59 protein-coding genes and 3 tRNA genes (2 of these 62 cut by a window edge) are annotated in these 54782 nt (G+C 57.2%); 28 read left to right on the top strand and 34 right to left on the bottom strand.

What is annotated here, in order from left to right; genetic code table 11:
• Positions 1–383: the 3' end of a pyruvate carboxylase gene (locus AC2FFH_RS01110; RefSeq protein WP_496767945.1), read on the top strand. 3055 nt of this gene lie to the left of the window's left edge; only the last 383 of its 3438 coding nucleotides appear in the window; the start codon falls outside the window, past its left edge; the stop codon is at positions 381–383.
• Positions 384–459: 76 nt separating this feature from the next.
• Positions 460–843, top strand: a complete 384-nt coding sequence (locus AC2FFH_RS01115) for an MAPEG family protein (RefSeq protein ID WP_496724367.1) — start codon at positions 460–462, stop codon at positions 841–843.
• Positions 844–858: 15 nt separating this feature from the next.
• Here the strand turns inward: AC2FFH_RS01115 and AC2FFH_RS01120 are convergent, their stop codons facing one another.
• Entirely contained in the window at positions 859–1011 is a 153-nt protein-coding gene (locus AC2FFH_RS01120) for a hypothetical protein (RefSeq protein WP_496767942.1), read from the bottom strand.
• Positions 1012–1160: 149 nt separating this feature from the next.
• Here AC2FFH_RS01120 and AC2FFH_RS01125 point away from each other — a divergent pair.
• The 4 genes from AC2FFH_RS01125 (at position 1161) to AC2FFH_RS01140 (ending at position 2955) form a co-directional block, all read left to right on the top strand.
• A tRNA-Gly gene (locus AC2FFH_RS01125) sits at positions 1161–1235 on the top strand.
• A gap of 35 nt (positions 1236–1270) precedes the next feature.
• Positions 1271–1345, top strand: a tRNA-Gly gene (locus tag AC2FFH_RS01130).
• A gap of 85 nt (positions 1346–1430) precedes the next feature.
• Entirely contained in the window at positions 1431–2297 is an 867-nt protein-coding gene (locus tag AC2FFH_RS01135) for a GNAT family N-acetyltransferase (protein WP_496738051.1), read from the top strand.
• A gap of 55 nt (positions 2298–2352) precedes the next feature.
• The gene (locus AC2FFH_RS01140) at positions 2353–2955 is read left to right on the top strand and encodes a hypothetical protein (protein WP_496767941.1); all 603 of its coding nucleotides are present in this window, start codon (positions 2353–2355) and stop codon (positions 2953–2955) included.
• A gap of 1 nt (position 2956) precedes the next feature.
• On the opposite strand, the gene AC2FFH_RS01145 is transcribed toward AC2FFH_RS01140, so the two are convergent.
• Positions 2957–3196 carry an Lrp/AsnC family transcriptional regulator gene (locus tag AC2FFH_RS01145; protein WP_496767940.1) on the bottom strand — a complete coding sequence of 80 codons (240 nt, stop codon included), beginning with the start codon at positions 3194–3196 and terminating at the stop codon, positions 2957–2959.
• A 153-nt stretch (positions 3197–3349) separates the two neighbouring features.
• Here AC2FFH_RS01145 and hisB point away from each other — a divergent pair, with 153 nt between their 5' ends.
• Both hisB and hisH read left to right on the top strand, forming a co-directional pair.
• On the top strand, positions 3350–3937 hold the full coding sequence (gene hisB, locus AC2FFH_RS01150) for an imidazoleglycerol-phosphate dehydratase HisB (RefSeq protein ID WP_496738054.1): 588 nt from the start codon (positions 3350–3352) through the stop codon (positions 3935–3937).
• Positions 3938–4576 (top strand): imidazole glycerol phosphate synthase subunit HisH, encoded by a 639-nt coding sequence (gene hisH / locus AC2FFH_RS01155; protein ID WP_496843548.1) that lies wholly within the window; start codon positions 3938–3940, stop codon positions 4574–4576.
• 4 nt (positions 4577–4580) lie between these two features.
• Here the strand turns inward: hisH and AC2FFH_RS01160 are convergent, their stop codons facing one another.
• On the bottom strand, positions 4581–4982 hold the full coding sequence (locus AC2FFH_RS01160) for a DUF2147 domain-containing protein (RefSeq protein WP_058274317.1): 402 nt from the start codon (positions 4980–4982) through the stop codon (positions 4581–4583).
• 134 nt (positions 4983–5116) lie between these two features.
• Between AC2FFH_RS01160 and hisA the strand changes: the two genes are divergently transcribed.
• Positions 5117–5836, top strand: coding sequence for a 1-(5-phosphoribosyl)-5-[(5-phosphoribosylamino)methylideneamino]imidazole-4-carboxamide isomerase (gene hisA / locus AC2FFH_RS01165; protein ID WP_282151630.1), 720 nt, complete (start codon positions 5117–5119; stop codon positions 5834–5836).
• On the opposite strand, the gene AC2FFH_RS01170 is transcribed toward hisA, so the two are convergent.
• Entirely contained in the window at positions 5837–6229 is a 393-nt protein-coding gene (locus AC2FFH_RS01170; protein ID WP_496843550.1) for a DUF302 domain-containing protein, read from the bottom strand.
• Positions 6230–6701: 472 nt separating this feature from the next.
• Between AC2FFH_RS01170 and AC2FFH_RS01175 the strand changes: the two genes are divergently transcribed.
• From AC2FFH_RS01175 to AC2FFH_RS01190, 4 genes are all read left to right on the top strand, one after another.
• Positions 6702–8741, top strand: a complete 2040-nt coding sequence (locus tag AC2FFH_RS01175; protein WP_496843551.1) for a spermidine synthase — start codon at positions 6702–6704, stop codon at positions 8739–8741.
• Positions 8742–8897: 156 nt separating this feature from the next.
• Entirely contained in the window at positions 8898–9659 is a 762-nt protein-coding gene (gene hisF, locus AC2FFH_RS01180; protein ID WP_170383233.1) for an imidazole glycerol phosphate synthase subunit HisF, read from the top strand.
• Complete coding sequence (locus AC2FFH_RS01185) at positions 9656–9973, top strand: phosphoribosyl-ATP diphosphatase (RefSeq protein WP_496724348.1); 318 nt, start codon at positions 9656–9658, stop codon at positions 9971–9973. Before hisF ends, AC2FFH_RS01185 begins: the two co-directional genes overlap by 4 nt.
• A gap of 72 nt (positions 9974–10045) precedes the next feature.
• Complete coding sequence (locus tag AC2FFH_RS01190; protein ID WP_496843552.1) at positions 10046–10621, top strand: hypothetical protein; 576 nt, start codon at positions 10046–10048, stop codon at positions 10619–10621.
• Between the two features lie 3 nt (positions 10622–10624).
• Here the strand turns inward: AC2FFH_RS01190 and AC2FFH_RS01195 are convergent, their stop codons facing one another.
• From AC2FFH_RS01195 to rlmB, 4 genes are all read right to left on the bottom strand, one after another.
• Positions 10625–11095, bottom strand: coding sequence for a CoA-binding protein (locus AC2FFH_RS01195; RefSeq protein ID WP_496843553.1), 471 nt, complete (start codon positions 11093–11095; stop codon positions 10625–10627).
• A gap of 198 nt (positions 11096–11293) precedes the next feature.
• Positions 11294–11746 (bottom strand): YHS domain-containing (seleno)protein, encoded by a 453-nt coding sequence (locus tag AC2FFH_RS01200; protein ID WP_496843554.1) that lies wholly within the window; start codon positions 11744–11746, stop codon positions 11294–11296.
• Between the two features lie 104 nt (positions 11747–11850).
• On the bottom strand, positions 11851–12165 hold the full coding sequence (locus AC2FFH_RS01205; RefSeq protein ID WP_496843777.1) for a hypothetical protein: 315 nt from the start codon (positions 12163–12165) through the stop codon (positions 11851–11853).
• Positions 12146–12919 (bottom strand): 23S rRNA (guanosine(2251)-2'-O)-methyltransferase RlmB, encoded by a 774-nt coding sequence (gene rlmB, locus AC2FFH_RS01210; RefSeq protein ID WP_496767927.1) that lies wholly within the window; start codon positions 12917–12919, stop codon positions 12146–12148. The genes AC2FFH_RS01205 and rlmB overlap by 20 nt, the downstream gene beginning before the upstream one ends.
• Positions 12920–13035: 116 nt before the next feature.
• Here rlmB and AC2FFH_RS01215 point away from each other — a divergent pair.
• A tRNA-Tyr gene (locus AC2FFH_RS01215) sits at positions 13036–13119 on the top strand.
• Positions 13120–13346: 227 nt separating this feature from the next.
• Positions 13347–14828 carry a hypothetical protein gene (locus AC2FFH_RS01220; protein WP_496843555.1) on the top strand — a complete coding sequence of 494 codons (1482 nt, stop codon included), beginning with the start codon at positions 13347–13349 and terminating at the stop codon, positions 14826–14828.
• A gap of 7 nt (positions 14829–14835) precedes the next feature.
• Here AC2FFH_RS01220 and AC2FFH_RS01225 read toward each other — a convergent pair whose 3' ends face one another.
• The 7 genes from AC2FFH_RS01225 to AC2FFH_RS01255 form a co-directional block, all read right to left on the bottom strand.
• Positions 14836–15957: an alanine racemase gene (locus AC2FFH_RS01225; RefSeq protein WP_496695947.1), complete on the bottom strand. Its 1122-nt coding sequence runs from the start codon at positions 15955–15957 to the stop codon at positions 14836–14838.
• Positions 15954–17201: a D-arabinono-1,4-lactone oxidase gene (locus tag AC2FFH_RS01230; protein WP_496843556.1), complete on the bottom strand. Its 1248-nt coding sequence runs from the start codon at positions 17199–17201 to the stop codon at positions 15954–15956. The genes AC2FFH_RS01225 and AC2FFH_RS01230 overlap by 4 nt, the downstream gene beginning before the upstream one ends.
• Before the next feature lie 86 nt (positions 17202–17287).
• Positions 17288–17809, bottom strand: coding sequence for a DUF2478 domain-containing protein (locus AC2FFH_RS01235; RefSeq protein ID WP_496767920.1), 522 nt, complete (start codon positions 17807–17809; stop codon positions 17288–17290).
• A 72-nt stretch (positions 17810–17881) separates the two neighbouring features.
• The gene (locus tag AC2FFH_RS01240; protein WP_496724334.1) at positions 17882–18547 is read right to left on the bottom strand and encodes an NnrU family protein; all 666 of its coding nucleotides are present in this window, start codon (positions 18545–18547) and stop codon (positions 17882–17884) included.
• A gap of 108 nt (positions 18548–18655) precedes the next feature.
• Entirely contained in the window at positions 18656–20722 is a 2067-nt protein-coding gene (locus tag AC2FFH_RS01245; RefSeq protein ID WP_496843557.1) for an ABC transporter permease, read from the bottom strand.
• Positions 20719–21768, bottom strand: coding sequence for a quaternary amine ABC transporter ATP-binding protein (locus AC2FFH_RS01250; RefSeq protein ID WP_496724332.1), 1050 nt, complete (start codon positions 21766–21768; stop codon positions 20719–20721). Before AC2FFH_RS01250 ends, AC2FFH_RS01245 begins: the two co-directional genes overlap by 4 nt.
• Before the next feature lie 10 nt (positions 21769–21778).
• Positions 21779–22729 carry an ABC transporter substrate-binding protein gene (locus AC2FFH_RS01255; RefSeq protein WP_058275748.1) on the bottom strand — a complete coding sequence of 317 codons (951 nt, stop codon included), beginning with the start codon at positions 22727–22729 and terminating at the stop codon, positions 21779–21781.
• Positions 22730–23144: 415 nt separating this feature from the next.
• Between AC2FFH_RS01255 and AC2FFH_RS01260 the strand changes: the two genes are divergently transcribed.
• Positions 23145–23807: a DNA-3-methyladenine glycosylase I gene (locus tag AC2FFH_RS01260; protein WP_496843558.1), complete on the top strand. Its 663-nt coding sequence runs from the start codon at positions 23145–23147 to the stop codon at positions 23805–23807.
• Positions 23808–23866: 59 nt separating this feature from the next.
• Positions 23867–24541: a hypothetical protein gene (locus AC2FFH_RS01265; RefSeq protein WP_496843559.1), complete on the top strand. Its 675-nt coding sequence runs from the start codon at positions 23867–23869 to the stop codon at positions 24539–24541.
• Between the two features lie 3 nt (positions 24542–24544).
• Here the strand turns inward: AC2FFH_RS01265 and AC2FFH_RS01270 are convergent, their stop codons facing one another.
• Entirely contained in the window at positions 24545–24943 is a 399-nt protein-coding gene (locus tag AC2FFH_RS01270; RefSeq protein WP_496843560.1) for a c-type cytochrome, read from the bottom strand.
• A gap of 92 nt (positions 24944–25035) precedes the next feature.
• Here AC2FFH_RS01270 and AC2FFH_RS01275 point away from each other — a divergent pair, with 92 nt between their 5' ends.
• Positions 25036–25473 carry a DMT family transporter gene (locus AC2FFH_RS01275; protein WP_496843561.1) on the top strand — a complete coding sequence of 146 codons (438 nt, stop codon included), beginning with the start codon at positions 25036–25038 and terminating at the stop codon, positions 25471–25473.
• Here the strand turns inward: AC2FFH_RS01275 and AC2FFH_RS01280 are convergent.
• The 3 genes from AC2FFH_RS01280 to AC2FFH_RS01290 form a co-directional block, all read right to left on the bottom strand.
• Entirely contained in the window at positions 25457–26143 is a 687-nt protein-coding gene (locus tag AC2FFH_RS01280) for an ABC transporter ATP-binding protein (protein WP_496835910.1), read from the bottom strand. The two genes, AC2FFH_RS01275 and AC2FFH_RS01280, sit on opposite strands and share 17 nt — an antisense overlap.
• Complete coding sequence (locus tag AC2FFH_RS01285; RefSeq protein ID WP_496767902.1) at positions 26136–27431, bottom strand: lipoprotein-releasing ABC transporter permease subunit; 1296 nt, start codon at positions 27429–27431, stop codon at positions 26136–26138. The genes AC2FFH_RS01280 and AC2FFH_RS01285 overlap by 8 nt, the downstream gene beginning before the upstream one ends.
• 64 nt (positions 27432–27495) lie before the next feature.
• Positions 27496–28482, bottom strand: coding sequence for a DUF6492 family protein (locus AC2FFH_RS01290; protein ID WP_496843562.1), 987 nt, complete (start codon positions 28480–28482; stop codon positions 27496–27498).
• A 337-nt stretch (positions 28483–28819) separates the two neighbouring features.
• On the opposite strand from AC2FFH_RS01290, the gene AC2FFH_RS01295 reads away from it, so the two are divergent.
• Complete coding sequence (locus AC2FFH_RS01295; RefSeq protein WP_496767896.1) at positions 28820–29170, top strand: hypothetical protein; 351 nt, start codon at positions 28820–28822, stop codon at positions 29168–29170.
• A 5-nt stretch (positions 29171–29175) separates the two neighbouring features.
• On the opposite strand, the gene AC2FFH_RS01300 is transcribed toward AC2FFH_RS01295, so the two are convergent.
• Both AC2FFH_RS01300 and proS read right to left on the bottom strand, forming a co-directional pair.
• A complete protein-coding gene (locus AC2FFH_RS01300) occupies positions 29176–30069 on the bottom strand; it encodes a glycosyltransferase family 2 protein (RefSeq protein ID WP_496767894.1) in 894 nt (297 codons plus the stop codon).
• Positions 30053–31393 carry a proline--tRNA ligase gene (gene proS, locus AC2FFH_RS01305; RefSeq protein WP_496767892.1) on the bottom strand — a complete coding sequence of 447 codons (1341 nt, stop codon included), beginning with the start codon at positions 31391–31393 and terminating at the stop codon, positions 30053–30055. The genes AC2FFH_RS01300 and proS overlap by 17 nt, the downstream gene beginning before the upstream one ends.
• Before the next feature lie 167 nt (positions 31394–31560).
• Here proS and AC2FFH_RS01310 point away from each other — a divergent pair, with 167 nt between their 5' ends.
• From AC2FFH_RS01310 to AC2FFH_RS01330, 5 genes are all read left to right on the top strand, one after another.
• Positions 31561–32925 carry an FAD-dependent oxidoreductase gene (locus AC2FFH_RS01310; protein ID WP_496767889.1) on the top strand — a complete coding sequence of 455 codons (1365 nt, stop codon included), beginning with the start codon at positions 31561–31563 and terminating at the stop codon, positions 32923–32925.
• A complete protein-coding gene (locus tag AC2FFH_RS01315; RefSeq protein WP_496767887.1) occupies positions 32925–33899 on the top strand; it encodes an isopenicillin N synthase family dioxygenase in 975 nt (324 codons plus the stop codon). The genes AC2FFH_RS01310 and AC2FFH_RS01315 overlap by 1 nt, the downstream gene beginning before the upstream one ends.
• Before the next feature lie 90 nt (positions 33900–33989).
• Positions 33990–35063 (top strand): AI-2E family transporter, encoded by a 1074-nt coding sequence (locus AC2FFH_RS01320; protein ID WP_496767885.1) that lies wholly within the window; start codon positions 33990–33992, stop codon positions 35061–35063.
• 1 nt (position 35064) lies between these two features.
• Positions 35065–35754 (top strand): HdaA/DnaA family protein, encoded by a 690-nt coding sequence (locus tag AC2FFH_RS01325; RefSeq protein WP_496767883.1) that lies wholly within the window; start codon positions 35065–35067, stop codon positions 35752–35754.
• Positions 35755–35803: 49 nt separating this feature from the next.
• A complete protein-coding gene (locus tag AC2FFH_RS01330) occupies positions 35804–37348 on the top strand; it encodes a Ppx/GppA family phosphatase (protein ID WP_058276844.1) in 1545 nt (514 codons plus the stop codon).
• A gap of 3 nt (positions 37349–37351) precedes the next feature.
• Here the strand turns inward: AC2FFH_RS01330 and AC2FFH_RS01335 are convergent, their stop codons facing one another.
• From AC2FFH_RS01335 to scpA, 6 genes are all read right to left on the bottom strand, one after another.
• Complete coding sequence (locus AC2FFH_RS01335; protein ID WP_496724303.1) at positions 37352–37726, bottom strand: hypothetical protein; 375 nt, start codon at positions 37724–37726, stop codon at positions 37352–37354.
• A 37-nt stretch (positions 37727–37763) separates the two neighbouring features.
• Positions 37764–38759 carry an endonuclease/exonuclease/phosphatase family protein gene (locus AC2FFH_RS01340; protein ID WP_496724301.1) on the bottom strand — a complete coding sequence of 332 codons (996 nt, stop codon included), beginning with the start codon at positions 38757–38759 and terminating at the stop codon, positions 37764–37766.
• Between the two features lie 3 nt (positions 38760–38762).
• The gene (locus AC2FFH_RS01345) at positions 38763–39443 is read right to left on the bottom strand and encodes a TerB family tellurite resistance protein (protein ID WP_496724299.1); all 681 of its coding nucleotides are present in this window, start codon (positions 39441–39443) and stop codon (positions 38763–38765) included.
• Between the two features lie 9 nt (positions 39444–39452).
• Positions 39453–39977: a GNAT family N-acetyltransferase gene (locus tag AC2FFH_RS01350; RefSeq protein ID WP_496767870.1), complete on the bottom strand. Its 525-nt coding sequence runs from the start codon at positions 39975–39977 to the stop codon at positions 39453–39455.
• A complete protein-coding gene (locus AC2FFH_RS01355) occupies positions 39974–40576 on the bottom strand; it encodes a VOC family protein (RefSeq protein ID WP_496767868.1) in 603 nt (200 codons plus the stop codon). Before AC2FFH_RS01355 ends, AC2FFH_RS01350 begins: the two co-directional genes overlap by 4 nt.
• A 104-nt stretch (positions 40577–40680) precedes the next feature.
• Positions 40681–42807: a methylmalonyl-CoA mutase gene (scpA, locus tag AC2FFH_RS01360; protein WP_496843564.1), complete on the bottom strand. Its 2127-nt coding sequence runs from the start codon at positions 42805–42807 to the stop codon at positions 40681–40683.
• Between the two features lie 168 nt (positions 42808–42975).
• Between scpA and AC2FFH_RS01365 the strand changes: the two genes are divergently transcribed.
• Positions 42976–43422: a DUF4174 domain-containing protein gene (locus tag AC2FFH_RS01365; RefSeq protein ID WP_496767865.1), complete on the top strand. Its 447-nt coding sequence runs from the start codon at positions 42976–42978 to the stop codon at positions 43420–43422.
• Positions 43423–43498: 76 nt separating this feature from the next.
• On the opposite strand, the gene AC2FFH_RS01370 is transcribed toward AC2FFH_RS01365, so the two are convergent.
• A complete protein-coding gene (locus tag AC2FFH_RS01370; RefSeq protein ID WP_496843565.1) occupies positions 43499–45544 on the bottom strand; it encodes an ATP-binding protein in 2046 nt (681 codons plus the stop codon).
• A gap of 117 nt (positions 45545–45661) precedes the next feature.
• Positions 45662–45865, bottom strand: coding sequence for a hypothetical protein (locus tag AC2FFH_RS01375; protein ID WP_058275656.1), 204 nt, complete (start codon positions 45863–45865; stop codon positions 45662–45664).
• A gap of 650 nt (positions 45866–46515) precedes the next feature.
• Between AC2FFH_RS01375 and AC2FFH_RS01380 the strand changes: the two genes are divergently transcribed.
• Complete coding sequence (locus AC2FFH_RS01380; protein WP_496767860.1) at positions 46516–47673, top strand: DcaP family trimeric outer membrane transporter; 1158 nt, start codon at positions 46516–46518, stop codon at positions 47671–47673.
• 86 nt (positions 47674–47759) lie between these two features.
• Here the strand turns inward: AC2FFH_RS01380 and AC2FFH_RS01385 are convergent, their stop codons facing one another.
• The 3 genes from AC2FFH_RS01385 to AC2FFH_RS01395 all read right to left on the bottom strand — a co-directional run bounded on the left by AC2FFH_RS01385 (position 47760) and on the right by AC2FFH_RS01395 (position 50378).
• The gene (locus AC2FFH_RS01385) at positions 47760–48113 is read right to left on the bottom strand and encodes a hypothetical protein (protein ID WP_058276835.1); all 354 of its coding nucleotides are present in this window, start codon (positions 48111–48113) and stop codon (positions 47760–47762) included.
• Positions 48114–48249: 136 nt separating this feature from the next.
• The gene (locus AC2FFH_RS01390; protein WP_496843566.1) at positions 48250–48735 is read right to left on the bottom strand and encodes a DUF6497 family protein; all 486 of its coding nucleotides are present in this window, start codon (positions 48733–48735) and stop codon (positions 48250–48252) included.
• 110 nt (positions 48736–48845) lie between these two features.
• Positions 48846–50378, bottom strand: coding sequence for an acyl-CoA carboxylase subunit beta (locus AC2FFH_RS01395; RefSeq protein WP_109313344.1), 1533 nt, complete (start codon positions 50376–50378; stop codon positions 48846–48848).
• A 183-nt stretch (positions 50379–50561) separates the two neighbouring features.
• Between AC2FFH_RS01395 and AC2FFH_RS01400 the strand changes: the two genes are divergently transcribed.
• Both AC2FFH_RS01400 and AC2FFH_RS01405 read left to right on the top strand, forming a co-directional pair.
• On the top strand, positions 50562–51767 hold the full coding sequence (locus AC2FFH_RS01400; protein WP_496843567.1) for a multidrug effflux MFS transporter: 1206 nt from the start codon (positions 50562–50564) through the stop codon (positions 51765–51767).
• 65 nt (positions 51768–51832) lie between these two features.
• Positions 51833–53233, top strand: coding sequence for a helix-turn-helix domain-containing protein (locus AC2FFH_RS01405; protein WP_496843568.1), 1401 nt, complete (start codon positions 51833–51835; stop codon positions 53231–53233).
• A gap of 66 nt (positions 53234–53299) precedes the next feature.
• Here the strand turns inward: AC2FFH_RS01405 and AC2FFH_RS01410 are convergent, their stop codons facing one another.
• A complete protein-coding gene (locus tag AC2FFH_RS01410) occupies positions 53300–53539 on the bottom strand; it encodes an HP1242/YdcH family protein (protein ID WP_496724279.1) in 240 nt (79 codons plus the stop codon).
• Positions 53540–53630: 91 nt separating this feature from the next.
• Positions 53631–54782, bottom strand: the 3' portion of a protein-coding gene (gene betA / locus AC2FFH_RS01415) for a choline dehydrogenase (RefSeq protein ID WP_496777953.1). It continues 507 nt past the right edge of the window; only the last 1152 of its 1659 coding nucleotides appear in the window; its start codon lies off the right edge, out of view; the stop codon is at positions 53631–53633.

Consider the following 54782-nt stretch of genomic DNA (forward strand, 5'->3'; position numbering starts at 1 on the left):
TAGACCCCGGAAAAACGCTGGAAATCCGCTGTCAGGCCATCGGTGAGACCGATGAAAAGGGCGAGGTCAAAGTGTTCTTTGAGCTCAACGGCCAACCGCGCGTGATCCGGGTTCCAAACCGTCTGGTGACCTCAACCACGCAGTCCCGTCCCAAAGCCGAGGCGGGCAACCCCAACCACATCGGCGCGCCGATGCCCGGCGTGGTGGCCACCGTTGCCGTGACCGCGGGCCAGGAGGTCAAGGAAGGCGACATGCTGCTGACCATCGAAGCGATGAAGATGGAAACCGGCATCCACGCCGAGCGCGATGCGACGGTCAAGGCCGTGCACGTTCAGCCGGGCAGCCAGATTGACGCAAAGGACCTACTGGTCGAACTGGAATAAACGACCTAACCTTTTCGGGAACAAGGGCCGTTCGGGGAACCGGGCGGCCCTTTTTTGATCCTGAAAGGAGCAGACCATGCTGTCCATCACCCCAGTCTATGCCGCATTGCTGGCACTTCTCTATGTCGCGCTCAGTGTGCGGGTCATCCTGCAGCGCCGCGGCGACAAGATTTCTTACGGCGACGGCGGCAACACCGACATGCTCAAAGTGATGCGCACGCATTCCAACTTTGCCGAATATGCACCGTTTGCCCTGTTACTAATCGCTATGGTCGAGCTGCAGGGCGCCGGTGGCTGGCTGGTCAATCTGTTGGGCCTTGGCATTCTGGCCGGGCGCGTGCTGCATGCCTATGGGTTCGGCCGCAAACCGCAGATTGTGATTCTGCGCCAGATCGGCATGTTGCTGACCTTTGCCGTGATTGTGGTTGCGGCGATAGCCAGCCTTTTGATGGCGCTGTGAACGGGATGGCGGGGATTACCCCGCCAAAATCCGCGTTTCGATTCGAGGGGATCCCGTAAAAATTGATTCGACATCGCCCTTTCGATTCTCACCTTTGCCAGACACCGCGATAGCCAGCAAAATCATCGCCGCCAGGGCCGCCATCTTCAGGTCCTTAATATACGCCATTATTGTCACCTCCACCGTTCTTATTCTTGGATGCTCTGGTTCTTGAACGGTTAAGAGGCGGACTTCCGTCGCAAAGAATTTTCCTATTTTTTGCTTTTTCCGCTTGCAGGCATGCGTGGGAATTTATACATCCCTCCTCACTCAACGGCGCGGGCGTAGCTCAGGGGTAGAGCATAACCTTGCCAAGGTTAGGGTCGGGCGTTCGAATCGCCTCGCCCGCTCCATTGAGAGACCGAAAGGTCGAAAATATGTATCTGATGCGGGCGTAGCTCAGGGGTAGAGCATAACCTTGCCAAGGTTAGGGTCGGGCGTTCGAATCGCCTCGCCCGCTCCAGATACAAACCTCTCTGAACATGCTGGTTCTTTGTCTGGTGTTGCGGCATTCTCGAATGGCACGCAATCACGACAGAGGTCCGCCGATGCCCGAATATGTTATTCGCGCTTTGACAGAAAACGAAGTTCAAACCGCCGTCGACTGGGCCGGTCAGGAGGGGTGGAACCCGGGCCTGCACGATGCGGTTTGTTTCCGCAGTTCGGACCCAGAAGGATTCAAGGGTGGATTTCTGGATGGGCAGATGATCGCCTCTGCGTCCGCTGTGAATTACGACGATAACTACTCGTTTTTAGGCTTCTATATCGTGCAACCCGAGTATCGCGGATCGGGATATGGGTTACAGGTTGCCGAGGCGGTCAAGGCGCATTGCCAGCACCGGAACATGGGCATGGATGGCGTTGTCGAACAGCAAGACAATTATCGCAAATTCGGGTTCGAGCTGGCCTATGACAATTATCGTTTTTCGGGCACGGTCGGTGAGATTCTAAACCAATTGGGCCGGTCCCTTCACGATCAGATCACACCCCTACGCGCCCTGACGGATCAACTGAAAACGTATGACCGGGGCTTGTTCCCTGCCCCGCGCGACACGTTTCTTCACGCTTGGTTCGGCGCGCCCAGCCACGTCTCTCACGTCTTCGAAGAAGATGGTCAGATCAAGGGCTATGCAACCCTGCGGCGGTGTTTGAGCGGGTACAAGGTGGGCCCCCTGTTTGCGAACAATCCCGAGATCGCAGAGGCCCTTTTGGTGTCGCTGCTGGCGACACTTCCCGCCGATCAGATGGATGCAGAGGTCTTCATCGACATGCCCAACCCCAACGCGCATGCTATGGCAATGGCGCAACAGTTGGGTTTGACCAAAGTGTTTGAAACTGGCCGCATGTATTCCAGCCACGCACCGGACATTGATCTGGACCGGATTTACGGCATCACTACATTCGAATTGGGGTAATTTCATCCCACACTCGACATTCCAAAAGCGCAATTGCAAAAAGGAAATCTACTGAATGCCCAGCGATACCCAAAAGCGATTGCTGCTTGAGATGTTTGAGAATCTGCCGGGCGTGGTTTTCATGCTTTTGTTTCGGGCCACGGATGATATGCGATTGGCTGGGTGGGTCGGCACGGTTCTGGCTGCCTCAGTTTGTGTTACCTATGTCAGGAAAACACTGCCTCCACAGCCAATTTTACTTGGCATCAATCTCTTTATGGTGGCGATCACGCCACTGATCGAATGCCTGATTTTGCTTGGCTATCGCGACACGGCGACGATTTTGACCGGGAACATCGCGACCCTCGTTCTTATGAGCGTGTTTTTGACGGGTGTCATTTTGACGGTTCTTAGAACGAACGGTTTTCTGAACTATCAGACCAACGGCGCGAAACAGAGAAACACACACTCTGCCGTTTTGCTGATTGTCTGCACAATCGGTGTGGTTTGGTCGCAAGTGGCCGGAGACAACTATCTGGTCACGCTTGGTGTTCCGCTGATGGTATTGTTCGGTGTACATCAGTTGCTCCGGGCAGGAACAACTGATCAGCAGGCGCGTAACGGCGCGATTTTGGCATGTGCCGCGCCGCAAGGTTCGGTGTCCGACGTTTCGGCCTGACTCAGAACGCCTTGAAGGTCATAGTGGTCAGCGATCGCTCGATATTCGGGATCACAAGCAGGTTTTCATTGATGAAATGACCGACATCGTCGGGTTCGGGAATGTAGAGCTTGAGCAGCAGGTCATATTCGCCGCTGGTCGAGTAAAGCTCGGAGTGAATCTCGCGCAGCGCGATCTCTTCGGCGACTTTGTAGGTGGTGCCGGGTGTGCAGCGGATTTGAATGAAAACGCAGGTGGACATGATTTGGACCTGTTGGTTGAGTTTCCGGCAGGCTGGCATGGCACGTCACCGGGCGCAATCCCCTGCAACAGATTGCAGTGAAAGCAACGCTTGGTCTGGATAAGCCGACCAATCCCCGTCTATAAGCGCGCCTGTAGCAAAAGGAATTCGCCCATGCGCAGCGCAAAGATCAGCCGTCAAACCGCCGAGACCGAGATTTCGGTCGAGGTCAATCTTGACGGCACCGGCACCTATGACAATCAGACCGGCGTCGGGTTCTTCGATCACATGCTGGACCAACTTGCGCGCCATTCGCTGATCGACATGACGATCAGCGCCAAGGGCGATTATCATATCGACGACCACCACACTGTCGAAGATACCGGTATTGCACTGGGCCAGGCGTTGACGCAGGCCTTGGGCGACAAGAAAGGCATCCGTCGCTATGGCGAGTGCCACTTGCCCATGGATGACGCGCAAGTACGCTGCGCGCTGGATTTATCGGGCCGTCCGTTCCTGATCTGGAACGTGGACCTTCCGACCCCAAAGATCGGCAATTTCGACACCGAACTGGTGCGCGAGTTCTTTCAGGCACTCAGCACCCATGGCGGCATCACCTTGCACATTGACCAAGTGCACGGATTCAACAGCCACCACATTGCCGAGGCTGCCTTCAAGGCCGTCGCGCGCGCATTGCGTCTGGCCGTTGAGACAGACCCGCGCAAAGCTGATGCGATTCCGTCGACCAAGGGCGCGCTGTAAATGCTAACCGCCATTATCGACTACGAAAGCGGCAACCTGCATTCGGCCGAAAAGGCGTTTCAGCGCATGGCGCGCGAGATGGACGCGGGTGAGGTTGTCGTGACCTCAGACGCCGACGTCGTTGCGCGGGCCGACCGACTGGTTTTGCCCGGTGACGGCGCTTTTCCTGCCTGCGCGGCTGAGCTGCGCGGCCACAAAGGCATCTACGACGCGATGGTCGAGGCAGTCGAGCAGAAAGGTCGCCCATTTCTGGGCATCTGCGTCGGCATGCAACTGATGGCCTCTAAAGGCCATGAATACTCCCAGACCGACGGTCTGGGCTGGGTTGCAGGCGATGTGGTGCGGATCGAACCATCGGACAGCGCGCTGAAAGTGCCCCATATGGGCTGGAACGATCTGGTTTTGGAAAGCGACCACCCGGTCTTTGCTGGAGTGCAGTCAGGCGATCACGCCTATTTCGTGCACTCCTACCATTTCCGGGTCACCGATCCGGCGCAGCGTTTGGCTTATGTGGAATATGGGCAGGAGGTCACGGCCGTGATCGGCCGCGACACAATGGTTGGGATGCAGTTTCACCCTGAGAAAAGTCAGGATGTTGGCCTGCGGATGATCGGGAACTTCCTGACCTGGACGCCCTGAGCGGTTACTGAACCCGCGTCCAGTCCTGCCCGCGACACACGAGACCGCCTACAGCACAGCCTTTGACGGTCAGCTTGTTCTGGCTGTCCAGCGTCATTTTCGAGCTGTAGGTCTTGTCCCGGTCCGGGGCCCAGATCTTGCCGCCGCTATAGCTGCCGCCGCCATCGGGCACCATATCCCAGATGATCTGCTTGCCGAGGTTTTCATACGCCAGCTGCTCATTACCGTCTTTGTCAAAGGCGGTGTCGATGGTGCCACAAATCGCGCTGCCGCATTCCGAAATCGAAACGTGTAGATACCCACCGGTATCCCCGGGCTGAGTCTTCCAAAGACCGTCAACCGGATCGGCTGCAAAAGCAGCGCTGGCCAATACCGCAAACCCGGCTGCAAGTGTGAATGTTTTCATGATTTCCTCCCTTATTTCTGCTCAGTCTGGCCCGGCTGGGCAATTCCGGCAAGATTGACTTGGCGTCGCGTTGCATCCCCTGCCCCGCATGTGCGATATCCCGCGCGAACAAATCAGATATAGGGCCGCCTGACATGATCCTCTACCCCGCCATCGACCTCAAAGACGGACAGGCCGTACGCCTGCTGCGTGGTGAAATGGATAAGGCAACGGTGTTCAACGAAAACCCGGCGGCACAGGCCCGTGCTTTTGTCGAGGCAGGCTGTGAATGGCTTCACCTCGTCGATCTGAACGGCGCTTTCGCGGGTGAGCCGGTCAACGCCGCCCCGGTTGAAGCGATCCTGAGAGAATGCAACGTGCCCGCGCAGTTGGGCGGTGGCATTCGCGACATGTCTACGATCGAGACATGGATCGACAAAGGTCTGGCGCGCGTGATTCTGGGCACCGTGGCGGTCGAAAACCCCGATCTGGTGCGTGAAGCTGCCAAGGAATTTCCGGGCAAAGTTGCTGTCGGCATCGATGCGCGCGACGGCATGGTGGCCACTAAGGGCTGGGCCGAAGAGACCAACGTAAAAGTCACCGATCTGGCCCGCAGTTTCGAGGACGCTGGCGTTGCGGCCATCATCTATACCGACATTAATCGCGACGGAGCGATGCAGGGGCCGAACATCCGGGCAACGGCAGATTTGGCCCGCGCGGTGTCAATCCCGGTCATCGCCTCGGGTGGGGTCAGTTCGCTGGATGATCTGATCGCCCTGCGTGATTGTGGCGTGGCATTGGACGGCGCGATCTCGGGCCGGGCGCTTTATGATGGCGCGATTGACCTTTCCGAGGCCATTCGCGCCTTAAGCTGATCACTCGGCCGCAACCGAAGTCAGCTTGGCAAGCGCACCGCGCATCTTTTCGATGATAGGTGATTTCTCGACTTCGTCGAGCTCATCCATCGTCTCTTTCGGGTCCTCATAGGCCAGCCAGACCTGCCCGGTCTCGTCTTCGTATGCCTGCACTTTGAGCGGCAGGAAAAGCCCGGCGCGCGGATCAATCTGCATCGCGGGCGTACCCAGTGCCGGGTTGCCAAAGATCAGAACCTGATTGGCGGGGATGGTCAGACCGACCTTTTCCGCACCAGCTGCATGATCGACGCGTGCAAAGACGGTCGCGCCCGCATTGCCAACGGCAGCTTCTAGCGCGTCCAACGCCTCTTGCACCGATTTGTTCGTGTTTACCTTGATGATGTCGTCAGCCATGGCAGACATCGCCCCTCCAAAAGTCAAAATTGTTGCCAATATCAGATTTCGCATATCGGATTTCCTTCTGTAAATTTCATCCAAATTGTCTCAGCTTTTCGAGAACTTGCAATCACATCTCCGGCATCGGCGAAGCCTTGCCACGCACCCGACCCCTCGCAACTTTGAAACCCACGCAGACCGTCCCGTATTCGAGAACAATAACCCATTCTGACAGATATTTTACCCAGCTTGGCCCAAACTTGGTCTTATTTCGCCTGTAGCAGTTTGAAAAATAACTCGAGCAGGGTTTGCCACCGTGAGTATTACGAGCACAGAATATTCGAACAATTCTTGGTTCAGAATTGCGATCATATTCAGTTTTTGCGTCACAATTTTTGTCAGCGCATCTCTTCTGTTTTTTGTCCAGCCCCTGTTTGCCAAGCTGGTCCTACCGCAAATCGGTGGCGCTCCTGCGGTTTGGACGACCGCGATGCTGTTCTTCCAGATGGTTTTAATCTTGGGCTACATTTACGCCCATGTGCTGACGAAATGGATACCTCTGCGCTGGCAGCTTGTTACTCACCTGGTACTTTGGACGGCTGCGCTGACGTATCTGCCCCTCTCAATAAACGAGGGCTGGAGCTATGACGCATCCAGCTCGACCGCACTGCAAACCCTTAAGTTGTTTGCCCTGGGTGTCGGCCTGCCATTTGCCGTTCTTTCTGCGAATGCGCCATTGCTTCAGGCGTGGTACTCACGGTCCGGCGGGCCTTCGGCAGACGACCCCTATTTCCTGTACAGCGCCAGTAATGTGGGATCACTGCTGGCTCTTTTGGCTTTTCCTTTGCTGGCAGACCCTCTTCTGGGTGCCAGTGCGACCAGCAAAATTTGGTCCGTCGGTTTTGTCATTTTCGGTGGGTTGATGGCGGTAAGTGGCCTTATTGCGCTACGCGGGTCGAGCAGCGACCTTGCGCCGATCGCAGCTGATGTCGCGAAGAGCACCCCAAAGATGAAGCAGATTGCAACCTGGATTGTGATCGCTTTCGTACCCTCATCCCTGATGCTTTCCTTTACCACGAAAGCCAGTACGGATCTGGGTTCAATCCCGCTTATCTGGGTTGTGCCCCTTGCGACCTACCTTCTTTCCTTCATATTCGCCTTTGCGAAACTGAATTGGCTTAGTGTCAAATCCTTACACATCCCGATGATTTTGGCGCTGGCGATTGGTGTCGTCCTACTTTCCAACCTGATCGACCATCACACAAACCCCATCGTCTTTTTGTTGTACGTTCCCATTCTATTTGTAATCGCCTTGTATGCACATAGGTTGCTTTATGAAATGAGACCGCCGGCAGAGCAATTGACAGTGTTCTACATCGCACTGTCGATAGGCGGTGCTTTTGGCGGATTGTTCAATTCCATCATTGCACCTTTTGCATTTGCCCTAGAAGTCGAGGCGCAAATGACGCTTATTTTGGCTGGCGGGTTGCTCTTGATCGGGAAAGGCGCAGTTACGCCCAGGAATCTGGCATTTGGCCTGATTATCAGCTACCCGATCCTTTTGTGCTTCGGCATGATCGATGGAATAAACCCTCTTGGAGATGGAGCCTTGCGCGCGGTTGTCGCAACCGCGATCCTGTTGGGTGCACTGATCCTGTTCCGTAATCAACCTGCGCGTATCATAGCGATTATCGCGGCACTTATGCTGCCGGTACTTTGGCCACAAAAGGACTCGTTGCTTCAAGATCGAAGCTTCTTTGGAACGCACAGGGTTTTCTCAATTGCGGGCCTCAGAATGTATCAAAACGGGACCACACTGCACGGTTTGCAGTTGGAATCAGAAATTGGTCAAAAACCTACGCCGAAGTCTTACTACTATCCCAAAGGGCCAATGGCACAGGTCATAACGTCTGAGTTTGGACGAGAAGCCGACAGCATCGGTATTGTCGGCCTCGGAGTCGGTGCTCTTTCCTGCTACAAGCTTCCATCTCAGAAATGGGCATTCTTTGAAATCGACGCCATGGTTGACCAAGTGGCGCGCAAACCTTCCCTTTTCACCTACATCTCGGAATGCGCACCAGATTCGCCAACACACCTTGGTGACGCACGCATTGTCCTGGCGCACACAGATTATTCCTTCGATATTCTCGTCCTGGACGCATACAGCTCTGATGCTATTCCTGTGCATCTGATCACTGAAGAAGCGGTGCGGATGTATACAGAGCGACTGGCTGATGACGGAATAATGGTCTTTCACGTCAGCAACCGGTACTACGATCTGGTCGACCCGCTTGCGCGCATTGCAGACAAACTTGGGTTCCACGCGGCCAAACAGTTCCATCGGGTTGAGCCGGGCGCAAACGAACTAGGCGCATCGGATTCCCAAGTGGTGATTGTCAGCCCAGATCAGAGAAGAGTCGACGGTTTTGTCCAAAATGGAAAATGGCAGTCCGTGGTTTCTGATGGGGGTGAGCCGTGGACGGACGATAAGGCAAACTTGCTGTCCGCGCTCATATTGCTCAAAGACTAGTAGCAAACGCACTAATGTGAGACAGCGTTTTCTTCCAACCGGCAGAAATTCCGCTTTTAAGGTTCAAATGACCCCGCCGTTTTCCTCAAGGTGCCTTTACGGCACTGGAAAAGGCGGGGTTTTGCCGATACAGGTGCGCCAACAAAGGACGCCGGTATGCTGAAAACCCGTATCATTCCCTGTCTGGATGTCGCCGATGGCCGTGTTGTCAAAGGTGTCAATTTCGTTGGCCTGCGTGACGCGGGCGATCCTGTAGAGTCGGCCAAAGCCTATGACGCAGCAGGCGCGGATGAGATCTGTTTTCTGGACATTCACGCCACCCATGAAAACCGTGGCACCATGTTTGATGTGGTTCAACGCACGGCTGAACAGTGTTTTGTTCCGCTGACCGTCGGAGGAGGCGTCCGTACCAAAGACGACGTTCGCGCGCTGCTGTTGGCTGGTGCCGACAAGGTCAGCTTCAACTCGGCCGCTGTCGCCAACCCCGATGTCATCGCCGAAGCTGCGGATCAATTCGGTAGCCAGTGTATTGTCTGCGCCATCGACGCCAAAACCGTCAGCCCGGGCAAGTGGGAGATTTTCACCCATGGGGGTCGCAAACCGACCGGCATCGACGCAGTTGAGTTCGCCAAAACCGTTGTCGCCAAAGGGGCCGGCGAAATTCTGTTGACCTCGATGGACCGCGACGGCACCAAAGCCGGGTTCAATCTGCCCCTGACCCGCGCGATCTCAGACGCGGTGGACGTGCCGGTGATTGCCTCGGGCGGCGTAGGCAACCTGGATCATCTGGTCGAGGGTGTGACAGAGGGCGGGGCCAGTGCCGTACTGGCGGCCTCAATCTTCCACTTTGGCGAATACACCATCCGCGAGGCCAAGGAACACATGGCTGCTGCTGGCATCCCCATGAGGCTGACATGAACATCCTGCACGATCTGGCCGCGACGATTGAAGCCCGCAAGGGGGCCGAGCCCGACTCCAGCTGGACCGCAAAGCTACTGGCCAAGGGGCCTGAGAAATGTGCCGAGAAATTCGGGGAAGAGGCTGTTGAGGCCATCATCGAAGCCGTCAAGGGTGACAAAGACAAGCTGACCGCTGAGGCTGCGGATGTCCTCTATCACCTGCTGGTCATGCTGGCCGCGCGGGACGTGGCGCTGGATGACGTATTGACCGAGTTGGCCCGCCGCCAGGGCACAAGCGGCATCACCGAAAAGGCATCGCGCCCAAAGACCTAAGCGCGGGTTCCGTCCTGCCGCCCTGCCCTGTATAGTCAGGGATCAGTGTGGGACCGACCGAGGAACGCAGGAATGACCAGGGCTCTGGCCAGTGTAATGGCTTTGCTTTCGCTTGTGATGATTACCGCGTGTTCGGCGCCGCCGCGCACGACCGGTGATGAAGTTCAAAGACTGGCAATGGAAATCCGCAGCCTTGGTCCCGACATCGACCCCGAAGAAGCCGACCGCGCAGCCCGCATCGCCTATTCCTATACCGCGCAGCTGGTTCAGGAGTACGAAATCACCGACCCGCCGCTGATCCACAATGCCAAGGTCAACAAGGGTCTACGCCCGCGTGGGCTGTGCTGGCATTGGGCCGAGGATATCGAACGTCGGCTGAAGCAAGAGAACTTCCAGACCTTGGAATTGCACCGTGCGATAGCAAATGCGGACAACCAGTTCAGAATCGACCACAGCACGGCCATCATCAGCCGCAGGGGTGAGACGATGTATGACGGCGTGGTGCTGGACCCATGGCGGTACGGCGGTGTTCTATTCTGGTCGCCCTTGGTGGAAGACACGAAGTATGAGTGGGTGCCGCGCAGCGTTGTGCTGGAGAAGCGCCGTCAGGAACAATACGGGGAATTGCTGCCCTATGTCGGCGGCTAGCATTCACAACCTGGAAGAAATCACTCCGGTCGCGAATCCGCCCATGCGCAGCTCACCAAACAGACGCTGATATTCGATCTTCGGGCAACGATTCATTACAACGTCTATGCCCCGCGCCTTTGCTTTGGCCGCGGCTTCGGGATGTTCAACGCCGATCTGCATCCAGATCGTGCGCAGGTCGGGAAAAGAAGACAAGGCTTCGTCAACTATTGGCGGAACGGCTTCAGACCGGCGAAAGATGTCAACCATATCCACCGGCTGAGTAATGTCAGACAGTGACGCGCGGACGGTCTGGCCAAAAAGTAACTTCCCGGCATGGCCCGGGTTCACCGGGATCACTGTGTATCCCTTAAGTGAAAGATACCGGGCGACATAATAGCTGGGCCGCACCGGGTTCATCGAAACGCCCACCACGGCAATCACCTTGGTTCGACGCAGGATGTCTTTCAGGAATGGGTCTGTGTAATTCGCCATGCGGCCACCCTAGACTTGGCGCAGCAAAGAAAAAAGCGCTCAGGTCAAACCTGAGCGCCAGTTGTTGGAACGAGGGACAGTGAAATGACCCGCGGCAGTTCCGTTCCGCGGTCACTGTGACATTTAGGCATAAGTTCAGAGAAAAAAAGAGGGGCGTCGCATTTTTGTGATGACAGGCCGAAGAAAGCGGAAATTCGCCTAGTCTTGATACAGAACCACAGGCCAGTTTTCCTCGGCCATGTGAATGTACTCTGCGCGATCTCCGCGCCAGAGCTGCTCAATCTCAGGCGAGTGGGTCAGATACAGCCGGCCTTCCACCATGTCCCAAAGCATCGGATCGGTGCTTTTTAAGATACCTTGCGCCATGGCATAGGCGCAGTAGCCCCCGAACTGAGGGGAAAAGGCGCGAGGATTGCTTTCAAACAGATCGCGATTCTCGGCCGAGGCGAAATGCCATTCGGCCCCTTTCCAGATCACAGAATATTCTGGCAAACCCCTTACCGGCGTTTCCTCAAGAAAATATGAGACAGGGTCGTAGCCGGCCATGACGGCGCCGTCCGTCTCATAGAAAACGGGCATGTCCTGTGCATGAGCGGCAGGAAGAAGGGCAACGGCGGCCATCGCGCCGAGTATGAAACGTTTGATTGGCATCACATGCTCAGAATTACAAATTCAGGGTATCAAAATGCAATCTTTTGTCGCGCGAAACACCCCTATTAACGCGGTTGTGAACACTCGTGTCGCTTTATCCCGCGTCAGTCAAAGATATCCTCGACCACATCCCAGGCCTCATCAATGATGCGCGCAAAAATCCCCTTTTTCTTCTTTTTCTTTTTGGACTTGTATGCGGTGGCCGTTTTGTAGCTGTCGCGCTTTGGCTTGTCATTGCTCAGCTTGCGCTTGGGAACCATCTTGAGGTCATGCAAAGGGGCACCGCAGCTAGAGCAGCTGAGTTCGTGGCGTTGCTTCCCTTTCAGAACCAACGCAGCGCGCGTTCCGCAGTAACAGCAAGTAGCGATTTTGGTCGGGCTGGTAATGGCTCTCTCCTGTCTATCGATGCCTTGAAGCATATAAGGCAATTGCGGCAGCATTTGAGACGTTAAGAGAACCAAACCCACCGGCTGCGTCGATTTTCACCAGTTGATTGACAGTTTCCTTGGTCTTTTGCCGCAGGCCGGGTCCTTCGGCCCCCAGCACCAACGCGACAGGTTGGTCCAGTTTGCCGCCCAACGCCGTCTCGATGGTTTGTTCGGCCTCACCGTCCAGACCCAATACCTGAAAGCCCATGTTCTGCAGCTCGACAATAGTATCCGCCAGATTGCGCACGCGCAGATAGGGCTGACGCTCCAGTGCTCCACTCGCGGTTTTGGCCAGCGCGCCCGTCTCCGGCGCCGAATGGTGCCGCGTACCGATCACGGCACTGGCTCCAAGCACTTCGGCCGAGCGAAGAATCGCCCCGACATTGTGCGGGTCAGTCACGCGGTCCAACAAAATGACTCTCGGATGTTCACGCCCGATGCAGTTTTCGGCCAACCCGCCCCAATCCAGCGGCTTGACCTCAAGCGCAGCCCCCTGATGAACCGAACCGGGATCAATGGGCGCGTTGAACTTGCGCGGGTCGACCATTTCGGCCTCAATCCCTGCAAATTCAATCGCTTCGGCCAGTTTGTCCCGCGCGTTTCGCGTCACGATCAGTTTCAGTTTCTGCCGGTTCGGGTTCATCAAAGCATCCCGAACGGCATGCAAACCGAACAGCCAAACGGTTTCAGACGCCGCAGCTTTGCGCGCCTGTTCCTTTTCAACGACCCACTTGGGTTTCTTCATTTCTTGGGCCTCCGGGCCGGGAATTCGGTTTCCTGCGTCAAAGCCAAATTTTCCTGTTGACGCTTCTTCAAGGCGCTAGTAATCACGCCTCCACGTCAGGTGCAACGCCTGACAGTGGGCGACAGGCCGCAAGGTGTGGCAGGGGACTGTAACTCCCTCGCGGAGACGCACGCCTGGTTCGATTCCAGGGTCGCCCACCACTTTCCAATCACATGCAGATCACTCAATCCAAGCACTTTCGTTTGCGCTGGCCTTCGATTGCGCGGCTCTGTTGCAAATTGTTGACATCGGCGGGACGCTGCGCGACGGATCAGCGGTCTTGCCACTGGAAGTGCAAATCGCCTCCGGTTAATCTGATCGCAAACAACGAACAGCAGGATACCCAGCGAAGTCAGGGCTTTGCGGATCCATCCGATGTGGAGAGCAAATGCTACAGGCAATACGTGAAGCGCAGGAAATCGGCATTCCGTTCGATGATGTTTTTCCCCATCAATACGCAGTCAGATCGGACAATGTGGCAGCGCCCGAAGGTTGGAATACAGTTGAGTTCGCCCCGTTCAAAATTCATCACAGTCCTCGGCTAAACGTTGCGCAACCCGATTGCGCCGACGCCAGCCTACAGCTGTTGATTCTGGGGATCGCGGTCGACACCGGAACGGTTATAGCAGACGATACACAGGTCGATCTTGGTGCCAGCCCGACTTGGCGCGATCTGGAAGACTGGCTTGAAAACCTGGCAGGGCGCTTTGTCATATTCAGCAGGCTCGGGCGCGAACAAAGGCTATATTTCGATCCCACACTGGAATTGTCCTGTTTCTATGACCCGAAGACGGGCCTAATCGGCTCATCACCTTTCATGGCGCTGGACCGACCCATTGAACCAGGTCGGTATATCCGGGTCGAGGACGTCATGTCTGGGGCAACCAACTTTTCACTGGGCATCACTGGTGATCGCGATTTGCGGCTGGCGCGGCCAAATCACGCTCTTACCCTTGCCCGGTATCAGCAATACCGCCATTGGCCCCGGTCGGACGCACCGTTTACCGCAGATGTAGATATTGACACTGTTGCATCAGAAATAGTGACGCGTCTCGGGGCGACAGTTGGTGCGCTTGCGGGATCCTTTCGGGCCGCCATTCCGATTACAGGTGGGTATGACAGCCGGGCACTGGTCGCGTCGGCCAAGGAGCACCTTGAACATGTCAGTGCGTTTTATACGCACCGGATTAACTATCTGTCATCTCTGGATTGTCTGCTTGCCCAGAAAATTGGACAGAAACTTGGATTCGAACCCGATTTGATTGACGGCATGAAGTTGACCGAAAAACGTGACCCCTCGGATGCACCCAGCTTAGAGGAGAAACTATTCGGCCTACGCACGGGCGGGCACACGTCGACGATGGGGTATCGTGAACTGGCGGCACACGAATTCCTGCCTGATGCCGAGATTTCGATGCGTGGAAATGTCATGGACATGAACCGTGCAAATCAGTGGAAAGGGCAGGATGCGTTTCGATTTCCACATCTGGTGCGGCGCCTGCGCTTAAGGGCGCCTGAAGGCATTCCACCCGCTGTCTATTGGCAACGTGAGGTGATGACTTGGCTTGACACACTGCCACCGGAAACGCACCGCTACGCGTTTGACCTATCATTTCTTGAGAACATCCTTCCAAACACAATGGGTGCCGGGCTGAATGGGATGCCGCGTCACTTTACGCTCAATCCGTTCAATGACAGATATCTAATCTCACGCAGTATGAGCATTACTCCTGCCCTGCGCAGGAACGGAGATTTGAACGCGGCGATCTTGCGTCAGTCGGTGCCCGAACTGGCCGAGCTTCCTTACAACCAAGAAATCAAACGCGACCCCGAGGCGCGCCGTGCCGCCGAAGCCCTGTTTGCAGATTAACCGACGCCTAGTTAGGCAGGCATGGCCATTCACTAACCACCTGCCCGCCTCGGACGGCCAGAATGGTGCCGAACTGATTCAGCACAGCCTCGCTTTGATCAGGGCGCAGCAGTGCGATGTCGCCCGGCGATACGTCTGCCGAACGTGGACCTGTCCACACTTCCTGATTGCTTGAACGGCCAAAGACCGCTGAGTAGCCAAACGCTGCTGGGAAAACCGGCTGGGCAAGGAAGTGGCCGCCAAAGATCGCAATATCCGTTTTTTGTCGCGGCAAGAACTCCAGACCCGGCAATGCGTTTCTCGGCATTACTTTCAGAACTGGTGTCGCAATGAACGCGGCTGGGTCAAACGCCTGCGTCGTGGCGTGGTCAAAATCGCCGGGCTTTACCAGGACCGAGCCGAATGCCACCTCATTCGCAGAACCCTCGGCAAGGTAGGATTGAAAGGTCAGGCTGCCGCCTGTGTTCAGACACAACCCATCCTCGTCACGCGGCAAAGCGGCGATGGCTGTGTTGAACGCATCTGCACTGGCCCGAACCGCTCGGTTGCGCAGAATGCCGGGCAGTTTCGCCAAATGCGCCTCGTACCCCATGACCCCGGCAAGCTGCCCGTATGGGTGCGCCATTATTTGTTGGGCAAGTTCTGGGACATTCTGAGAATTTAGCCCGCCACGGTGCAGGCCGATATCCAGTTCCAAAGACAAACGCAGTGATGTCTGGCGATCTGAAGCCAACGCCAAATATTCCCCAAGCCGAGCTGGTGTGTCGATCAACCATTGAACGCGCCTTGCCGCGTCGTGATTGGTGGTCAGAAGCCTTGCAGCCGTACTGACAGGCAGGGGCTTCCCGATCAGATGGTCCGTATCGGGCTCGGCCGTCAAAAGCGCCTGCAACATCGGTTCGGAAAACGTCATCAGGCCAGAGGTCGAGATGCGCTCGCGAATGAAATCCAACAAAGGAAGGCAGGGCAGAGACTTGGCGACCAGCCTGCGGGCCAGCCCAGCGTCAGCAGCCCTTTTCGCGACAACACAATTGGCGTCCAACAAGTCTAAGTCCACTACGACGACGGGCTTGTCGACCCCGTGTGATCGCAGAACATCTGACAGGGCTTTCAGGGCTGCTGCATTCATGGTCGAAACAACCGAGCAAGCGCGGGGGTCAAAAACTTACCCTGTGGATCGAGCCGTTCGCGCAGCGCACAAAACCGATCAAAATCCGGATACATTGCGGACAGGTCTTTGTAAGCCAAATTGTGCATCTTACCCCAATGAGGGCGGCCCCCTGCTTCGACAAATAGCGGCTCAATGGCTTCGAAATACCGTTTATGATCCTCGGCTGCGTCGGCGTGAATAGCGATGGAAATGCGCGGCCCACCCTGGAACGGAGACAGACAGGCCGTGTCGCCAGCAGTCTGGCGCACTTCGATCGGAAAGTAGATGTCCTTGTGGTCGCGATGTAGGCGCGTCAGAACCTCTTGCAGAACATCCCCAGCCACATCTGGCGGAAGATGGAATTCCATTTCCTTGAAACGAATATGCCGGTCGCTACACAAAACCCGCCAGCTTTCGCCGATATAATCCTCGTCCGACTGCGCAAGCGTCAGTAGCTTGAGTATCGCACTGCGCAACCCTTCGCTGATCCGCCCCGCGCTGCGCGCAAGTTTCAGTACCTTTACAGCAATCATATCCAAATCGCGCGGTGCTTTGCTTTCGGCTGCATCCGTGATGGCGTGACGAAGTTCGACAGTCTTTCCGGTAAACGGGATGCAGAAGAATTCGAAATTCCGGTTCTCTGCCCATTTCTCGTGCATCGTGGCCAGACTTTCCTCGACCGAGGCAAGCTGAACCTGACGACGTAAGTTGTACTTTGGCACGACCGAAATCTGCGCTTCGGTCAGAACGCCTAGCATCCCCAAACTGACCTGTACCATCTCAAGCGGGATATCATCCGTGGTCAGAATATCGCCGCTTGCCCCGACCATTCGGGCCGCCGTGACTTCTGCCGCAAGGCACGGCAAGTCCCGCCCGGTCCCATGGGTCGCCGTCGACACCGCGCCGGCCAGTGATTGTGCGTTGATATCTCCAAGGTTACGGAACGCCAGCCCCCTGTCCGCCAGCGTCGGTGACAAATCTCGCAACCGCGCATTGGCGTTGACCCACACCCGATCCTGCCGGGCATCGCCAGGTGTTGATAGATCCAAATCAGACAAGTCCACGATCCGGTCACCACCGGCTACGATTGGCGTAAAGGAATGCCCCGCACCCAAGACCCGCAGGCTTTGGGGTCGCGCGATCTCATTTTGCAGTTCAGCAATCGACGTCGGGCGCGCTATTGGCGTATCCGTGCGCTGGTTTCCGGCCCAGTTGGTCCACATGCACTGTCTCCTCCGAGAGAAAGGATTGCAGCACATGCGACACGAAACAAGTCAGGAAAACAGAAGCTTACCCAACGGGAGCTTTGTCAGGCCGCGGCCTCACGTTGCGCAGTGACTCGGTCGAACCATGCGATGATGCTTTCAGAATCAGGTTCGATCTGTTCAGCAGCACCACCTGTGAACGCGTCGAATTTTTCCTTGTTCAGACCATTCACACCGACAAGGACGGGAACATCCTGCGCCAGTGCTTCGGCGATCACCGGGCGGAATCCGCGCCCGTCAGCCTCATGTTTTCCGAACTTGTTGATGATCAGCAATTGCGGCGCGTCGGCCAGCGTAGAGGTCACATATCCGACGGCCTGTTCCAGCGCGGCAGGATCCAGACGACAACCACGTGACTGCTCACCAAGGGATTGCGAGATACGGATCGTCTCACCCTCGGGCAGAACGCGAACATCCATGTCACATTTGCTGCTATCCGCGCATTCGGTGTTGGTTTGAACCACACCCGCAAGGCTCGCGCCTTTGGCGAGCAGGTGTTCGGCAACCGCACTTAACAGGCGGTCGGTTGCGCCGCGGTCGGTGGTAGTAACATAGGCCAGATGCATCCAAGGACCCCTTAGTACAGATTTGTAACGTTCCAGATAGCACGCAAGGTCCTGCGCGACCACTCTCTTGGATCACGGTAATGGCGATAATCCGATCACAGGCGCGTGCAAATGAAGCAATGCCATGAAGATCGCAATTGCAACCAGCCAGACCCAAGGGCGCGGCCACGGTTGTGGTACGCGCAGCGACAGGCGGGCCGTGTTGCGGGACAACCGGGTCCATTCCATACCCAAGTCGCGTTGTTTGCGGCGGTCGATCAGTGCCATGCCGAATGTCGAAAAGCCTGCAAAAAGCCCGAACAGGATCACGTGTGACAGGCTGCCATTGGCCAGCAGATGAGCCCCCGCCCACAGCATCAAAGCCGCAAGAACAGGGTGGCGAGTGGACCGCAAGATGCCCGGTTTTTCGGGATCGAATGTACAATGCCCCATCCCGCCAAATGAGAACGGGTTTTGGATCGATATGCCCGCGACAGCCAGCCAGCACACGATTGGCATCACCAAGAGTGGCGCCCAGCGAAAGATGACAAGCGGCGGGATGACCTCAACATATGGCGCTTGCGCTGCGGCGACGATCAGCCATGCCAGCACCAGAAGGGAAAGTGCGGAATATGCCGCAAAATAACCCTTGCGCCCTAGTGTTTCGATCAGTCGACTGCGAACACCCGGCCTCACCGGGATGGCGTGGCTGAGAAGAAAGGTGATCAGTGCTGCAAGAAAGAAGGCCCAACTGGTCATAGTATTCTCCGAACGTGTTACGCGCGGTCTACGCCCCGAACGCTGTCCGGTCTTTGTCCAAGATCAAACGCGGGGTAGAAGGGGCGGACGCGCCGCCCCTGCCCCAATTTACAGCCCCAGCGCTTTGCGCCGTTCTTCGGCAAAGCCCTGTACGATACGGTCGGCAACAAGCGCCAGAATCGCCATAGCAGCACCGGCCGAGATGCCCAGACCCACATCCGCTTGCCCCAGTGCAAGATAGATCGACTGCCCCAGACCGGTGGTCCCGATCAGTGCCGCGATCACCAGCATTGCAAAGGCATAAAGGATGGTCTGGTTCAACCCCAGCAGGATCGTCGGCGCAGCATACGGCGCGCGCACGTCGCGCATGATCTGCCACTCGGTCGCACCGCTCGAGATTGCGGCCTCCATCATCTCTTCTGGAGTGTTGACCAGCCCGTGACGCGTGTAGCGGATCATCGGGACGATGGCGTAAGCACAGATGGCCAGAAAGGCCGAGAACTCGCCAATCTGGAACACCATCAGCACGGGGATCAGGAACACGAATAGCGGGATCGTCTGCAGCATGTCGCAAATTGGACGAACAACCTTCCAGACCGGCGCCCATACCGCACTGGCCAGTCCGATCAAGCCGCCTGCCACGGCGCAGGAAAACACCGCAGCACCGCTGAGGTAAAGCGACAGCAAGGCGCGCTCCCAAAGACCGGAGACAAGGATGGTACACAGCAACCCCACCGAAAGCGCCGCCAGACGCCAGCCGCCCGCGACATAGCTGAGCGCGGCAGCGCCAGTAAGAACGAAAGGCCATGGCAGGTTTGCAATACCAGTTTCCAACATTCCGATCAGGATCAGCACGATCAAACCGCCTGTCAGGTGACCGCGCCATGCCATCAGTGCGGCGATGACACCCCCAACGATAAACAGGCGTTCGCTCATTTCAGGCGTCCATTGGAACCCCCATGTGAAGGGCAAAACCGCCTGATCAAGACCGATCCGCAGTGGCAACAGAACATAGAACAATGAGTTGTTCTTGAGCGCATCCAGCCAAGGACCATTTGCCTGCGTGAACGCGGTCAGACCGCTATCGACAGCCTCGGCCATAGGATCCAGCAAGGTCAGTTCGGACGGGTTCGGCAGCCATGCCCAGAAGGCGACGGTGAAAAGGGCCGTAAAGCCCAAGACCGCCCAGACAACGCGTGGATCATAGCGCTTACGCTCGGTCGCCAGCGTGCCGCTCATCCGGTCGATCACCACAGCAAAGACCACGATGACGAGACCGGCCATCAGCGACTCACCAAACTGAGCCTTGCGCATGGTCAGAAGAACTTCCCAGCCGATGTCGTTGAACCCGCCGATAACGGCAGCGATGATGACCATTGAAAGGGCAGCCATCAGGCATTGGTTTACGCCCACCATGATCTGCGTCGCCGCTGCGGGGATTTCGACCTGAAACAACTGCTGAAACCGCGTGCCGCCGGACATGATGGCGGCCTCTTTGATCTCGGGCTCGACCCGTTCCAGACCCAGCATCACGTTGCGCGCCATGGGCGGGGCCGCATAAATGGCCGACGCGATCAAACCCACAACCGGGCCAAAGCCAAACAGCAGGAGTAGCGGGGTCAGGTAGGCAAAAGTCGGGACCGTCTGCATCACGTCCAACACCGCCTGGACAAAGGACCTGACGCGGGGCATTTCGTTGGCAAGGATGCCAATGGCACCGCCGACGATCAGCGCAACGGGAACCGAGACGGCGACCAATGCCAGGGTATTCATACTCTCGGCCCAATAGCCGGAGGCGAACACGAAACACAGGCCAAAAAACCCCAACGCCGCCATCGACAGGCCGCCCAGATACCAACCCAGTGCCGTTACCAGACCGATGAGGATCGGCCATGGAGTATTGCCTAATACAAAATTGGCACCGTTCATGGGATAGGCCATCAAATCGGAAAACAACCGCATCGCTGGTTTGATGCCGTTCAGAAACCAGTCCAAAAACGCGCCAACCCACTCAGTCGCGGGCAATTCCCAGGCGGTGGGCCACTTGACCAGCCAAGGCGCAAGACCCTCCAACGCAAGGCAAACCGCGCCCACGACGACTGTGATTAATGCCGCCTTCGCGCCAACCGTCAATTGGATCGCGCTGTTGCTGGGGATGTCTGAAACGGCAGTCATGTCTCATCCACCTGAAGGGCGGCGGCAAGATCAGAAGGATGAACCGTGCCAACAATATTGCCATTTTCATCGCGCACAGGAACGGGCTCATAAAGCTCCATGCAATGCGCCAACGCGGCGTCCAGGGTCATCGAGGTTGTCAGGCCAGGATCATCCGGGCCACGTTCAGATTCGTCCCGCATGACCGAGGCGACTTTGGCGTGCTGACCCTTGGCCACGTCTTTCGAGAATTCGCGCACGTAATCATCCACGGGGCGCAATACGATATCCGTCGGCGTTCCGATCTGGACGATCTTGCCATCGCGCATGATGGCGATGCGGTCGGCCAGTTTCAGTGCTTCTTGGATATCGTGAGTAATAAACACGATGGATTTCTTCAGCGTCGCCTGAATGCGCAGGAATTCGTCCTGCAGCTGTCGGCGGATCAGTGGATCAAGGGCCGAGAACGGCTCGTCCAGAAACCAGATGTCCGGGTTCACCGCCAAAGACCGTGCAATTCCCACGCGCTGACGCTGACCACCGGAAAGCTGACGCGGGTAGCTGTCCTCGCGGCCCTCCAGCCCGACCAAAGTGATGACCTCTTGCGCGCGAGCCATTCGTTCCTTTTTGCCGACGCCCGATACGCGCAGTGGATAGGCCACGTTGTCCGCAACGGTCATGTGTGGAAACAGGCCAAAATGCTGGAACACCATGCCCAACTTCTTGCGCCGCAATTCGGTCAGCGCTTTCTTCGACGCACCGATGACGTTTTCGCCGTCGACACGGATTTCGCCCCCCGTGCCCGGCAACAATTGCGAGATACAGCGGATCAGTGTGGACTTGCCCGACCCAGACAGGCCCATGATGACGAACAGCTCGCCCTCTTTGACTTCAAAATTTGCGTCCTGAACGGCCGGGATGAACCCGTGTTCGCGCAGATCGGCGGCGGCTTGGTCTGCATCATTCCCTGACCGAGACAGCGCGTCGGTCAGGGCTTTGTCTGCGCCTTGACCAAAAACCTGCCAGAGATTCTGGCAGGTAATGGCTGGCGTATTCGCGTCAGTCACTTATGCGAACTCACTGCGTTGCCGCGTCAACAACCGGACGCCATTTGTCTTCGTTCGCAGCCATCCATTCGGCGACAACTTCTTCGACTTTACCGCCGTCAACGTCGATCGCGCCCATCATCGGCTGCTGGTCCTCGACCGCCAATTGATAGTTGGACAGGATTTCATAGGCCGCGGGCCATTTTTCTTCCATCCCGTTCCAGCTGGCTTTGAAGATGCGCGAGGGCGAGAAATCGCAGTCGTTCACGGCGTTCGGGTTCGGTCCCCATGCCGGATCGTTAAAGCAGGCTTCTTCACCGGCAGGCAATTCAACGAACTGAACGTCATAGGCCGACATCGCCCAATGCGGCTGCCAAAAAGTGATCAGCAGCGGCGACTTGCGCTCGGTCGAGGCGCGCAATTCTGCGATCAGAGCACCTTCGGAACCGGCAGGCACAGCTTTGAACGGCAGCTCAAGACCGGTCATACGGTCGGCGCCGGGCGTACCCCAATCAGCAGGATAGTCGACCAGGCGACCACCGGGCAGAGTTTCAGCGGTTGCGAAAACCTGCGCGCAATCCTTCAGCGCTTCCCACGCCGGCAGACCGGGGCACAGATCGGCCACGTGCGCCGGATAAGCGATGCCTTCCTTGGCATCCAGGCCCAGATCGCCGATCTCGACGACGGTACCTTCGTCAATTTTCTTGGCATATTCGTCCGAGACGTTGGACGACCAGATTTCCAGCGTCGCAGTGATGTCGCCATCCGCGATTGCCTGGAACTGGTTCATCATACCAGCGGTCACGTATTCGACGTTGTAACCTGCGGCTTTCAGCATCTCGCCCGCTACTTGGGTCGTTACGTGCTGACCGGTCCATTCGTTGATCGCCAGTTTGATCGGCTCGTCCACGGCCCCCATATCGGCGGCGTAAGCGGAACCGGCTACCATCATAGCCAACAGGCTGACACTGAGTTTTTTCATCGACATTCTCCCTGTCTTTTTTTGTTTTTCGTCCACCTCAGCGCACAGGTGCGCGCCGGAAGGTTGAACAGACGACAATACCATGTCGCAACATGCACAAAATTAGCCGCAAAAGGGAAGTGAACACTTTGAACAAAGGCGGAATTTTTCGCCTTGTACTAAGCTGCAAGTCCCCACCCGCTGCGTTGTACTGATCGCGCGCGTTTTTGCTTAACACAAATATTTGGCGCAAGTCTTTGATTGACGAGTCAATCACAAACCCGAATCCCCTGTTTTGTCGAGTATTTCTTTTCCCGATGTTCGATTTTTCTGCAATTTTCGATTTCAGACGCACCAAATGTCCAAAATTTCACTTTCTTTGAGACCTTGCAACGAAGCGATCAACAAGCAACTTTATCGGTGGAGGACATGATTGATGCATCATTTCGATGAAATTTTTGTAATGGCTGCCAATCGCCATGGTGGCCGGGATGCGTTGAATAAAAAGTTGAGCAAACCCAAAAGCCTGGCTGAGCTTGCTGAGATGCCGGAAGATCGCTGGCTTTCGATTATCACCAAATCCATCTTTCAGGCGGGGTTCAACTGGAAGGTCATCGAAAACAAGTGGGACGGGTTTGAAATCGCATTTGACGGTTTCGATGTCGGACGCTGCGCCTTCATGGACGATGAGAAATTCGACGCCTTGCTACAGGATACCCGCATTGTGCGCAACGGAACCAAGATCGCGACCGTTCGTGACAATGCCGCATTTTTGCTGGAGCTTCGTGACGAAGGCGGTGCGGGTCAGGTTCTTGGGGGTTGGCCATCGGACGACTTTGCCGGGCTGCTAGCGATGCTGGGCAAGCGAGGGTCGCGTCTGGGCGGGGCTTCGGCCCAATACGCCATGCGATTTGCAGGGCGCGACAGCTTTATCGTCTCGCAAGACGTCACCGCGCGATTGATTGCCGAAGGCGTGGTCGACAAGGCCCCAACATCAAAAAAGGCGATGGCTGCGGTGCAAGAGGCCTTTAATACATGGATGAAACAATCCGGCCGATCGCTGACCGAAATCAGCAGGGTTTTGGCAATGAGCCTGTGAAAACGGGTTGCAGCGCGGGCACTTCGCATTAGGCTTTGATTATGGCCTTTCGTATTTTGATGACGCTATTAATTTTGCTTGCTGCCTGTGGTCGCCCTTTGACGGATCAGGAACGCGCATTTGCAAGTGCCGTTCAAGGCGACACGCTGGATTTGGATCGCGTGCGACTTGTCGAAGGTGCGCCGGTAACGCCGATCACGTTTTACCGCAAGGACCGGCCGCGCTTGGCCTGTCGGGAACGTATCCTGCCACCAACCGAAGAAGGTGTCGTCACGGCGAAACCCGCCGCTGTTGCGTTGTTCAACAAGGTCTATTTTAACAAGGACTGGTACCTTGAGGACTATATGTCCGACTTCCCGGAACAGATGGACTTGATTGCCGGGATGTTGCTTGCACACGAGCTGACCCACGTCTGGCAATGGCAGAACCGCCAGTCCACTGGTTACCACCCCCTGCGTGCGGCCGCCGAACATGGCGGAAGCAAGGACCCGTACTTGTTCGACCTGCAGACATCGCCGGATTTTCTATCCTATGGATTCGAACAACAGGGGGCGATCGTCGAGGAATACGTCTGCTGCCGCTCATTGGACCCTACTGCACCGCGGACCCAGCGCTTGCATGACATGTTGGGCGCGCATTTCGACTTGTCACCGCTGCCTAGCGCGCAGCGCGAGCGTGCCGTTGTCATTCCGTGGAGCGGAGCGAAGGTCGAAGGGATTTGCCGCGAAGGCTAAGCCTTATTGCAGCGTCTCCAGATAAGCCACCAGATCCACAATCGGCTGACTGGTCAGGATCGGCTGACCGTCTGGGGTTTTCATCGAGGTATCCTGCCCGTCGAAATAGGGACCGTAAACCGGCATCGGGCTGCCATGACTGACCAGCGGATCACGCCCGTCGATACGCGCCACAACACGGGCTGTTGGGAATACTCCATCCCCGGATGCCAGCTGTGTCAGATCAGTCGGCTGTATCACCAACACACCAGCCATTGGCCCATGCCCGGTCGCATCGATCCCATGACAAGTCGCACAATAATGCTGATAGAGTTCGGCACCGGTTTCAACGTTCTGCGCCATGGCCGGAGACGCCAACGCGGCTACACTCGCACAAACGGCCCTGAACATCGGTCTGATCATCGCATCCTCCTGTCACGATTGACATTTGCAGGCTTGCCCGCAGGGCGGCTTGGCGCAATGATCCAGATCAACGAAGCGGGAGGATACGGGCAATGACACAATACGCAGCCATTATGCTGGCGGCCGGGATCGGCGTTCCGATTCTGGCGGCTTTGAATGCCACACTGGGCAAGCTGATCGGGTCGCCGACAACCGCCGGCGTAGTCCTGTTTGCCATCGCGTTCGTGGCGTCAGCCCTGGTCATGCTGCTGTTTCCAGGAATGGAAGCGCTATCCAAAGTGACCCAAGCCCCGAAACACTTGTTGCTGGCCGGTGTTTTGATTGCGTTTTATGTTCTGTCGATCACCCATGTCGCCCCCCATTTCGGAGTCGGAAACGCAGTGTTCTTTGTTCTGCTGGGGCAGTTGATCAGCACGGCGGCCATCGATCATTTTGGCCTGTTCGGTGCTCAGGTCACGCCGCTGACATGGATACGGGCCGGGGGCATCGCCGTGATGGCAGCCGGTGTCGCCATCACTCAACTGGCTTAAGAACGCCCGCCTCCAGCCGCAGTTTCCGGTCCATCCGCGCGGCCAGATCCATGTTATGCGTGGCAATCAACGCTGAAAGCCCTTCATCCCGGACCAGCGACATCAAAGCACCAAATACCTGATCCGAGGTTTCGGGATCCAGGTTACCGGTCGGTTCATCCGCCAGCAAAACGCGTGGTTTGTTCGCCAGGGCCCGGCAAAACGCAACACGCTGCTGCTCGCCACCTGACAGGGCGGCGGGGCGGTGTTTTGCACGTGCCGCCACTCCAACGCGGTCCAGCAAGGCCATCGCCCTGTCCTGTGCAGCCTTTTCGGATACACCGTTAGCCAGTTGCGGCAGGGTGATGTTTTCCAGCGCGGTAAACTCGGGCAACAAATGATGGAACTGGTACACGAACCCAACGTCTTGCCGCCTAAGCGCTGTACGGGTTCGATCCCCCCTGCCCGCTACATTCTGGCCCGCGATCTCAACTGATCCTTCATCTGGTTTGTCCAGTAGTCCGGCAATGTGCAACAGTGTCGATTTGCCTGCGCCAGATGGCGCGACCAAAGCCACAGCCTCACCCGCGCGCAGTTCCAGATCGACACCGCGCAGCACCTGAACCTCGCCCGGAGTGCCCTTGAGGTAGGTTTTGGTTAGACCGTTCAGCCGCATCGTCAGATCATTCATAGCGCAGCGCCTCAACCGGGTTCAGCCGCGCCGCGCGGCGGGCCGGGAAATAGGTGACAATGAACGACAGCCCCAACGATAGCCCAATCGCCTTGAGAACGTCTGAAAGGTGCAACTCGGCGGGTAGGGAATAGATGCCGCGAATGGACGGATCCCAGACGCCGCCACCCATGACGTAGTTCACGAAAGAGAAAATCGGGTCGATATAGATGGCAAACAGGCAGCCGAGGATCACTCCCATAACGGTGCCGATGATGCCTGTGAACGCACCGCAGATGAAAAAGACCCTCAGGATCGACCCCTCGCTCAGGCCTATGGTGCGCAGGATACCGATATCGCGCCCCTTGTTTTTCACCAGCATGATCAGGCCCGACACGATGTTCATTGCTGCGATCAGGACGAGGATCGACAGGATGATAAACATCACGTTGTCCTCAACCTCAAGCGCACGCAGAAATCCGCCCGACGCATCCTGCCAAGTCCAGATCTGGCTGCGCCCGCCTGCGGCCTCGAGGATGGGAATCAGAACCGGGGTCATTTCCTCGGGCCGTTCGACCATCACTTCGATCTCGTCGGCCACACCGTCGCGGTTGAAAAAGCTCTGAGCTTGCGTGAACGGCATATAAACGCGGGTGCGGTCGATGTCATACCGCCCGGCCGAGAACACATAGACCACCTGATAAGCGTTCACGCGCGGAGACGTCCCAAAGGCGGTTTTCACCCCATTGGGTGAGGTCAGTTTGACCGTGTCACCAACCGCCGCTCCGATGCTGCGCGCCACACCGGACCCAATGGCAATCACATCCTCTCCGTCTTGAAACTGGGTCAGATCACCGACGGCTTGTTCGCTTTGCGCGACGCCCGGCAGATCGCGCAAGTCGTCGGGGCGGATACCAAAGACCTCGACCCCGCTGCTGCGATCGCGATTGGTAATCAGGACCTGCCCTTTGACCAGCGGGGCCGCGCGTTCCACGCCCGGAACCTGCGCGATCCGGCTGGTCATCTCTTCATATTCCGCGATTGTGCGGTCAACGCGCCCCTGCGCATCAAACTCTCCGGCGGAGTACACAGTCACATGGGCGTTTGCGCCCAGAATAGTGCCGACGAATTCGGACCGAAATCCAGAACGGACGGCCAGAGTGGCAATCAGGGCAAAGACGGCCAGCGTGATCCCGATCAGGGAAATCCACGTCATAACGCTCACGCCACCTTCGGCACGGCGCGCGCGCAGGTAACGCCACGCGATTTTCCACTCAAATGGGGCAAAGGGCGGGGGTGTTCTGGCCATGCCTGCTCCGGTTATTTTGTTGTCGCGACCCTTTCGGCATTTCACCGGATGGTCAAGCCGGTTGTCAGCCGGTCAGCGTTGCCGCGCGGTTTAGCACCTCTTCGGCGCGCGGTCGGGTACAAATACCCCTGTCTTCCAACTCGGAAAACACACGATCCCGCAGATCGCCGGGCAACAGCGACAAGGCGCGGTTATGCAGACCCAACGTCAATGCAGCGGGATCATCCAGCATCGCCAACTGCGATGCCATTTCCTCGGGCGAATAGGTCGGCCAGAGCCCGATATTGCATTGCGCGTGGTCCTCGAACCACTGTGCATAGCCATCAGGCGACTTGAGGCAGAACGCATTCAGCAGCATGAACTCGGACGGCCGCCTGCGCGATCCAAACAACGCCTGCACCGAGCCATACCGATCGTTGATCTCGTCCAACAGCGCCAAGGCCAAGGATCGGCGCATCGCGAAAGGGGTCGCAAATGTCGTGGTCCTTAACCCGTTGAGGTCGGTACCTGACGCGCCCAGTGCATCAAGGCTCTCGACCAGCCAATTGCGGTGGTAATCGCTTTGGACGTCGATGAAAGCGATACGCGCCGCACCATTGTCAGCAAAGAACTCAGTCGGATCAAAGCTGCGCAGAAAGACGTTCTTGGTGTCCAGGATAACCATGTTCTCGGACGCCGCAACGCGCGCGGCGCCCAGCTTCAGAACTTGCTGACTGCGATACCCGTTGGACCCGCGCCACCCCTGCCTGCGAATGCCGGGAATACGAAACCGATTTTCGATCATGATCCGATCCGACAAGGATCGCCGCGCGTACTGACCGGGCTGCAACAACAGGTCATCGCCGCCCAGGACCTGAACCTTGGATCGCAGTGGGCCGTATGAAGCCAAAAGGGGTTCGATTTTTGCCCTGAGCGTATCTTCGTCGCAGTCATTCATGATCACGTGAATCGACGAAACCATGTCCGGATCGACAAAACGGGCAAAAGACAGCGCCTGAAGTTCAAGCAGGGGAAAGTCCTTGGAATACACGACGGTCGCGAAACTCAGCACAGCGCGGGCCCTTTCATCGTTTTGCCCGGTTTATCAGCAATTTCGGCGCGGTCAAATTCGCTCTCAAAGCCCCGAAATTGCGAATCAGCAACGCCACCGGTCAAACGGACACTCGAACTAAAGGAGATCATCCGCCATTAAAATATACCGCCGGTTGTGACGCTCTTCACAGACAGCCCGGTATTGTTTCAGGTATGAAGTTAATGTGAGCATGGCGAGGCAAACTGACCTCAAAATGCAACATTATTAGCGCAATTTTATTTCGCGTTTTGCTTATTTTTGGAAATTTTGTCACCCTGACTATGGGGGAATTCATTTTACAGAGCGGGGGTCGCTCATGAGTATTCGAATTGAAACTGAACAACCGGACGCATTTTCGGTCCGACAAACATCAACCGAACTGGATTGTGAATCCGCAGTTCTTCTGCGCGCAACCATCCTTCCGGTCTTTGCCAGCGCGGCAAGCTGGGCTGGTCTGACCGACATCCTGAACGACAAGGGATATTGTCTGGCGTTCCGGGATGGACGGATGTGCATCACCGATCAAACCACCGGAGACCGGGTTTGCGGTCTGCGTTTCCTGGGCCTTGAATTCAGGGATCTGGTGCGACAGCTGGGCCGTCCGATCGTCGTGGCACGGGGCCATGAGGCCAACGGAGATGTTCTGACTGCCCGACCGACGGCCTGACGCGCCTAAAAGCTGCGCCAGAACTGAACGGATCGGCGTGTGGTCTTCCACAGACTGTGGCGCGCGGCGGCTTTGATGGCATCCGACGTGCCGGGCTTTAACATTCGCTCAAGGATCAGTGCCGCGGGCATGTGACCACGTTGGTAATACCGAACGAAATCGGATTGTGTCAGACTATCGGTCGACCTGTAACCGCCGTAGTAATTCATCCAGACACGGGCGTAGTCTTCCGCTGTTGCGACATCGTCGCTCGTGGCACCCCTGCCCCAGAACATGGATATCGGGTCGTCAATGCGCTCGCCCTGATACCCTTCGGTCAAAAGGCGTAACATCAGATCGTAATCGGCCGCGACGCTAAATTGAGTGGCATGTCCGCCCAGCGCCAAAAACACATCCCGCTTCAGCAACACCGAGTTATGGCAGAACGGCATCCGCTGCAGAATCGCTGTCAGCGACATCCGTTTCTCTCGGCTTTCTGATCCATCCTCGAACCGGCGCAACGTCGAACCGAACAGGAAATCCGGCTGTGTCGCTTCAAGCCGATCAGCGACGATGTTCAAAATGTCGTCGGATGCCAGCGAGTCATCCGAGTTCAGGAACAACAGATATTCCCCACGCGCGGCCTTCGCGCCCTTGTTCATTGCGTCATACAAACCGGTATCCGGTTCGCTGAACAGCCGGGTGCGCGGTGCGTCCGCAGTCAGGTCCTGTAGAAACTCGACCGTGCCATCACTCGACGCCCCATCTTGAATGATATGCTCAGCCCGGCCGCAATTCTGACGGGCCATGCAATCGATCACCTCGCGAAAACTGTCCTGCCGCCCTTGCGACAGCAGGTCATAAGTCGCGGTGATGACCGAGATCAGCGGCGCGTCAGAGGTATCAGGCGATGCGCTCATAGATCTCGGCGATCTTGGTAACGGCGGCCTCGGGGGGCAACTCCTCGCTTTCGCCTGTGCGGCGGCAGGTCAGTTCAACCACTCCGTTTTTCAGACCGCGCGGGCCAACGGTGATGCGCCACGGCAGACCGATCAAGTCCATGGTGGCGAACTTGCCCCCTGCCCGTTCCTTACGGTCATCATACAATGGGTCGAGGCCCAGCGCAGTCAGCGCGCCGTAAATCTTGTTACACGCGGCGTCGGCCTCGCCATCACCCTGTTTCAGGTTGACGATACCGCAATGGAACGGCGTCACGCCTTCGGGCCAGATGATGCCCTTGTCGTCATGGCTGGCCTCGATGATTGCACCGATCAAGCGGCTGACGCCGATACCGTGGCTGCCCATGTGAACAGGAACCGGCTTTCCGTCGGGGCCTTGAACAGTTGCACCCATGGCTTCGGAATACTTGGTGCCGAAGTAGAAGATCTGGCCAACCTCGATCCCACGCGCCACGCGGCGACGCTCCTCGGGGACCTGATTGAACAGCGCCTCGTCATGGGTCTCATCGGTGCGGGCGTATTTCGAGGTGAACTCCTCAAGAATGGCCTGGCACTGCTCGGGGCTGTCGTAGTCGATCTGACGGTCACCAAAGGTCAGGTCGGTGACTGCGCTGTCATAGAACACCTCAGATTCACCGGTATCAGCCAGAACGAGGAACTCGTGCGTGTTGTCGCCACCGATGGGGCCGGAATCGGCGCGCATCGGGATGGCTTGCAGGCCCATGCGCTCATAGGTGCGCAGATAGGTGACCAGATGGCGATTGTAGGAGTGCAGCGAATCCTCTTTGGTCAGGTCGAAATTGTAGCCGTCCTTCATGTAGAATTCGCGCCCACGCATCACGCCGAAACGGGGGCGGATCTCATCGCGGAACTTCCACTGGATTTGGTACAGCGTCAGCGGCAGGTCTTTGTAGCTGCTCACATGACCGCGGAAGATGTCGGTGACCAGTTCCTCGGCAGTCGGCGTGAACAGCATATCCCGGTCATGCCGGTCCTTCATGCGCAGCATTTCCTGACCGTAGTCATCATACCGCCCGGATTCGCGCCACAGGTCAGCCGATTGGATGATGGGCATCTGGATCGCGATGTGGCCAGCGCGCGCCTGCTCTTCGTGGATGATGTTTTCCAGCTTGCGCAGCACTTTGAAGCCCAGCGGCAGCCAGGAGTAAATTCCGGCTGAAGCTTGCTTGATCATCCCGGCGCGCAGCATCAGCCGGTGGCTGACGATCTGGGCCTCGGAGGGGTTTTCCTTGAGAACGGGCAGAAAGTAACGGCTGAGGCGCATTGGTGAACCTTTAAAGGTGAATTTGGACTTCAAAGTTGCTTATGCCAAAGCCCCGCCGGGGGCAATCATGCATTGGTTATTTTGCGACCTCGGGTCAGTCGGTTTTTTGATTGACCCGCCAGTCAGAGACTTCGATTGTGACGGAAATGTAATTCCAAGGGGCACCCATGCAGACCATTCAGGAACCCGCTCGTAAGATTCCCGTGGTACACCAAACGGACGTTCTTATTGTTGGATCAGGCCCAGCCGGACTGGCCGCCGCGCTGGCTGCGGCGCGCGCCGGTGTTGAGGTTTCGTTGGTCGACCGCTTTGGCTGTATGGGTGGCAATATCACCGCCGTGGGTGTTGAGGGCTTTGCCTGGTACCGCCACGAACAGACGGTCGAGGCTGGTGGCATCGGCATGGAGTTCGAGACCCGTGCTAAGGACATGGGCGCCGCGGTGCCCGAAAGCCAGTCGCTGAGCTATGAATTGGACAGCGAGGGTTTTAAGCTAGTGGCCGACAAGCTGGTTGAAGAGGCAGGCGTTCATCCGATGCTGCACCGGCAATTCGTCGCTCCGATCATGGAAGGTGACCGGATCACCGGCATCATTACTGAATCCAAAGCGGGGCGCGAGGCGATCCTGGCCAAGGTTGTGATCGACGCCACCGGCGACGCCGATGTTGCCCACCGCGCAGGCGCGCCGACGCACAAGACCGCCCGCGAAGATATGATGGCCGCCTCGGTCATGTTTCATCTGGCTGGTGTCGACAAACGCGCTTTTATGGAGGGCGTCAAGGCAGATCCCCAGACCTACAAGGATTGGGGCGGCGGCGGTGAGTGGAACATCGAAACTTCGGGCAAAGAAGACGACATGTTCTCTCCCTTCGTGCACAAGCCGTTCCAGCAGGCCATCGATCAGGGCCTGATCCCGCCGCATCTGAACACCATCGCGGGCACATGGGGTGCAATGCACGACACGGGCGAGCTGACCTATATGAACCTCATCCACCTGGCCGAGATCGACGGCACGGACCCCGACAGTTTGACACGTGGCGAGATTGAGGGCCGCCGCCAGTCGATGCTTGCCATTGAGGCGCTGCGCCGGTTCATGCCCGGTTGTGAAAACGCACGGCTGCGGAACTTTGGGATGACCATCGGCATTCGCGACACGCGGAAGATCGATGCGGTCTATAACATGACTGAAGATGACGCCCGCCATCAGGGCCGGTTCGAGGATACAATCGGTATCTATCCCGAATTCATCGATGGCTATGGCATATTGATCCTGCCGACCACGGGGCGATATTTGCAGGTTCCCTATCGCTCGATGCTACCCAAGGGCATCAAAGGCTTGCTGGTCGCGGGCCGTTCGCACGGTGCGGACAAGGTGGCCCACGCCGCAACGCGCAACATGGCCTGTTGCGCGGTCATGGGACAGGGTGCAGGAATTGCCGCGGCCTTGTCGCTGAAAGGCAACCAGGACCTACACGCGATGAACCTTGCCCCTGTTCACGCGGAACTGGACCGGCAGGGCGTGAGGGTTCACTGATGCAGTCAATCCCCACGATCGACATCTCTCCGCTGCAAGACACGGCCCATCCGGACCATGACGCAACCGTTCAGCGGATATTGAACGCCTGCACTGACATCGGCTTTCTCTCCATCACAGGCACTGGGGTTTCGCCTGACACCGTTAATCAGGTCCGTGCCAAGACGCGCGCGATCTTTGACATCGATGAACAGAGCAAGTGGGATCAGGCCATCACCCGCAACAATTATCGCGGATATATCCCCATGGGTTTCTTCACGCCCAATGATGGCTCGGGCAAGGCGGACAAATACGAAGGTTACAAGCTTCATTTCGAAGTTTCCGAGGACCACCCGGTTCGTGATGACTGTGCGCTTTATGGCCCGAACCTCTGGCCAGCTGAAGTACAGGGCGCGCAGGAAGTGATATTGGAGTATTGGTCGCAACTGGACCACGTGGCCGAACTGCTTCTGGGCGCGCTTGAAATCGGTCTGGCTCTGAAGCCCAACGTCCTGAAAGAGGCCTTTGCCACCCCCATGACAAACATGACGCTGTTGCACTATCCGCCGCAGGCACCGGATGAGGAAGGCTTTGGCATTCATCCCCACAAGGACACGGATGCCCTGACGATTATCGCCCCCGACCCCGTTGGCGGGCTAGAAGTGCAGACCCGCGATGGCGGATGGATCACCCCGGATTGCCCACCCGGCGGCTTTATCGTGAATATCGGCGACATGCTTGAGCTGTGGTCGGGTGGACGGTTGAAATCAACGCCGCATCGGGTGGTCAACAAATCTGGCAAAGAACGCTATTCCTTCCCTTATTTCGCGGTTCCGCGTCACGAAGTGATCGTCGAGCCACTGTTACCGCCGCTGCCCGGCTTTGATCGCCCTGCGGTTCACTGCGGGCTTTGGTCGGCCGAAATCTGGCGCACAAACTGGCCCGATGAAACCGCCACGGCTGATACGCCCGAGCTCGGAACGCTGGACTCATAATTCCTGGAAATCCCCAAGGCATGAACCGCTTGCATCGCGGGACCGGTTAAGCCAAGAACACCGGTAAGAGCCAAAAACAAGGGGACAAGCATGGCCTTGCCGGTAAAGGATCAACTCAGGTATTGGGGCGTCGCGGCTGCCATTTTTGTGCTTTGCCTATGGGCACTTGGAGACGTTTTGCTACCCTTTGTGATTGGCGGTGCAATCGCCTATTTCCTTGACCCGATTGCAGATCGTCTTGAAAATCTGGGCCTGTCGCGCATGGCAGCCACTGCGATCATCACAGTTGTTGGCATTCTGGGCTTTGCTCTGGCAATCCTGATGGTTGTTCCCGCGCTGATTACCCAGTTGATCGAGTTGGTCGAAGTTATGCCAAGCCTGTTCCAACAGCTGCGCAGCTTCATCGAACAACAGTTCCCGTCCCTTCTGGACCGCGAATCCAATTCGCACCAATTCCTCGTCTCACTGGGTGAAACGCTGAAATCCAAAACAGGCGATGTCTTGCAATCCGTCGCTGCCTCATTGGGTTCGGCGATCAACGTCGTCGTTCTGTTGGTCATTGTTCCGGTTGTGGCCGTCTACATGCTGTTGGACTGGGACCGCATGATCGCCCGGATCGGTGATCTACTGCCCCGCGATCACGCCCCGACGATCAAACGACTGGCCGGTGAAATTGACGCCGTTCTGGCCTCATTCGTGCGCGGCATGGGCACGGTCTGCCTGATCCTTGGCACCTATTACGCCGTGGCACTGATGGCGGTCGGCCTGCAGTTCGGACTGATCGTCGGTTTCATCGCGGGTCTGGTCACATTCATTCCCTACCTCGGCGCGCTTATCGGCGGCACGCTGGCCATCGGTCTGGCGCTGTTCCAGTTCTGGGGGGATTGGGCGCATATCGGTCTGGTTGCCGGGATCTTTGCGCTGGGCCAGGTAACCGAAGGCAATTTCCTGACGCCAAAGCTGGTAGGTAGCTCAGTGGGTTTGCACCCAGTGTGGTTGCTACTGGCTCTGTCAGTTTTCGGTGCCTTGTTCGGCTTTGTCGGGATGCTGATCGCGGTGCCCGTTGCCGCAGCGCTGGGAGTGCTGGCGCGGTATGCAACATCGGTCTATTTGGGCAGCCGCCTGTATACCGGCCTCGAAAGCGCGGATCAGGAAGACCTGTAGTATGGCCCTTCAGCTAAGCTTTGATCTTCCGGCGAAAACTGCGCTGGGGCGTGAGGATTTTTTCGTCTCTCCCGCGAATGCACTTGCGGTTGCCATGATCTCGGCCACGTCCTGGCCGGGCAACAAACTGGTTCTGAGCGGCCCTGCGGGTGCAGGTAAAACCCATCTGGCACATGTCTGGGCGGCGGAAACCGGTGGTCGGATCATTCAGGCCACGGATGTGCGTCACGAAGACGTGCCGGATCTGGCACGCGCGCCTGTCGCGGTTGAAGACGTCCCGATGATCGCGGACGACTTAGAACAACAGAAAACACTGTTTCACTTGCACAATCTTGTGTTGGCCGAAGGCAACGCCCTTCTCATGACTGGGCGGCTGGCCCCTAATTTCTGGCAACTTCCGTTGCCCGATCTCCAAAGCCGGATCGAGGGCGCGCATCACGTAGCGCTTGACCCGCCGGATGACGCATTGCTGGGCGCGGTTCTGGCCAAGCTGTTCGTGGACCGGCAATTGAACCCCAGCCCTGAGGTCATCGCCTATTTGGTCAAACATATGGACCGGCGCTTTGAAACTGCCGCCAGTGTTGTGGCGCAACTGGACCAGCTTGCCCTATCGGAAAAGCGCGACATTACCCGCGCCTTGGCGGTGCGTGTTTTGAGCGCAGATTTAGATGATATCCAATCTGGGAATTGACCCACGCCGGGTCATCTCGCATTCTGCACGCGGAATATCTGGAAGAGACATGGATCAAACTGTCGTTACCGAAATCCCTGACTGGGGTCCGTTCGGAAAACCCCTCTTTGATGACCCCCAAGCCCGAGCTCTGTCACGCGTGGGCGTGGTTGACGTCGGATCAAACTCAGTCCGGATGGTGATCTTTGACGGTGCCGCGCGCTCACCGGCTTATTTCTACAATGAAAAAGTGATGTGCGAGCTCGGCGCGGGCCTTTCAGACACGGGGCGGCTTAACCCAACGGGTCGCAAACGCGCCTTGGCCGCTTTGGGCCGGTTTGCCCAACTCTCCGATGACCTTGGCCTGCCCGGCCTGCATGTCGTCGCCACCGCAGCCGTGCGTGAGGCCGAAGACGGCCCCGAGTTTTGTGCCGAAGTCAAAGCCGAAACCGGCCTGACCGTATCGGTCATCAACGGCGATGAAGAGGCACGCCTGTCCGCGCAGGGTGTCCTGCTGGGATGGCCAGGTGCGTATGGGCTGATTTGCGATATTGGCGGGTCCTCAATGGAATTGGCCGAGATCGGAGACGGCGGTGTCGGTCGGCGCCTGACCTCGGCGCTGGGGCCGCTGAAACTGCGGGACATCAAAGGTGGGCGGCGTGCGCGCAAGGCACACATCAAGGTCACGATGGAGGATCTGCGCGACCAGATGGGGCCGCAACGAGATCGCCTGTTCCTAGTGGGCGGAAGCTGGCGAGCATTTGCGCGTCTGGACATGCTGCGTCGGGGTTATCCCCTGAACGTGCTGCATGAATATCGCATGACCACCAAGCAGGTGCGCGAGACCATTAAATTCATCGAAAAAGGTGACCCGGAAAAGCTGCGCAGCAAAGCCGGTGTGTCGGGATCACGGATGGCACTGATCCCCTATGCGATGGATGTGCTGGCACGCTTGATCCGCACGTTCAAACCCAAGGATATCGCCATTTCCAGCTATGGTATCCGCGAGGGTCTGCTTTACGAGCAGATGCCACAAAACCTCCGAGACCGCGATCCGTTGATCGAGGCGAGCCGTTTTTCCGAAGCCAAGGACGCCCGCCTGCCCGGTTTCGGAAAACATCTGCTCGATTTCGTGATGCCGCTGTTCAAATCAGCCCCACCCGCGCGCATCCGCCTGATAAAGGCGGCCTGTCTGTTGCACGACGTCAGCTGGCGCGCACATCCTGACTATCGCGCCGAGGTCTGTTTCGACTACGTCACACGTGCCAATCTGGGCGGCTTGAAGCACTCGGAGCGAGTTTATATCGGGCTGGCCCTGCAACACCGGTATCGCAACAAACGCGAGGGCAACCGGTTCACCGCACTGTACGAACTCCTAGACGAGAAAGACCAGAAACAGGCCGAGATTTTGGGAAAGGCCATGCGGTTTGGTGCTATGCTGTGGATGCAGAACGATGCGCCGATGGCGACTTTGAAATTTTACCCCAAGAAGCAACAACTGGACCTGTTCTTGCCAACTGCAGCACGCCCCCTGTTCAACGAAGTGGCCGAGGCACGGCTAAAGTCACTCGGCAACGCTTTGAAATCCGAGACTCGCGTCATCATCCGGGGCTAGATATCAAATCTCGGTTTCGCCCTCGGGCGGGCCTTCAGGGATCTCTGGCTGTATCTCTGGGTCCTGCGGCGGCTTTTTGCGGATAATTATATCGCCGTTAGGCAGGATCTCGGGTGCTTCATAGGCGCTCCAATCCTCAATCTCATCTGCCATCTCGGCCAAGGCGGGCCCCATTTCCGCAATAAATGACTGCATTGCAGGGCCAAACTGTTCGGCCAGGCCCAGCAGTTCATCCAATGCAGGCTCCATCTCCTGGCGCAAGCCTTCAAAGAACAGCTCTGCCCCCTGCTCTATCAGGGATTTGTTCCCCTCTTCCTCGGCAAAAGCCGGAAGGGCCATAGTGACGGTCAACGCGCAGATTGGAATGAAACGTTTCATATCGAAAATATAGGGCAACTGAAACGCGGTTGAAAGATCACAGCTCGATATCCAGAGTGACAGGGAAATGGTCAGACGCGGTTAGCAACGCTGCATGTAGATCCTGCGCATCACGGCAAGCCGGATCGCGAAACGGATGCCATATGCGCCAGTCCGGGCGACGATCCTTTAACCCATCGCTGATCATAATATAGTCCAGCAACGCCTCAAGATACCCGCGATCTTGGGGCCGATAAAAGCGCGCGGTCGACGGGCGTTCACCCGGTTCTGACCCAAAGGCCGTATCCGCGTGGGGGTCGAACAACCCCGATTGCAGCAGGATTTCAACCGATGAGCGACCAAACAAGTTTTCGAATTCGTCCAGCCCCGGACCATCGTTCAGATCGCCCATTAAGATCAACTGTTCATCAGCCGCCAGATGCGCCTTGATCCGCCTGCTCAGCCAGATCGCCTGAGCCAGCTGTTTCCGACGATTGGCGATCGAGATGCGGATCGCCGCATCGCGGGTTTCCGCCCCATGAGGCGCCTTTGACTTCAGATGCGCGCCAATAAGACGGAACCGTTCGCCTGCCTTGGTTTCAACTGCCAATTCCATAGGCGGCTTGGAAAACTGCACCTGATCCTCGGTTGCGTCGATATCGAGGTCGATGTGAAACACCTGATCGAAACGCGGAGCCCGTTGCCCTCCGTCTTTTGGATCATGTCGCACCGTCAGAACGCGCGGGTCGTACAACAAGGCCAGTTCTTGGTGCGTATCGTTGGCAAATCCCATCACGGCTTCGCTGGCGCGCAGATCGAATGTCTCGGCAAAGTTTTGTAGCGCGCGGACCGTGTTCTGAGATTTCCCTGTGTTTGGTGCTTCGACAACCAGCACAGCATCCGCATCGATCGCCGTCAGAACCTTGGCGATAGCCTCGATCTGCTGCGCTTTCGTGACATCATGGCGACCTGACCAACTGTCATCAGCGACCAGTTCGTCATGACGATCAAACAGATTAGCGAACCACTCGATGTTATAGGTCGCGAGGCGCATGCCTCAGGCCTGCGCGCCGTTGATTTCGTCCCAGGCGCGGTTGATGTCGATCATCTTCTTTTCAGCCAAACGTACGGCCTCTTCTGGGACACCACGTGCCAACATCGCATCGGGATGTGTTTCGCGCACAAGTTGCCGCCAGACCTTACGAATATCGGGTAACGGCATGTCCCGTGGCACCCCAAGAACCGTGTAGGGATCATTGGGCGCATCAGGCACAAAACGGGCACGCAAGGCCATGAACTGCGCATCGGTCTGGCCGAAAATATGACTGACCTCTTCCAGAAACTCGTTTTCGTTGGGGTGATAGAACCCGTCCGCCATGGCGATGTGGAACAACCCCTCCATCAAATCGCACAGCGTGTTGCTGTCTTCGGAAAACATGCGCGCGATCTTACGGGCGTAATCCTGATAACCCGCAACATCCGTGCGGGCCATGTTGAACACGCGCGCCGCGCCTTCCTCGTCATCGCGGGCAATCTGGAACACGTCGCGAAACGCCGTAACTTCATCTCGCGTCACTTGCCCGTCAGCCTTGGCCATTTTCGCGCCCAATGCGATCACGGCGATGGTGAAGGCCACCGACCGTTCTGGCGGCGAGCGCAGCTTTTCAAAGACTGCGGTAAGGCTTTCACCCTGGGCAAGCGCGCTTAGCGCATCGGATATACGGATCCAGATCGACATGAGCGCACCCTAGCGTCCCAAATCGGGACTGTCAGGTGCAACCAAACCGTCTGTGGCAAGAATTTTCTGCATCAGCACAAGGTCCAGGCGTTTCCCCCACTTGAACCCAACCTCGGGCATGCGTCCGACTTCGACAAAGCCCACGGCCGCGTGAAAAGAAACTGCCGCCGGATTTGCCGAAGAAATTCCCGCCACCAGTGCATGAGTTCCTTCTGCCCGGGCGGCGGCCTCAAGCGACCGCATCAAAACGCGCCCCGTACCTTGTTCACGCGCATCAGTGGCCAGTTGGATCGTTAGCTCTCGGCACTGCGCGTATCCCGGACCGGATCGAAACGGACCATAGGTGGCAAACCCAAGAATCTGGTCGTCCTGTTCAGCCACAAGATAGGCCGGACCGCGCGCTTCGATGTCACGCGCAATGCTGTCTACACTGCGTTCGTCGGTTGTGAATGTTACCAGCGTGTCGCGGATGATTGCGTTGGTGATCGCAGCTATCTCTTTGGCATCCGCAGCTTTGGCTTGTCTGATTTTCATTCCAAAACGCGTTTCCCATGCGGTGTTTCGAACTCTGCCCGCAATGCGGCCGGGCCAGTGTCGAAAACCACAGCGTCCATTTCGCCTAGCAGCCTGGCTAGCTCCAGCGCGTCCGGGTGAAAAACCACCAACCGACGCAAGCAACATCCGCTATCCTGCAGCATATTTGCCGGATGCAAATCTCCGTGCCACTGAATAAGCGCCGGGAACAGATTGTCGAAGGGCAGACGCCCGTTTGGCGGAACCGCCATTTGCCATCTCAATGCGCCACGGGCCAGGTCGATCGGGTGGCCCACCCCATCCGGAAACACGGTCAACGAGGCTGAAATGTCCGGCACCCGGCATATCCAGTTGGTAAGGCGCGGCACGCCCTTGAACCGGTCCAGATCGAACCATCTGGTTCTATGCGGATTCGGTGCCTGTGGGTCAATCGCGATGGCCTCAAGATACAAGCCGTCTCGCAATCCTAACAGGCGGTTATATGTGCCAAACCTTTCATGCTTGCCGCCGTCCTGCAGCGGTACTCCCAATGCCTGTTCGACATGGGCAGACGCTTCTTCGAGCGTTTCGCCCGCAACCGCCAGATGATCCAGTAACACGCAGCGCCTCCTATGAAAAACGACCAAACCCTATCGGATCTGGTCGCATGTTTTCCTTAAAGGCGGTGGATCACAAGATTTTTCGACGAAAATCTTTGAAACCCTCAGCCTTTCGCTTCACCGATCAGGCGCAGGATGTCCTGAGCGGCTTCGGGGATGTTGGTGCCCGGGCCAAAGATCGCTTTGACGCCGTGATCATAGAGGAATCGATAATCCTGCTGCGGGATCACCCCGCCGCAGATTACAAGAATGTCCTCGGCACCGGCTTTCTTCAGCTCTTCTACTAGCTGCGGTGCCAGTGTTTTGTGCCCCGCTGCCTGCGACGAAATACCGATGACGTGCACGTCGTTGTCCACGGCGTCCTGCGCGGCCTCAGCCGGGGTTTGGAACAGCGGGCCTACATCCACGTCAAACCCGATATCCGCAAAGGCGGTTGCGATCACCTTGGCACCGCGGTCATGCCCGTCTTGCCCCATCTTGACCACAAGCAGGCGTGGACGGCGGCCTTCGGCCTCGGCAAACTCTTCGATGGATTTCTGGATCGCAGCAAAGCCTTCATCGCCTTCATATGCCGCGCCATAGACACCGGCCAACGTTTTCACTTCGGCGCGGTGGCGACCGAATTCTTTTTCCATTGCCATGCTGATCTCTCCTACGGATGCACGGGCGCGGGCGGCCTCAACGGCAGCAGCCAGCAGGTTTCCACCCTCGCGGGCGGTCTTGGTCAGAGCATCCAGTGCCGTTTGACAGGCGGCTTCGTCACGGGTTGCACGGATACGTTCCAATCGCGCGACCTGAGCTTCGCGCACGGCCACATTGTCGACGTCCAGAATGTCGATCGGGTCTTCCTGTTCCTTGCGGTACTTGTTGACGCCGACGATCACCTCGTCACCCCGGTCAATCATGGCCTGACGGCGGGCGGCGCTTTCCTCGATCCGCAGCTTGGGCATACCGCTGGCAACGGCCTTGGTCATGCCGCCCATTTCCTCGACCTCTTCCATCAAGGCCCAGGCTTTTTCGATCAACTCGTTGGTCAGGCTTTCGATGTAATACGAACCGGCCAGCGGATCGACCACATCGGTCACACCGGTTTCCTCTTGCAGAACTAGCTGCGTGTTCCGCGCGATACGGGCCGAGAAATCAGTGGGCAGCGCAATCGCCTCGTCCAGCGCGTTTGTGTGCAGAGACTGGGTACCGCCTAGAACCGCGCTCATCGCCTCATAGGCGGTGCGGATCACGTTGTTATACGGGTCCTGTTCCTGCAGCGACACGCCCGAAGTCTGGCAATGAGTTCGTAGCATTTTGGAGCGTTCGGATTTCGCGCCAAAATCCGTCATCACCCGGTGCCACAGAGTACGTGCGGCGCGCAATTTGGCGATTTCCATAAAGAAATTCATGCCGATAGCAAAGAAGAAGGACAAACGCCCAGCGAACTTGTCGACATCCATGCCAGCCTGCGTGGCGGCACGGACGTATTCACGCCCGTCGGCCAGCGTATAGGCCAGTTCCTGCACCAGGTTCGCCCCGGCCTCTTGCATGTGATAGCCCGAGATCGAGATCGAGTTGAATTTCGGCATCTCGTTCGATGTGAATTCAATGATGTCCGAGATGATCTTCATCGAAGGCTCAGGCGGGTAAATATAGGTGTTTCGGACCATGAACTCTTTCAGAATGTCATTCTGAATGGTGCCGGACAGGACGGATTTGTCATGCCCCTGCTCTTCGCCTGCAACGATGAAACTTGCCAGGATCGGGATCACCGCGCCGTTCATGGTCATCGAGACCGAGACCTTATCCAACGGAATACCGTCGAACAGGATCTTCATGTCCTCGACGCTGTCGATTGCCACACCGGCCTTGCCCACGTCACCGACAACGCGCGGATGGTCACTGTCATAGCCGCGGTGCGTCGCCAGATCGAAAGCGACCGACACACCCTGCTGACCGGCCGCCAGATTGCGGCGATAGAACGCGTTTGATTCTTCAGCGGTCGAGAAACCCGCATATTGGCGGATCGTCCAAGGGCGGCCCGCATACATGGTCGCCTTCACACCGCGCGTAAAAGGACCGAACCCAGGCAGCGACCCCATATGCGGCAGCTCAGCGGTGTCTTCCTGCGTGTAAAGAGGTTTGACGTCGATACCTTCCAAAGTCTCTTTGGTCAGGTCGTCCAACGGGCGTCCGCGCAGCTCTTTCTCGGCCAGCGCCTGCCAGTCTATCGTATCGGTCATTGCGTATTCCTTTTCTCAATTCGGGTCGCGAACAGGCTTGGCCTGCGCGTTTTAACGTTCGGTGCCGCGCGTCGCGGCAGGTGTAAACGCGATATTTTGAAGCCTGCGTGCATTTCGCCGGTCGCATTCACCGGCGCAGAGGCTATATTCAAACGAACAGGAGGCCCTATGACACGAACGCTTGCCCTTGTTTTCTCGGCACTATTCCCGCTGGTCGCGATGGCGGCAGATGGGTCTGCGCCCGCCGATGAAGATTTTGTCCGCCCCGCTGGTGATAGCGAGCTGAGCGAATACTTATGGGTCAACCGGCCCATCGTCGTCTTTGCCGATACCCCAGCCGACCCGCGTTTCCGGCAGCAAATCGACATGCTTCTGGAAGGCGAAGAGGCCATGCGCGACCGGGATGTGGTCGTGCTGACCGATACCGATCCGTCCGCCCGATCTCCGATCCGGTCACAATTGCGCCCGCGCGGCTTCCAGATGGTGTTCGTCGACAAGGACGGCGTGGTCAAACTGCGCAAACCTTCGCCGTGGAGCACACGTGAAATCGGCCGTTCCATCGACAAAACGCCCCTGCGCGAACGTGAAATCCGCGAACGACGCGACGGCGGCTGAGCGCTTTCGCCACGCCCAAAGCTCCCGGCGCGAACCGCCGGGAAACCACGGAGATATGGTGAAAACGCGATCATGATCACTCGAACTCGATGATCACGTCGTCCACGGCCAGGTTGTCGCCGGGGCCTGCGTTGACTTTGGACACGACACCTTTCTTCTCGGCGCGCAGGATGTTTTCCATCTTCATCGCCTCAACAGTGCACAGCGCCTGACCTTCCTGCACTTCCTGCCCTACTTCGACATCGATCTTCACGATCAGGCCGGGCATCGGGCACAGCAGCATTTTCGAAGTATCCGGCGGCAGCTTTTCGGGCATCATACGCGCCAGCTCGGCCTGACGCGTCGTGCGGACATGGACCTTGAGGTCTGCGCCCCGGTTGCGAATACGGAACCCGCCCGAGATTTTTCCGACTTTCAGAACCAGCGGGCTGCCATCGACGTCCAGCACCGCCAAGTGATCGCCCGGCGTCCAGTCCGAAGTGACCCGCACGGTGGTACCGTCTGAAAACGTCACGGATGACCCATCGCGATCCGCATCAATCTCAACTGCATATTCCTGCCCTTGCAGTGTGACGACCCAATCAGAGCCGACCTTGCGTTCGTGATTGTCCATCCGGCCAGAAACGCGGGTGCGGCGAATCTCGGCCACGCGGTGCATGGCTGCGCAGGAAGCCGCGATGCGGCGCAAGTCGGCCTCGGACAGTTCAACGCCTTCGAAACCGTCGGGATATTCCTCGGCGATAAAGGCCGTGGTCATGTCCCCGCTGACGAATTTCGGATGGTCCATCACAGCCGACAGGAATGGCAGGTTGTGGCCGATGCCTTCGACCTCAAAGCTGTCCAGCGCTACGCGCATCGCCTCAATCGCTGCCTCGCGGGTCGGGGCCCAGGTGCACAGTTTGGCGATCATCGGGTCATAGTACATGCTGATCTCGCCGCCTTCATAGACGCCGGTGTCGTTGCGCACGGCGGCTTCACCTTCGGGCGCTTCACCTTGCCATTTATCGTTCACCAACAGCGGACCAGAGGCAATCTCTTGCGGCGGACGATAGCGGGTCAGACGACCAATCGACGGTAGGAAGCCGCGATACGGATCTTCGGCATACAGGCGGTTTTCGATGGCCCAGCCGGTCAGGGTCACGTCGTCCTGTGTGATCGACAGCTTTTCACCCGCCGCCACTCGGATCATCTGCTCAACCAGATCGACACCGGTGATCAGTTCGGTGACCGGGTGTTCCACCTGAAGACGCGTGTTCATTTCCAGGAAATAGAAGTTCTTTTCGCCATCGACGATGAATTCAACCGTACCGGCGCTGGCATAGTCCACGGCCTTGGCCAGTGCCACGGCCTGTTCGCCCATCGCCTTACGGGTCGCCTCGTCCAGGAACGGCGACGGTGCCTCTTCGACCACTTTCTGGTTCCGACGCTGGATCGAGCATTCACGTTCGCCCAGATAAATGCCGTTGCCATGGCTGTCGCAAAGGACCTGAATTTCGATGTGACGCGGCTGGGTCACGAATTTTTCAATAAAGATACGGTCATCACCGAACGAGTTTGCCGCCTCGTTCTTAGACGACTGGAAGCCTTCGCGCGCCTCTTCATCATTCCAAGCGATCCGCATACCTTTGCCGCCGCCGCCGGCGCTGGCCTTGATCATGACAGGATAGCCGATTTCGTTGGAAATCTTAACGGCCTCTTCGGCGTCTTCGATCAGGCCCATGTAACCGGGAACGGTCGAAACGCCGGCTTCTTGCGCGATCTTTTTCGAAGTGATCTTGTCACCCATGCTTTCAATCGCTCCAACCGGGGGGCCGACAAAGGCCACGCCTTCCGCCTCAAGCGCCTCGGCGAATTTGGAGTTTTCCGATAAAAAGCCGTAACCGGGGTGAACCGCCTGCGCGCCACTTTGGCGGATGGCCTCCATGACCTTATCGATAACGATGTAGGATTGGTTCGCAGGCGGCGGGCCGATATGCACCGATTCATCCGCCATCGACACATGCAAGGCGTTCTTGTCTGCGTCCGAATAAATAGCAACGGTGCCGATACCCATCTTGCGGGCTGTCTTGATGACCCGGCAGGCGATCTCGCCCCGGTTGGCGATCAGGATCTTGTTAAACATGGAACGTCCTTTGTCTTGATGTTCTGAGAACGCAAAACGCCGCCGCAGGGAACGTTCCCCACGACGGCGTGATGCGCGATGACGGTCGGGGCGACGCGCGCCCCGAAAAACCCGGTTTTACCTACAGTTGTTTTGTGTCTTGCAGTACAGGACATTGCCCGCCGCGCCGACAACCGCGCCGAACAGCGGGTCGGCGCTGACAACAGCCGCCCCGACGGCGCCTGCGCCGCCGCCAAGCAGCGCCTGTTCGCCCGTCGTGTCACCACAGGCGGCAAGGCCTGCGCAGGTCGCCATTGCAAGAACGAGTTTCGAGATTCGCATGATATCTGCCCCTTTGGAATTCTTGATGCGTTCCGGGGCAGATGTCCGATTTCGACCTTGTTATTCAATAACAGGCCGTCCTGAACAGAGTTTTGCGCAGATTTGTGCCGCTTTACGCTTGGATATTGCGCAAAGAAAAACGCGGGCAGGACTTTGTGAACATCACAAGCCTGCCCGCGGAAGGAAGGGGTACGGAATAGTAGGTGCTTGTGCGACGCAGGCAAAGTAGAGCCGCACGGCTTAGTCAGGTTGCTTGGCACAATCAAATGCGTAAACAAAGTATTGTTTCCGGTCAGGATTCCGGCTGGAAATCGCCCATTGGGCGAATGCGCGCGCAGATTCGCGCCGAGATCGGATGCAGTTTTGGGGGTGAAACGCGAGGCCAATGCCGTCACGTTGCTGTTACTTTTCCTCAGCAATTGGTCTGTTTCTGCGCCTGCAACATCACGGGTTGCGAAAAAGGGCGCCTGAATTTGTCTTTTCAAACGCAAAGGGTTAACCGATCTGTTCACCTTAGGGTGAAAACGGCCCGATAATTTTGCACGTTTCCTTGAGAAACTAGGAGATTCCCATCCCGTTCTCGTGATTTCCCTCAAGTTCTCTTGCGTGGAACGGTACCCGTGCACACTCGCACACAAGGAAATATCCACATGATTGCAAAGAGAAAAACGGCGTTGCTGCTTGCCGTGTCCGCGCTTGGCATGTCCGGCGCGGCTGCTTTCGCCCAAGACGCCCAGACGCAAACGGAACTTGATGCCCTGCGTGCCCGCGTCGAGGCCCTCGAGGGAGCAAAACCCGGCGCTGGCACTGGCGATCTTCGAATCGGAAACACCACGCTTGATGTTTATGGGTACGTTAAGGCTGATTTCTTCTACGACACCGACTTTGAACTGGGCGACCTTGCCGATGCGACCCGAATTGGCGAGCCAGCAAACGCCACCAGCGGCACCTTTGGGGCCACCGTGCGCCAATCGCGCATCGGGCTTCGGACCAATACGCCGTCTGCCATCGGCGATATTGCGGGCCAGCTGGAACTGGACCTGTTTTCCGGCGGGACGGATGGGCCTGCTGAACTGCGCCTGCGCCACGCCAATATCCGCATTGGCGACAACTGGTTGATCGGTCAATACTGGACCAACTTCCAGCCGCTCGACACCTATCCCACGACCGTCGAATTCAACGGCCCCGTTGGCATTCCTTTCGCTCGCGTTCCTCAAGTGCGCTATACGAACACGCTGGGCTCTGACACAACCTTTGCGGTGGCGATCGAGGAGAACGTTGGCGGCTCGGATTCGAATGATCCCGTCCTGACCGGCTCCATCGAATACAACAACGGCACCTACCTGGCCCGCGCCTCGGCTTTGTACGGTAAGGCACAATCCGGCGCGGTCGAAGTGGATCAGACCGGCTATACCCTCTCGGCTGGCATCCGGCCCTGGCAAGGCGGTCTGTTTCAGGTCAACTATGTCGACGGCGAGGCTTTGGGCCCCTACCTGATCGCTGCCGGTGACGCCATCGTCAACGGACAGGCCAACGACGTGGACGGATTCACTGTGGAATTCCGCCAGGAACTGAGCCCCAAATGGAATGTCGGCATCGCCTACGGGCAAGAAAACTATGATCTGCCGACCTCGACCGGGACCCTGTCCTTTACCGAAGTTGAAACGATCCACGTGAACGCCTTCTACAAGGCGACCGACAATCTGACCCTTAGCGCCGAATTTTTCTACGGCGAACGAAACGACGCACCGACCGGGCGCACATTTGACAGCAATCGCATTCAACTGGCAGCCCAGTTGAACTTCTGACCGCACATTCCGGCCCTGCCCCGATGTGGGCAGGGTTCCGGGCTCTGACGGCACCACGAAGGTATGTGCGACAGCGGTTTGCACGATCAGCGCACCCCGTCGAAAATTTCGGGGAAGGAAATCCGGCCCACATTCGGATCAATTACCAAAAGCGCATCATAACTAGCCGGATCAAACGGATCTTCTGCCGGAATGACCTCGCGTTCGAAAAGCCAGCAAAGACGACCGGCATCCAAATTGCCCCGCTCAAACGGTTGGTCGCCAAAATGCGCCCACAGGGCTTCCATAAAGGCTGCATCCGCGCGCTTATCCGCGGGTTTACGATCTCGAAACCGCTCGCGGCGGGTCAGGGGCGTCACGCCTTTGGGATTGGCCCGACGAATGATGAACTGAAAGTCAGTACCCGGCAGGCGCCCGGGAAATCCGCGATGTTTCAGCATGGTTCCACCTCAGTTGCACAAGGGGTCATGGGGATCAGATATTCACATCCGTCACAGGATGATGTCATGGTGCGCACCTCCAAAGCCGCGTAGCTGTTCAGAAATGCCCTGACGGGATGAATAGCGCGATTCATGGTCAAAGCCCCTCCCAGATACACCGGGACTGTTCCAGCCGGTAGGCTTCAAAGAACTGCGTGGCGTCAGGGGATGTACGGCCGAATTCGATAGGTCGGTCAGACAGGGAAATGACCACCCGGGCAGCGTCCAATTCGTACTTGGCGACATAGGTAACCGCCAGCGTCTGGCACAGATGCTCCATATCGACCGAGGCGACATCGTACCCGATTCGGCCAATATCCGAACCGATCTTGGGCGCAATAAAGCGAAACCGCACCCAAAGCTCACCGGGGTTATTGTCCAGCAGTACGTCGCTCAGGTGCACTGGCTGTCCGGACGGGACCGGCAACAGGTTTTCGGTATCAGCCAGAACGGGGACCGCAAAAATAGACAGCACCACAGCTAAGGCGCGATCCCGGACCCGCCTCAGGCGAGCTCCTCTCTCCGGGATCGCGCGCGCCTGGCTTTCGGCCCGCGCTGTTCTATGTCTGAATGGGCAACTCATTAGCAGTTGTGGCCTCAAAGTCAATTTTGCACCCAAGTAATCTGCCCTGACCGTTTGTCAGAGACGCTGTCCAAACCGTTTTGGCCGGGCAGATTTCCTTGCACACCCCCTCAAAGAGGGATGTTGTCGTGCTTTTTCCACGGGTTTTTCACGTGCTTGTTCCGCAAGCTGGCAAAGGCCCGCGAAACGCGACGGCGGGTCGATTGAGGCATGATCACCTCATCGATAAAGCCACGCTCGGCCGCGACAAACGGGTTCGCAAACCTGTCCTCATAATCCTGCGTGTGCTGCACAATTTTCTCGGCATCGCCCAGATCGGCACGGTGAATGATCTCGGTCGCGCCCTTTGCGCCCATCACCGCGATTTCGGCTGTAGGCCAGGCATAGTTGAAGTCACCGCGCAGGTGCTTGGACGCCATAACATCATAGGCACCACCATAAGCCTTACGGGTGATGACGGTAACTTTTGGCACCGTGGCTTCACCGTAGGCAAACAACAGCTTGGCGCCGTGCTTGATCACTCCGCCATATTCCTGCGACGTCCCCGGCAGGAATCCAGGTACGTCCACCAGCGTCAGGATCGGAATTTCGAAGCAATCGCAGAACCGCACAAACCGCGCGGCCTTGCGCGAGCTGTCGATGTCCAGACAACCGGCCAGAATCATCGGCTGATTGGCTACAACGCCCACTGTCTGCCCTTCAAGCCGGATGAACCCGGTGATGATGTTTTTGGCAAAATCCTCCTGAATTTCGTAGAAATCACCCTCATCCGCCACTTTGGTGATGAGTTCCTTCATGTCGTACGGCGTATTAGGGTTGTCGGGGATCAATGTATCCAGCGAGGTTTCCAGACGGTCGGGTTCGTCAAAGAACGGGCGCACTGGCGGCTTTTCGCGGTTGTTGAGCGGCAGGAAATCAACCAAACGGCGCACCTCGGCCAGTGCTTCAACGTCGTTCTCAAACGCTCCGTCAGCAACCGAGGATTTCTTGGTATGGGTCGACGCCCCACCCAGTTCCTCAGCGGTAACCACTTCGTTTGTGACCGTCTTGACCACGTCGGGGCCGGTCACAAACATGTACGAGGTGTCTTTGACCATGAAGATAAAGTCTGTCATCGCCGGGCTGTAGACTGCGCCACCAGCACAGGGCCCCATGATCACGCTGATCTGCGGAACCACGCCTGACGCCATGATGTTGCGCTGGAACACCTCGGCATAACCAGCCAGCGACGCCACGCCTTCCTGAATTCGCGCCCCGCCCGAGTCGTTAATGCCAATCACCGGTGCACCGTTCTGAACGGCCATATCCATGATCTTGCAGATCTTCTGAGCATGGGTTTCCGAAAGTGAGCCGCCAAAGACTGTAAAGTCCTGGCTGAACACATAAACCATGCGGCCATTGATCGTACCCCAGCCAGTAACGACACCGTCACCCGCTGGCCTTTGCTTCTCCATCCCGAAATCGGTGCACCGATGGCTGACAAACATGTCAAATTCTTCAAAGCTGCCTTCATCCAGCAACAGTTCGACCCGTTCCCGCGCAGTCAGTTTGCCGCGCGAGTGCTGTGCGTCGATGCGCTTTTGTCCACCACCCAGCCGCGCGTTGTCGCGACGGTCTTCAAGTTCGGAAAGGATGTCTTTCATAACGATGATCCCCTGTAAAATCTGGCCGGACACTATACGTAGATGCCGCAAGACCAAAGTATCTTTCGGCAAATTTGCAAATCTTTTCCAATCACCTTGGTGAATATTGTAAACTTGCTAATTTTCACTCACAAAACGCGTGATGGATGGCATTCTTATCCGTGGTGACTATACACGTGAACTATGCAGTTTAGTTCTTCGTCGGCGCATCGCTCGCCTCCTAAAATTACCACTCTGGTTTTGCTGTCCGGATTGTCCGCGCTCAGCCTCAATCTGTTTTTGCCGAGCCTGCCCAATATGGCACTGCACTTTAAGGCCGACTACAAGGTCATGCAGCTGTCGATTGCCCTGTACCTGCTGGTCAATGCGGTGCTTCAGATCCTGATCGGACCAATTGCCGACAAGGCGGGGCGCCGTCCCGTTCTACTTTGGGGGTTGGTCCTTTTTTTAGTGGCTACGTTGGGCTGCATCTATGCACCCAACGTCCAGGTTTTTCTTGTTTTCAGAATGTGTCAGGCAATCATCGTGGTCGGCATGGTTCTTAGCCGTGCGGCGGTTCGGGACCTATATGATCAGGACCAGGCGGCGTCGATGATCGGTTATGTAACGATGGGCATGGCCATTGTCCCCATGATCGGACCCGCGATCGGAGGCCTGTTGGAGGAGAGCTTTGGCTGGAAAGCCAACTTCTGGCTGCCCTTCGTTCTTGGCGTAATGACGCTGGTGCTAACTTACTTAGATTTTGGCGAAACCTCAGCCAAGAGCGGCAAAACACTGGTTCAACAATTCCGGGAATACCCCGAACTGCTGGGTTCCCCGCGATTTTGGGGCTATTCGCTGTCATCCGCGCTGTCGTCTGGCGCCTTCTTTGCCTATCTGGGCGGCGCTCCCTTTATCGGCACCGAACTATTCGGCCTCAGCGCCGCCGAGGTCGGCATCTACTTTGGCGCCCCAGCTGTAGGGTACTTTTTTGGTAACTTCTTCAGCGGTCGCTATTCCGTTCACTTCGGCGTCAATCGAATGGTACTTTGGGGCTGCTGGCTGAACGCAGCAGGCGTTGCAATGTCCGCCATCTTGTTTCTGGCCGGCTTCGGAACAGCGCTCAGCTTTTTTGGATTCATGACCTTCGTCGGCATTGGAAACGGCATGACGATTCCCAACGCGACATCCGGCGCGCTTTCGGTGCGACCGCATCTGGCCGCCACAGCATCCGGACTGAGTGGAGCGATCATGCTGGGCGGCGGCGCGGGCCTCAGCGCCCTTGCAGGAGCTTTGCTAACGCACGAAACCGGTGCAATGCCCTTGCTCTGGCTAATGCTGACAACCTCGGTCCTGGCGGTCTGCGCAATTTTGTCTGTCATTCGACGCGAACGGCAACTAGGCCTTTGACACGGCTTGCCTATGACGGTTTGCAAAGTTAGCTTACCGATTTAGGAAAGTTGCAAAGGCTCATCATGGCGACTCAGAAACTTTATGCAGGTGCAAAGCTGCGTGAAATGCGTACGCGCTTGTCACTTACCCAAAAGGAATTTGCCGCTAAACTGGGTGTTTCCCTGCCCTATCTGAACCAGATGGAGAACAACAACCGTCCGATTTCGACTACGGTCGTTCTGGCGCTGGCGCAAGAATTCGGAATGGATGTCACCGAGTTGAGCACCGGCGACAGTGAGCGTCTGGTCTCGGACATGCGCGAAGCATTGGCCGATCCGGTCTTTGACGACGCTGTTCCACCGCTCGCCGATCTCCGCCTCACGGCTTCAAACGCACCCGCTCTGGCACGGGCCTTCATTGCCCTGCACCGCACCTATCGTCAGACGCATGAACGCCTGGCCTCCCTTGACGAAGCATTGGGGCGCGAAGACGCACAAATCCAGGCTAGCCCATGGGAGGAAGTGCGGGACTTCTTCCACTATTGCGACAACTACATCGACGCGGTGGACCGCGCGGCTGAACGATTTGCCGGGCGCGCCGGGGATGCAGGCGGCATACGTGCGGCAGCCCTGGACAGCCTCGCAGAGCGTGGCATCCGGGCACAATTCCCGGACATCGATGAAACCCGAAAATACGACGCAGAGAACAAAACTCTGCAGCTTTCGTCCAGAACCGCACCACAAACTCAGGTGTTTCAGTTGTTGTTGCAGGTTGCACTGATCAGCCAGGACAAACTTCTTGAAGCAACGCTGGATTTTGCCAAATTTCACAGCGATGAAGCCCGCGCCATTGCCAAGATCGGGCTGGCAAACTATTTCGCCGGCGCATCATTGATGCCTTATGCCAAATTTCTGGCCACAGCGCAGGAATATCGTCACGATCTTGAACTGCTTAGCAACCGGTTTGGGGCATCAATCGAACAGGTGGCGCACAGGCTTTCAACCCTGCAACGGCCCGGCGCAAAAGGCATCCCGTTCTTTTTCGTGCGCGTCGATCAGGCTGGTACGATCACCAAAAGACACTCGGCCACGCGTCTGCAATTTGCGCGGTTCGGCGGCGCCTGCCCCCTATGGAACGTCCATCGCGCTTTCGAAACGCCCGGCCACTTCCTACGACAGCTTGCAGAAACACCCGATGGTGTTCAGTATATATCTTTAGCTCGGGACGTGTCGAAATCGGGCGGCTCATACGGCGCACCTGTGCGCCGTTATGCGATTGCACTAGGTTGCGAGGTGCGCCACGCCGAGGCGCTGGTTTATGCCGACAATCTGGATTTCAACAACGCCAGCGCTTACGAGCCAATTGGCATATCCTGCCGTATCTGCGAGCGGCCGAATTGTCATCAGCGATCGGTCCCGCCATTGGAAAGACGTCTGACAATCGACGCCCATACCCGCGGCACCTTGCCCTATGAAGTCACCTGATCTTCACCTGACCTAAAATATCCCGCGGAAGGCGTGCCGCGACGGGGGCAGAGCCCCCGCTGTTTTTCAGGGCTTGGACAAGATCGCCCAGATCTCGTCTTTCAGAACCGCACGTCTTTTACGCAGATCTGTCTCAGCGATATCATCCATCGGTTCTACATTGGTTTCGGCACGATGAACCTCGCGGTTGATCTCATGATACTCGTCCGCCAGCCGTGAAAAATGAGCGTCTGTTTGCTTAAGCTGGCTCATCAGCTCAACCTTGTCCGGAAACTCTTCGGCCAGTTCGTGCGGGGTATGGGACATTCCTGTTCGCTCCTCAAAATATGTTGTTGCGATTCAAGTCTATTCGTCCGGTCCCCGTCAATCTTTGACGCGGATCAAATCATGCTTTCGATCATCGCTGCGCAACCGCCCATTGGGGATTAATCCAAGGTTGGTCATTGGCTGCTGGCAGGGCATCCTTACCCAGCAGATGATCGGACATCTTCTCACCCACCATGATAGACGGCGCGTTTAGATTGCCATTGGTAATCTGTGGGAAGATTGAACTGTCGGCAACGCGCAGACCGTCCACGCCAATAACGCGTCCCTCGGGATCGACCACAGCGTTTTTGTCATCTGCCCGACCCATCCGGCAGGTTCCACAAGGGTGATACGCGCTTTCGGCATGTTCCGCGATAAAGGCATTGAGCGCTTCGTCAGACTGCACGTCCGCACCCGGCTGGATTTCTTTTCCCGAATAAGGTTTGAACGCATCCTGCCCGAAAATCTCACGCGTCAGGCGAATACAGGTGCGGAAATCCGCCCAATCCTCTTCATGGCTCATGTAGTTGAAGCGGATCACCGGCGCGTCTTCGACCTTGGCCGACCGCAGCGTCACCGCCCCGCGCGACGGCGAGCGCATCGGCCCGACATGCGCCTGGAAACCATGACCTTCGGCTGCGGCCTGGCCATCATAGCGAACGGCAATTGGCAGGAAGTGATATTGAATATCCGGATATTCTACGCCCGGCTTGGAGCGAATAAACGCCGCACTTTCGAATTGGTTGGATGCACCCAGACCGGTCTTTGTGAACAGCCACTGCGCCCCGATCAGACCTTTGCTGATCAGGTTCCAATGTTTGTACAGCGTGATCGGCTGCAAGGACGCTTGCTGAATGTAAAGCTCCAGATGGTCCTGAAGGTTCGCACCCACACCCGGGCGATCTGCGACAACGTCTATCCCGTGTTCAGCCAAGTGCGCCGCCGGACCGATGCCAGACAGCATCAGCAGCTTGGGAGAGTTGATGGAGGACGCGGCAAGAACCACTTCGCGCCGCGCACGGATGACCTCAGTCTTGCCACCTCGGATCAATTCCACTCCAATTGCGCAGCCATTTTCCATAACCACCCTTGAGGCCAGTCCGCGCACGATATCGCAGTTATCGCGCTTGAGCGCGGGTTTCAGATACGCATTCGCCGCCGACCAACGCCGTCCTTTCCAGACGGTTTGCTCCATCGGGCCGAAGCCTTCCTGCTTTTCACCGTTATAGTCGCCGGTAACTTC

Source organism: Ruegeria sp. YTSC003, assembly GCF_059609785.1.

Excerpts from the sequence above, each read along its gene's own strand:
- AC2FFH_RS01115 (WP_496724367.1), top strand. The coding sequence starts at position 460 with ATGCTGTCCATCACCCCAGTCTATGCCGCATTGCTGGCACTTCTCTAT.
- AC2FFH_RS01120 (WP_496767942.1), bottom strand. The coding sequence starts at position 1,011 with ATGGCGTATATTAAGGACCTGAAGATGGCGGCCCTGGCGGCGATGATT.
- AC2FFH_RS01135 (WP_496738051.1), top strand. The coding sequence starts at position 1,431 with ATGCCCGAATATGTTATTCGCGCTTTGACAGAAAACGAAGTTCAAACC.
- AC2FFH_RS01140 (WP_496767941.1), top strand. The coding sequence starts at position 2,353 with ATGCCCAGCGATACCCAAAAGCGATTGCTGCTTGAGATGTTTGAGAAT.
- AC2FFH_RS01145 (WP_496767940.1), bottom strand. The coding sequence starts at position 3,196 with ATGTCCACCTGCGTTTTCATTCAAATCCGCTGCACACCCGGCACCACC.
- hisB (WP_496738054.1), top strand. The coding sequence starts at position 3,350 with ATGCGCAGCGCAAAGATCAGCCGTCAAACCGCCGAGACCGAGATTTCG.
- hisH (WP_496843548.1), top strand. The coding sequence starts at position 3,938 with ATGCTAACCGCCATTATCGACTACGAAAGCGGCAACCTGCATTCGGCC.
- AC2FFH_RS01160 (WP_058274317.1), bottom strand. The coding sequence starts at position 4,982 with ATGAAAACATTCACACTTGCAGCCGGGTTTGCGGTATTGGCCAGCGCT.
- hisA (WP_282151630.1), top strand. The coding sequence starts at position 5,117 with ATGATCCTCTACCCCGCCATCGACCTCAAAGACGGACAGGCCGTACGC.
- AC2FFH_RS01170 (WP_496843550.1), bottom strand. The coding sequence starts at position 6,229 with ATGGCTGACGACATCATCAAGGTAAACACGAACAAATCGGTGCAAGAG.
- AC2FFH_RS01175 (WP_496843551.1), top strand. The coding sequence starts at position 6,702 with ATGCTGTTCTTCCAGATGGTTTTAATCTTGGGCTACATTTACGCCCAT.
- hisF (WP_170383233.1), top strand. The coding sequence starts at position 8,898 with ATGCTGAAAACCCGTATCATTCCCTGTCTGGATGTCGCCGATGGCCGT.
- AC2FFH_RS01185 (WP_496724348.1), top strand. The coding sequence starts at position 9,656 with ATGAACATCCTGCACGATCTGGCCGCGACGATTGAAGCCCGCAAGGGG.
- AC2FFH_RS01190 (WP_496843552.1), top strand. The coding sequence starts at position 10,046 with ATGACCAGGGCTCTGGCCAGTGTAATGGCTTTGCTTTCGCTTGTGATG.
- AC2FFH_RS01195 (WP_496843553.1), bottom strand. The coding sequence starts at position 11,095 with ATGGCGAATTACACAGACCCATTCCTGAAAGACATCCTGCGTCGAACC.
- AC2FFH_RS01200 (WP_496843554.1), bottom strand. The coding sequence starts at position 11,746 with ATGCCAATCAAACGTTTCATACTCGGCGCGATGGCCGCCGTTGCCCTT.
- AC2FFH_RS01205 (WP_496843777.1), bottom strand. The coding sequence starts at position 12,165 with ATGCTTCAAGGCATCGATAGACAGGAGAGAGCCATTACCAGCCCGACC.
- rlmB (WP_496767927.1), bottom strand. The coding sequence starts at position 12,919 with ATGAAGAAACCCAAGTGGGTCGTTGAAAAGGAACAGGCGCGCAAAGCT.
- AC2FFH_RS01220 (WP_496843555.1), top strand. The coding sequence starts at position 13,347 with ATGCTACAGGCAATACGTGAAGCGCAGGAAATCGGCATTCCGTTCGAT.
- AC2FFH_RS01225 (WP_496695947.1), bottom strand. The coding sequence starts at position 15,957 with ATGAATGCAGCAGCCCTGAAAGCCCTGTCAGATGTTCTGCGATCACAC.
- AC2FFH_RS01230 (WP_496843556.1), bottom strand. The coding sequence starts at position 17,201 with ATGTGGACCAACTGGGCCGGAAACCAGCGCACGGATACGCCAATAGCG.
- AC2FFH_RS01235 (WP_496767920.1), bottom strand. The coding sequence starts at position 17,809 with ATGCATCTGGCCTATGTTACTACCACCGACCGCGGCGCAACCGACCGC.
- AC2FFH_RS01240 (WP_496724334.1), bottom strand. The coding sequence starts at position 18,547 with ATGACCAGTTGGGCCTTCTTTCTTGCAGCACTGATCACCTTTCTTCTC.
- AC2FFH_RS01245 (WP_496843557.1), bottom strand. The coding sequence starts at position 20,722 with ATGACTGCCGTTTCAGACATCCCCAGCAACAGCGCGATCCAATTGACG.
- AC2FFH_RS01255 (WP_058275748.1), bottom strand. The coding sequence starts at position 22,729 with ATGAAAAAACTCAGTGTCAGCCTGTTGGCTATGATGGTAGCCGGTTCC.
- AC2FFH_RS01260 (WP_496843558.1), top strand. The coding sequence starts at position 23,145 with ATGCATCATTTCGATGAAATTTTTGTAATGGCTGCCAATCGCCATGGT.
- AC2FFH_RS01265 (WP_496843559.1), top strand. The coding sequence starts at position 23,867 with ATGACGCTATTAATTTTGCTTGCTGCCTGTGGTCGCCCTTTGACGGAT.
- AC2FFH_RS01270 (WP_496843560.1), bottom strand. The coding sequence starts at position 24,943 with ATGATCAGACCGATGTTCAGGGCCGTTTGTGCGAGTGTAGCCGCGTTG.
- AC2FFH_RS01275 (WP_496843561.1), top strand. The coding sequence starts at position 25,036 with ATGACACAATACGCAGCCATTATGCTGGCGGCCGGGATCGGCGTTCCG.
- AC2FFH_RS01280 (WP_496835910.1), bottom strand. The coding sequence starts at position 26,143 with ATGAATGATCTGACGATGCGGCTGAACGGTCTAACCAAAACCTACCTC.
- AC2FFH_RS01285 (WP_496767902.1), bottom strand. The coding sequence starts at position 27,431 with ATGGCCAGAACACCCCCGCCCTTTGCCCCATTTGAGTGGAAAATCGCG.
- AC2FFH_RS01295 (WP_496767896.1), top strand. The coding sequence starts at position 28,820 with ATGAGTATTCGAATTGAAACTGAACAACCGGACGCATTTTCGGTCCGA.
- AC2FFH_RS01300 (WP_496767894.1), bottom strand. The coding sequence starts at position 30,069 with ATGAGCGCATCGCCTGATACCTCTGACGCGCCGCTGATCTCGGTCATC.
- proS (WP_496767892.1), bottom strand. The coding sequence starts at position 31,393 with ATGCGCCTCAGCCGTTACTTTCTGCCCGTTCTCAAGGAAAACCCCTCC.
- AC2FFH_RS01310 (WP_496767889.1), top strand. The coding sequence starts at position 31,561 with ATGCAGACCATTCAGGAACCCGCTCGTAAGATTCCCGTGGTACACCAA.
- AC2FFH_RS01315 (WP_496767887.1), top strand. The coding sequence starts at position 32,925 with ATGCAGTCAATCCCCACGATCGACATCTCTCCGCTGCAAGACACGGCC.
- AC2FFH_RS01320 (WP_496767885.1), top strand. The coding sequence starts at position 33,990 with ATGGCCTTGCCGGTAAAGGATCAACTCAGGTATTGGGGCGTCGCGGCT.
- AC2FFH_RS01325 (WP_496767883.1), top strand. The coding sequence starts at position 35,065 with ATGGCCCTTCAGCTAAGCTTTGATCTTCCGGCGAAAACTGCGCTGGGG.
- AC2FFH_RS01330 (WP_058276844.1), top strand. The coding sequence starts at position 35,804 with ATGGATCAAACTGTCGTTACCGAAATCCCTGACTGGGGTCCGTTCGGA.
- AC2FFH_RS01335 (WP_496724303.1), bottom strand. The coding sequence starts at position 37,726 with ATGAAACGTTTCATTCCAATCTGCGCGTTGACCGTCACTATGGCCCTT.
- AC2FFH_RS01340 (WP_496724301.1), bottom strand. The coding sequence starts at position 38,759 with ATGCGCCTCGCGACCTATAACATCGAGTGGTTCGCTAATCTGTTTGAT.
- AC2FFH_RS01345 (WP_496724299.1), bottom strand. The coding sequence starts at position 39,443 with ATGTCGATCTGGATCCGTATATCCGATGCGCTAAGCGCGCTTGCCCAG.
- AC2FFH_RS01350 (WP_496767870.1), bottom strand. The coding sequence starts at position 39,977 with ATGAAAATCAGACAAGCCAAAGCTGCGGATGCCAAAGAGATAGCTGCG.
- scpA (WP_496843564.1), bottom strand. The coding sequence starts at position 42,807 with ATGACCGATACGATAGACTGGCAGGCGCTGGCCGAGAAAGAGCTGCGC.
- AC2FFH_RS01365 (WP_496767865.1), top strand. The coding sequence starts at position 42,976 with ATGACACGAACGCTTGCCCTTGTTTTCTCGGCACTATTCCCGCTGGTC.
- AC2FFH_RS01370 (WP_496843565.1), bottom strand. The coding sequence starts at position 45,544 with ATGTTTAACAAGATCCTGATCGCCAACCGGGGCGAGATCGCCTGCCGG.
- AC2FFH_RS01375 (WP_058275656.1), bottom strand. The coding sequence starts at position 45,865 with ATGCGAATCTCGAAACTCGTTCTTGCAATGGCGACCTGCGCAGGCCTT.
- AC2FFH_RS01380 (WP_496767860.1), top strand. The coding sequence starts at position 46,516 with ATGATTGCAAAGAGAAAAACGGCGTTGCTGCTTGCCGTGTCCGCGCTT.
- AC2FFH_RS01385 (WP_058276835.1), bottom strand. The coding sequence starts at position 48,113 with ATGCTGAAACATCGCGGATTTCCCGGGCGCCTGCCGGGTACTGACTTT.
- AC2FFH_RS01390 (WP_496843566.1), bottom strand. The coding sequence starts at position 48,735 with ATGAGTTGCCCATTCAGACATAGAACAGCGCGGGCCGAAAGCCAGGCG.
- AC2FFH_RS01395 (WP_109313344.1), bottom strand. The coding sequence starts at position 50,378 with ATGAAAGACATCCTTTCCGAACTTGAAGACCGTCGCGACAACGCGCGG.
- AC2FFH_RS01400 (WP_496843567.1), top strand. The coding sequence starts at position 50,562 with ATGCAGTTTAGTTCTTCGTCGGCGCATCGCTCGCCTCCTAAAATTACC.
- AC2FFH_RS01405 (WP_496843568.1), top strand. The coding sequence starts at position 51,833 with ATGGCGACTCAGAAACTTTATGCAGGTGCAAAGCTGCGTGAAATGCGT.
- AC2FFH_RS01410 (WP_496724279.1), bottom strand. The coding sequence starts at position 53,539 with ATGTCCCATACCCCGCACGAACTGGCCGAAGAGTTTCCGGACAAGGTT.